Raw genomic sequence first — 54,598 nt, 5'->3', positions numbered from 1 at the left:
CGAGCCGGCACACCAGGTAGGCCAGGAACGCGAGCGTGGCCACGTAGCCCGAGATCGGCAGGCCGGGGACCAGGCTCAGCAGGGTCCCGCCGAGCAGCGCGAGCTCGGCGATCCCGATCGCCAGCAGCGTGGCGGCCAGCGGGCTCGAGGTGACCCGCGCGGCCGCGGCGCCCGGGATGATCGTGACCGAGAGGACGAGGATGGCGCCGACGATCGGCACGGCCAGAGCGGTCGTCAGGGCGACGAGAACCGCGAACAGCGGGGAGAGGAAGCGTGTCGGTACCCCGCGGGCCACGGCGACGTCGGGATCGGCGCTGGCGAACAGCAGCGGCCGGTAGACCACGGCGAGGGTGGCCAACACGACGATCGTCACGCTGACGAGAATCGCGATGTTGCTGGAGTCGACGGACACGATCGAGCCGGTGAGCAGGCCGAACTTGTTCGAGGCCCGGCCCTCGTAGAGCGCCAGCAGCAGCACACCGAGGCCCAGCCCGAACGCGAGCACCACGCCGATCACGGAGTCCCGCTCGCGTTGGCGCAGCCCGAGCAGGCCGAACACCAGCCCGGCGGCCACCGCCCCGACGACCGCCCCCACGCTCACCGAGATCCCGACGAGCAGGGCCGCGGCGCCGCCGGTGAACGCCAGCTCCGCCGTGCCGTGGACGGCGAACCCCATGCCGCGCGCGACGACGAGCGGGGCCAGCGCGCCCGCCACCAGACCGAGCAGCGCGGCGGCGACGAAGGCGTTCTGCACGAAGGGCAGGGCCAGCAGCTCCCCGATGCCCTCGAACCCGATCAGCCGGCTCACCGGATCGCCTCCAGGGCGTCGTGGTGCGCGTGCTGGTCCTCCGCACCCACGACCACCAGTCGGCCCCGCACCCGCACGACCTCCACGTCCGTCCGGTACAGCTCCGACAGGGTCTCCGAGGTCATCACCTCGTCCGGCGTGCCGATCCGGAACCGGCCGTCGACCAGGTACAGGACCCGGTCGACGAGCGGCAGCACCGGGTTGATCTCGTGCGTCACGAACACCACGGCGGTGTCCGCGGCGCGGCGCCGCTCGTCGATGAGCCGGCTGACCGTGCGCTGGTGGGCGAGGTCGAGGGAGAGCAACGGCTCGTCGCACAACAGGACGCGCGGATCGCCGACCAGGGCCTGCGCCACGCGGAGCCGCTGCTGCTCCCCGCCGGAGAGCCGCCCGACGGGGGAGCGGGCGTACGAGGTCGCCCCCACCGCCTCGAGCGCCTCGGCCACCCGGCGCCGCCGCTCCGCCCGGCCGCGCAGGCCCGGGCCGAACCGGTGCCCGTCGAGGCCCAGCCCCACGAGGTCGGCGCCGCGCAGCGGCATGTCCTCGACCAGGGCCTTCTGCTGCGGGATGTAACCGATGCCGCCCGCGCCGCGCCGGGCCGGCTCACCCGCGATCCGGACCTCGCCGGCGTCGAGCGGCTGGAGGCCGAGCAGCACGCGCAGGAGCGTGGTCTTGCCGGAGCCGTTGGGTCCCAGGACGGCGAGGAACTCGCCGGGCGGGACGTCGAGGTCCAGGGCCTCCCACAGCACCCGCCGCCCGAACGCCACCCGCGCGCCCCGCAGCGCGACCGCCGCGGGGGGCGCCGTCGGGGGTGTCGCGGTCATGACCTCATTGTTCACGCCGCTCCGTTCAGGGCGCCCGCCAGGGCGTCGAGCTGGGCGCTCTGCCACGCGACGTAGGAGTCCACGCCCTCGGGCAGGGTCTCGCCGACCTCGACGACCGGTACGCCCGCGGCCTCCGCCGTGTCCGCGACCTTCTGCGTGGAGGGGCTCTCGGTCTGGTTGTTGACCACCAGCGTCGTCACCGGGTCCGGCCCGCCGACGATCTCGAGCGTCGACGCCAGCACCGCGGCCGCCGGGTCGGTGCCCTCCTCGACGGCCTCGCTGAACTCCTCGGGGGTGGCGTTCTGCAGGCCGGCGGCCTCGGTCAGGTAGAGCGGCACGGGCTCGGTGACGGCGATCCGCTCGCCCGCGTGCGCGGCCTTGATCGCGTCGACCTTCTGCTGCAGCCCGTCGAGGTCGGTGCCGAACCTCTGCGCGTTCGCGGTGTAGGTGGCCGCGTCGGCCGGATCGGCCGCGCCGAGGTCCTTCGCGATCTCGTCGGCGACCTTCCGCACGGTCGGCAGGCTGTACCAGACGTGCTCGTTGAACTCGCCGTGGTCGTGGCCGTCCGGGTCGGGTGGGGAGGAGTCGCCGCCGGCCTCGGGGGCACCGGGCAGGCCGGAGAGCTGCACTGCGTCGATCACCGTGGCCTTCGTGCCGGACGACTCGACGAGGCGGGCGGCGAAGTCGTCGTAGCCGCCGCCGTTGACCACGACGAGCGCCGCCCGCGCGACGGTCGCGGCGTCGGCGGGCGTGGACTCGTACTCGTGCGGGTCGGCGGTCGACGAGTTGATCAGCGACGTGACCTCGACGAGGTCGCCGCCGACCGCGGAGGCGATGCTGCCGTAGACGTCCGTCGAGGCGACGACGGCGACCTTCCCGCCCGCGGCGGTCGTCGGGGCGGCCGCGGAGCCGTCGGCGTCGGATCCCGAGCCGCAGGCGGCGAGCGCGAGGACTCCGGCCGATCCGATCACGGTGGCGAGCAGGGTGGTGGCGAGGCGCGTTCTCATCGTGGGGTCGTGCTCCCGTATCAGGCTGTGCGCATGCATTTATTGAAAACCGTTGTCACTTCACTCTAGCGGGTGCCGGCGGGCCGGGCTACCGACCGGCCACCGCAGGCGGCTACCGTTCGCGACATGAGCGGTTCACCCCACGTGAGGCGACCCGCGACGCTGGCGTCGCTCGCCGCCGAGCTGGGCGTGTCCCGCACCACCGTCTCCAACGCCTACAACCGCCCCGACCAACTCTCCGCGCCGCTGCGGGAGAAGGTCCTCGAGGCCGCGCGGCGGCTCGGGTACCCGGGGCCGGACCCGGTGGCACGCTCGCTGCGCACCCGGCGCGCCGGCGCCGTCGGCCTGCTGCTCACCGAGGCGCTCTCGTACGCCTTCCGCGACCCGGTGGCCACCGGCTTCCTCGAAGGCCTGGCGCTGGCGTGCGAGCAGGCCGGGCAGGGCCTGCTGCTGGTCCCGGTCAGCCCCGAGCACGCCGACGTCGCCGCGGTCCACCAGGCGGGCGTCGACGGGTTCGTCGTCTACTCCGTGAGCGAGGACGACCCGCACTTCCGCGCCGTGCTCGAACGGCCGGTGCCCACGGTGGTCTGCGACCAGCCCGTCGGGGTCGAGGGCGTCGACCGGGTCGGCGTCGACGACCGACAGGGCATGCGCGCGCTCGGCACGCACCTGACCGCGCTGGGCCACCGGAAGATCGGCGTGCTGTGCATGCGGCTCGGCCCGCAGCGCCACGACGGCCCCGCCGATCTCGCGCGGCAGGAGAACACGTCCTACCCGGTGCAGCGCGAGCGCATCGGCGGTCTGCGGGACGCGCTCGTCGAGGCCGGCGTGGACTGGGCGGGCGTGCCCGTCGTCGAGCGGTTCGAGCACAGCCCCGAGGCCGGGGCGTCTGCCGCGCGGGAGCTGCTGGCCGCACACCCGGACATCACCGCGCTCGCCTGCACCTCGGACGTGCTGGCGATCGGTGCGTTGCAGTACGCCGCCGAGGCCGGGGTCGCGGTGCCGGACCGGCTCACCGTCACCGGGTTCGACGGCGTGCCGGAGGCCGAGCGGGTCGGGCTCACCACCGTGCGGCAGCCCGTGCGCCGCAAGGGCCAGGTGGCGGGGGAGCTGCTGCTGCAGCGCGGCGAGCGCAACAAGCCGAAGCAGGTCGTGCTGCCCACCGAGCTCGTCGTCGGCTCCACCAGCGGCCCCGCGACGCAGGCGGAGAAGTTCTTCTCGGGCTGGTGACCCGCCGCGGGTGAGCCCCCGGCCGGCGGGTCAGCGGCGGTGACCGGCGAGGGTGCGCAGCACGGCCGTGACCGCCTCGGGATCGGCGACGCGGTGCTCCGCCGCGGTGTCCCCCTCGCCGACCTTGACGCCGACGTCGCCCGGCCGGAGCCGCGTGAACACGGACTCGTCCGTGACGTCGTCGCCCGCGAAGAACACGGCCTCGGCGCCCAGCCGCTCACGCAGCACGTCGACCGCCGTACCCTTGCTGACCTGCAGCACGGCGAGGTCGATCACCGCTTTGCCCTCCGTGGAGTCGACGCCCTCCCAGGTGCCGGGCCCGGCCCGCACGGCGTCGAGCACGCGGGCGCCCACCTCCGGTGCGGCGTTGCGGACGTGCACCGCGACCCCCGCCGGCTTGTGCTCCAGGGTCACCCCGATCTCGCCCTCGACCAGATCGACGAGCGCGAGGGTGAGCTTCTCCTTGAGATCCTGCTGCTCCGGGCCGAGCAGCGCACCGTCCCCGTCGGTGAGGCCGGGCCCGTACTCGCCGCCGTGGCTGCCGACCATCCGGACCGGCTCGGTGAGCCCCGAGACGGCGCCCAGGTCCGCGAGGCCACGCCCGGAGAGCAGGACGACCGTGGTGTCCGGCGCGCCGGCGAGCTCGCGGACCGCGTCGGCCGAGTCCGGCAGCGGCCGGGCGTCGGAGGGCACCGGCACGATCGGGGCCAGTACGCCGTCGAAGTCGAGCGCGACGAGGAGGGTGCCCACCTCGCCGAGCCGGGTGAGCGCGTCGGACAGGGCGGCGTCGAGCTCGGGGCCCGGGTCGAGCGGCTCAGTCATCCGCGGGCTCCAGGCCCAGCGCGCGGAGGAACGATCGGGCCCACCGGTCGACGTCGTGCGTCATGACCTGCTTGCGCAGGGTCCGCATCCGCTTCCGGCCCTCCTCGGGAGGCATCGTCAGCGCCGCGTACAGCGTCTCCTTCACCCCGTCCGTGTCGTGCGGGTTGACGAGCAGGGCGCTGGTCAGCTCGGCCGCGGCGCCCGCGAACTCGGACAGCACCAGCGTGCCGCCCAGGTCGTGCCGGCAGGCCACGTACTCCTTGGCGACGAGGTTCATGCCGTCGCGCAGCGGGGTCACGAGCATGACGTCCGAGGCCCGGAAGAAGGCCGCCAGCTCCTCCCGCGGCAGCGACTGGTGCAGGTAGTGCACGGCGGGGTGGCCGACCTTCGCGAACTCTCCGTTGATCCGCCCGACGGCGAGCTCGATGTCGTCGCGCATCCGCTGGTAGTGCTCGACGCGCTCCCGGCTCGGCGTGGCGAGCTGGATCATGACCGCGTCCTCGGCGGTGACCCGGCCCTCCTCGAGCAGCTCCTGAAAGGCGCGCAGGCGGACGTCGATGCCCTTCGTGTAGTCCAACCGGTCGACCCCGAGGATGATCTTCTCCGGGTTCCCCAGGTCCTCCCGGATCTGCGCGGCGCGTTTGACGACGGCGTCGGTGCGGGAGAGCTGGTCGAGCTGGGCCGAGTCGATGGAGATCGGGAAGGCGCCGAGCTTCACGGTGCGCCGTCCGACGGTGACCTCGTTGCGGTTGCGGACGGCCCCGGCGCCGGCGAGGCGCGTGGCGAGCCAGCGGAAGTTCCGCACGCCGCCCGCGGTGTGGAAGCCGATCACGTCCGCGCCGAGCAGGCCCTCGACGATCCGGGTCCGCCACGGCAGCTGCATGAACAGCTCCGTGGGCGGGAACGGGATGTGCAGGAAGAAGCCGATCCGCAGGTCGGGGCGCAGCTCGCGGAGCATCCCCGGCATGAGCTGCAGCTGGTAGTCCTGGATCCAGACCGTCGCGTTCTCGGCGGCCACCCGCGCGGTGTAGTCGGCGAAGCGCTGGTTGACCTTCACGTACGCCTGCCACCAGTGCCGGTGGAACGCCGGCGGGGCCACGACGTCGTGGTACAGCGGCCAGAGCGTGCCGTTGGAGAAGCCCTCGTAGTAGTACTCGACCTCCTCGGCGCTGAGCCCGACCGGGTGCAGCTGGAGGCCGTCCTCGACGAGCGGGCCGACGTCGGCGTCGGGCACGCCGGGCCAGCCGATCCAGGCACCGTCCCGAGCCCGCAGCATGGGCTCCAGGGCCGTGACCAGGCCGCCGGGGCTGCGCTTCCAGCGCTGGCCGCCGTCGGGCAGCTTCTCCAGGTCGACGGGCAGCCGGTTGGCCACGACCACGAAGTCGGGTGGGGGAAGCTCGGATGTGCTGTTGCGGGCCACAAGATCCTCCTCGCGCCGCCGGCGCGCACCGTCGCCGGCGGATCCTCGGGGAGAACCCTACTGACCGCCGGGCAGGTTCGCGGGCTCGGAATCCTCCGTGTAGCCCGGTGGCTCGGTGCCCTGCTCGGCGCGGCGGAGCCGGGGCCGGGCCAGGAACTCGCCGAAGGTGACCCCGGCCGCGAGCGCCAGCCCGATGGCCAGCGCGAGCGTGACGGTGACCAGTCCCTCGGACAGGCCCTCGACCGCGAGCTGGTAGAAGCCGCGGTAGGCGGTCAGGCCCGGCAGCAGCGGGGTCACACCGGCGAGCGTCACGACGAGCGTCGACACCTGTCGGGTCCGGCGCAGCAGCCCGCCGCCGATCCCGATCACGATGGCCGAGATCCCCGTGGCCGCGACCGGCCCGATTCCGGAGTACTGGTTGAGTGCACTGAAGACACCCCAGCTCACGGCTCCGATTCCCGCCGCGAACAGCAACGCGCGCAAGGGGGCGTAGCCCGCGAGAGCATACCCGGCGGCGGCGACCGCGCCGGCCAGGAGCGACAGCGTGAGCCGCCCGACGCTCACCGGCACGGTGCCGGCGACGTCGAGCGCGATGCCGACGGCGAACCCGATCTTCAGGCCGAGGACGACGCCGGTGAGCAGGCCCGCGGAGAGCAGTGTGATCTCCGCGACCCGACCGGCCGCGGTGACGTAGTAGCCGGAGATCGCGTCCTGCACCGTGCCCACCACCGACAGCCCGGACAGCAGCACGGTGATCGACGACGCGACCACCAGCGACGGACGCGTACCCGGCGGGAAGAGGCCGACGGCGAACAGCGCGATCGTGACGGTCGTGGCCAGCAGGCCGCCGGTGAGCTGCTGGAAGAACGCCGGCAGGCCCAGGCGGTTGAGGACCCGGCCGATCCGGTCGATCGCGCCGGTGACCAGGAACGCCGTCACGGCCGTGACGACGCCGCCGCCCAGCAGGACGGCGATCGCGCCGGCCAGCGCGCCCCAGCCCGCCGTCGCGGTCCAGCGGGGGTAGGGGTGTCGGGCGTTCACGGCGTCGTCGAGCCCGCGGGCCGCGGCCCGGACGTCCAGCCGGCCCTGCATGACCGCGTCGACCACGGCGTCGACCGCCGCGAGCCGGGTCAGGTCCAGCGTCTTGTACTTGACCAGCCGCATCGACGTCACGGGGGAGGCAGCGTTGCCGCGGTGGCAGCAGATCGTGATGGAGGTGAACGTGATGTCGACATCCACCGCGGGCAGGCCGCAGACCTCCGCGATGCGCAGCATCAGGTCGGTGACCACGCCGACGCTCTCGCCGCTGGAGAGCTGCACCTCGCCCACCCGCATGCAGAGGTCGAGGACCTCCTGCACACGCGCGTCGTCGGGCACCTGCGGCCCGACCATCAACATGGGCAGGGTCGGCGGACCCGCCGCGAGCAACCTGCGGGCGTCCCGCTTCAGCGTCGCCCGGAGCCGGTTCGTCAGCCGCTCGGCCGGGTTCAGCTCGTCCACCACGGGCTCAGGCTGCCAAACGACCGGGGAGCTCTACGATGTGGGCTGCCGGGCGTGAGTCCGGTGGTGCCGGTGTAGCTCAGTGGTAGAGCAACTGTCTTGTAAACAGTAGGTCGTCGGTTCGATCCCGACCTCCGGCTCAGCGCCTGACCTGCGGATTCGTGTTCCGTTAGGTAGCGTTCGACCGACACGTGGCACGAGTCGTGGCACGAGTGCTGCTTTGGTCCTTCGCATGGCACGCAGATCACGCGGCAACCGCCGCGGCAAGGGCAACATCGAGACCCTCGCCAGTAAGGCGAAGACGTGGCGCTGGATCTCGATCAACCCATGTGAGATGTCCGAACCGCCGCCAGCACCGGCGGCGAACCCGCAGCCCCCGACGCCCGAGGAGGCCGCACTGATCGTGACTGCCGCGTGGGACGACGTGGAGTGGGGCACGCTCCTCTGGGTTGCGATGACGACCGGCACACGCCGAGGCGAGATCTGCGGGACGCGATCTGGGCGGGCAACAACGCCGGCCTGGAGTACCTGTCGGCCAAGTCCGGCTACTCCCGCGTCGGGCACCACGGCGGCGCCGCCGCCTCGACCCGGAGTTCAGCGCGCTCGCCCGAGCCTGGGCCGATCCGGAGCTGCCGACAGGAAGTTCCAGAACAGCAGCTGGGCGATCAGCGGGGTGCCGCGGAACACCCAGATGTAGATCCCGGGGAGCGGCGGGTGTTCGGACTGGCGACCTCCCAGGTCGCCACCGACGTCCTCGCCGGGGAAGGGCTCACCACTCGAGACGTCGCGCGGTGGCTGACCACCCAGAACCGTCTCGCGGCGCCGGTCGCGGAGGCCACCGTCCGGGACGAGGACCGGCCGTGGCGGCTGCGCGCCGAGGATCTGGTCGTGGTCGACGAGCCCGCGATGACCGACACTTCCGCGCTTGCCGCGATCCACCGCCACGTGGATGCCGCTGGTGGGAAGTTGTTGCTGGTCGGGGACCGCAGGCAGCTCGCTGCGGTCGGCGCGGGCGGTGGGATGGACCTGGTCGCTGCGTTCGGTGCCCGCTACGAGTTCGCCGACGCCCGACGCTTCACGCACGACTGGGAACGCGCCGCCACGGCGGCAGCCCGGTTCCGATAATCCAGCGCGCGTCACCCCGGGCTGTGTGGACGGCCTCGGGGTGACGCCCTATCGTTCCGATGATCTCTCATCTGAACGGACGAACATATGTCATTGCGTAGGACTTCGAGGACCTTCGTCGTCGGCCTCGTGCTCGCGCTCGGCCTGGTCGCAGGCTGCAGCGCGGCCGCTCCGCCCGCGTCCGAGCAGTCGGCCGCGCCCTCTTCCGCGTCTGGGGCGACGATCGACAACTGCGGGGTCCAGGTGCCCACCGACACCCCACCCGCCCGCATCTTCGCCGCGTTCCACAACGGCGTCGAGGCGGTGTACGCGCTGGGGCAGGGCGACAAGCTGGTCGGCGCCGCCTACCTGGACAACCCGATCCTCTCCGAGTTCGCCGCGCAGTTCCGGCCGGAGGCGCAGCAGCCCACCTACTACCCCGAGGAGTACCCGAGCCGAGAGGAGGTGCTGCGCCTCGACCCGGACTTCGTGGTCTCCGGGTTCACCGGCGCCTTCACCACCGAGGGCCTCGGAACCCGCTCCGAGCTGGAGGGCATCGACATCGGGTCGTACCTGTTCAGCCAGTACTGTCCGACCGCGGACGGGGAGGGGCAGTCGTCGCTGGCCGCCAACGACGTCTCGTTCGACAGCGTCTACGGCGACCTGGCCGACCTCGGTCAGGTACTCGGGGCGACCACCCGGGCGGGCGCCCTGGTTGCGGAGATGAAGCAGACCGTCGCCGACACCGAGGACCGCCTCGCCGGGGTCACCGAGAAGCCGCGCGTCGCCATGATCAACCGGCCGGGCGGCGGGGAGATCCGGGTGTTCGGCACCGAGGACGTCGCGACGACGATCATCGAGGCCGCGGGTGGGGTGCAGGCCTTCGACATCCCCGGCAGGCTCACCCGGATCGGCACCGAGGAGCTCGTCCGGCAGAACCCGGACGTCATCGTGGTCCCGGCCTGCTGCGGCGCGGACGTCGGGCCCGAGGGAGCGCAGTCGGTGATCGACGGGATCAAGGCCGATCCCGCGCTCGCCAACGTGCCCGCGGTGCGCGACGGCCGGATCTACGCCACGACGTTCGCCGAGATCACCCCAGGCGTGCGGAACGCCGACGCGGTGGCCGACCTCGCCCGGCAGCTGCACCCGGACAAGTTCTGAGATCTCTGGGGCTGGTCGCGGCCGTCGTCGTGCTGGCGGCGGTCGCGGTCGGCTCGGTGCTGGTCGGGAACCAGAGCTACAGCCCGGCCGAGGTGCTCGGCGCCACGCCGGGCTCGGACCTGGACCGGATCGTGGAGTACCTGCGGATCCCGCGGACGCTCGTCGGGATCCTCGCGGGCGCCGCACTCGGTGTCGCGGGCGGGCTGCTCCAGGGACTCACCCGCAACGCGCTCGCCGGGCCCGAGGTCTTCGGGGTGAACGCCGGCGCCGCCTTCACCGTGGTGGTCGGCATCGCGGCCTTCGGCGTGGACACCTTCGGCGGCTGGATCTGGTTCGCGTTCCTCGGCGCCGCGGTCACCGGGGTGGCGGTGTACGCGCTCGGCTCTCTCGGCCGCGGCGGTGCTACCCCGGTCAAGCTGGCCCTGTCCGGCGCGGCCGCGACCGCCTTGCTCGGCGGCCTGACGACGGCGGTCACCCTGCTCGACATCGCCACCTTCACCGCCTACCGCTACTGGTCGGTCGGCGCCCTGACCTCGGCGGACGCCGCGGTGATCCGCACCGCCCTGCCGTTCCTGACCGTCGGCTCCGTGCTGGCGATGACGTCGGCGCGGGCGCTGGACGCGCTCGCCCTCGGCGACGATCTCGCCCGCACGCTCGGCCAGCGGCTCGCCGTCGGCCGGGCGACGGCGGCGCTGGCCGTGGTGGTGTTGACCGGGACCGCGGTGGGCCTCGCCGGGCCGCTCGCGTTCGTCGGGCTGTGCGTGCCGCACATGGCCCGCGCGCTGGTCGGGCCCACGCACCGGTGGCTGCTGCCCTACTCCGCGGTGCTCGGCCCGATCGTGCTCCTCCTGGCGGACGTGCTGGGGAGGCTGATCGCCCGGCCGCAGGAGCTGCAGGCGGGCATCGTCACCGCGGTGGCGGGCGCGCCGTTCTTCATCGCGCTCGTGCGCCGCCGCCGGATGGCCGAGCTGTGACCGTCCTGCGGCTGGGCGGGTTCATCGTCCGGGTCCACCGGCGGGCGGCCGTGGTGTCCACCGCGGCGCTGGTGGTGGCGGTCCTGACCCTCGTCGCCTCGCTGGTCTTCGGGGACTACCCGCTGCCGCTGTCCGACGTGCTGACCGTTCTCGCCGGGGGTGAGGGTGCCACCCGCCGCGGCGCCTATGTGGTGTGGCAGCTGCGGATGCCGCGAGCGCTGGGCGCGATCATGATCGGGGCGGCGTTCGGGCTGTCCGGGGCGATCGTCCAGCGGCTCGTGCGCAACCCCCTGGCCAGCCCGGACGTGGTGGGGATCAACGCGGGCGCCGCCGTCGTCGCCGTCGTGCTGGTGGTGTTCTTCGCCGCGGGCCCGCTCCCGACGGCGCTCGGCGCGGCGGCCGGTGCGCTGGGCACGGCCTCGTTGGTCTACCTGCTGTCCAGACGGCGGGGGATCAGCGGGTACCGGCTCGTGCTGATCGGCATCGGGGTGACCGCCGCGCTGACGTCGGTGATCGCCTACGTCCTGAACGTCGCGAACGTCTACATCGCCGAGCAGGCGGCGATCTGGCTGTCCGGCAGCCTGATCGGGCGGTCGTGGGGGCACGTCCTGCCGGTGGTCGCGGTCGTCGCCGTCGGGATCCCGGTGGCGCTACGGCTGGCCGCCGCCCTGCGCACCCTCGAGCTGGGCGATGATCTGGCCGTCGCGCTCGGAACCCGCGCCGAACGTGCCAGGGGCGCGCTGTTGCTGGTCGCCGTGGTGCTCGCCGCGGCGGCGACCGCGGCGGCCGGGCCGATCGCGTTCGTCGCGCTGGCGGCGCCGCAGATCACCCGGCGGCTCGTCCACGGCCGCGGGCTGGCGCTGGTCGCGAGCGCGGCGGTCGGCGGGGCGCTGCTGGGTGTGGCCGACTTCGTGGCACGGCGGGTGCTGGCGCCGGTCGAACTGCCGGTGGGCGTGCTCACCGCCGTGTTGGGGGCGCCCCTCCTGGTCTGGTTGCTGGCCAGGGAGAACCGCACAGGGAGGACGGGATGAGCCTCGAGGCGGGCGGGCTGGGCCTGGGCTACGAGGGGCGGCCGGTGATCGATGCCCTGGACGTGCAGATCGCCGAGGGCCGCATCACCGCGATCGTCGGGCCGAACGCCTGCGGCAAGTCCACCCTGCTCCGTGGCCTCGCCCGCCTCCTGCGGCCCAGCGCGGGCACGGTGCTCCTCGACGGCGCGGACATCCACACGTTGTCGGCCCGCGAGGTCGCCACCCGGATCGGGGTGCTGCCGCAGCAGCCCGTCGCGCCGGACGGGATCACCGTCGGCGATCTCGTCGGCCGCGGGCGCCACCCGCACCAGCGATGGCTGCGGCAGTGGTCCGCGGCGGACGAGCGCGCCGTGTCCCGCGCGCTGGAGGTCACCTCGCTGACCGACCTGCAGGGCAGGCCGGTCGACGAACTGTCCGGCGGCCAGCGCCAACGCGTCTGGATCGCCCTGGTCCTGGCCCAGGACACCGACCTGCTGCTGCTCGACGAGCCGACGACCTTCCTCGACCTCGCCCACCAGGTCGAGGTGCTGGACCTGCTGACCGACCTGCACGCGGAGGGCCGCACGATCGTCGCGGTGCTGCACGACCTGACCATGGCCTGCCGCTACGCCGACGAGCTCGTCGCGATGCGGGGCGGGGCGATCGTCGCCCAGGGCCCGCCCGCGGAGATCGTCGACGCCGACCTCGTCCGCCGGGTGTTCGGGCTCGACGCGGTGGTCATCCCGGACCCGACGACGGGTGCGCCGCTCGTCCTCCCCGAGCCCCGCCGACGGCGCGCTCAGTGAGGAATCGGAAGCCGGTCGCGCTCGCGGACCAGCGCCACCGCCACCAGTACGCCCAGGGCGGAGAGCGCGCCCATGCACGCGGCGATGCCGTCCAGGCCCGCGACGAGGGCGGCCGGGTCGCCGGTGCCCGCCAGGGTGGCGTCGCGGGCGGGGCCCACCAGCCCGGCCCGGTCCGCGGCGGCGGCCAGCACCACGCCGAACACCGCGACACCGATCGCCGTGCCGAGCGGGAAGAACGTGTTCGCCACGCCCGAGGCCAGCCCGGCCCGTTCCGGCGACACCACGCCGACCGCCAGTCCCATCAGTGACGGGAACACCAGCCCCGCGCTGACCCCGATGAGCACGAAGCCGGGTACCGCGGCCGTCCAGCCGCTGTCCGGGGTGATGCCGAACAACAGGGCCAACCCCGCGGCGACCCCGGCCAGGTTGCCCACCGCGATCAGGGTCCGCGCCGGGACCATGCGTTGCAGCCGGGCGCCGACGAACGACAGCAGCAGCACCGGCAGCGACATCGCCAGCATCGCCATACCCGTCGCCGTCGCGGAGAGCCCGACCGGGCCCTGCAGCCACAGCACGAAGAAGGGCAGCGCACCGAACGACGCGATGCGCGAGAGCAGGCTCAGCAGCACCGCGCCGCTGAAGGTCGGGATCCGGAACAGCCGCAGGTCGATCAGGGCCCGCTCGCGGCGGAGCGACTGGTGCAGCCCGAACGCGACGAGGGCGAGCACCGCCACGGCCCCCGCGCCGAGCACGAGCGGCGTCGCCCAGCCCAGCTCGGGGCCGGTGAGCAGGGCGGTGTTCAGGGCGAACAGGGCGACCACGGCCAGGACCAGCCCACCGACGTCGAGGGGGCGCCGGGGTCCGTCGGTCACGGTCGGTGGAGCGATGAGGGCGGGCAGCGCGATCAGCAGCAGCACCCCGATCGGGACGTTGACCAGGAAGATCGCTCGCCAGCCGAGCGCATCGACGAGCAGCCCGCCGACCAGCGGGCCGAGGTTCGCGGCGAGGGTGCCGACGGTGACCCACGCGGCGATGGCCGTGGCCCGGGCGGTACCGGAGTAGGTGCGGGCGAGCAGGGCGATCGACGTGGCGAGGATCGCAGCGGCGCCCATGCCCTGCAGCACGCGCGCCGCGATCAGCAGCGGCACCGTCGGCGCGAGGCCGCACGCGGCCGAGGCGGCCGTGAAGAGCGCCACGCCGGTCGCGAAGACCGGCCGGTCACCGGTGCGGTCCGACAGGGCGCCCGCCGTGAGGATCAACGACGCGAACGCCAGCGTGTACCCCGTCACGACCCACTGCAGGGCCCCGAGCCCGCCACCCAGCTCGGCGTCCACCGTCGGCAGCGCGACGACCACGATCGTCAGGTCGAGCGCGGTGAGCGCGCCGCCGACGCACACGGCGATGACGGCGCCACGCCTGCGGTCGGGCGCGCTCTCGGGTGCCATGAGGTCAGCTTCGCATGAAATTGACAACCGTTGTCACTGTTGTGAAGGATCTCCAGGACGTCGGGGGACGACAGCGCACGAGGAGACCACGGGTGACGACAGCACTGGACCGGCGCAGGTTCCTGCGCCTCGGAGCGACCGCGATGGGTGTCGCCGGCGCGGCGGCCGCGCTGGCGGCCTGCGGGTCCGGGACGGGGACCGGGGCCACTGCGGCCGGATCGGGGGCGGCCCCCACGGCCGCGCCAGCGGCGGGAGGGACGCTGCGCGCGGCCTTCGTCGGTGGCGGGGCGACCGAGACCCTGAACCACCTCACCGGCCCGACGGCGCTGGACTACGTCCGGGCCCGCGCCCGGCACGGCGCCCTCGGCTCGATCGACCCGTCCACGCCGGACGGTGTGCGCTACGACCTGCTCACCGGCATCGACGTCTCCGAGGACCTGCGCGAGTACACGCTGCGGCTGCGGCCCGGCCTGACCTTCACCGACGGGTCACCGGTGTCGATCCGGGACGTCGTCTACTCCCTGGCCGCGCCCGGCACGTTGGGCGCGCTGCCCTACCTCAAGAACGTCGTGACCGCGTTCGACCTGAACGCAGCGAGGGTGACCGACGACCGCACAGTGGTCCTCCCGGCGAAGAACCCGCTGATCGACGGCCGGTTGCTGATCTGCCAGAGCAACCTGGTGTTCAAGGAGGGCACGACCGCGTTCACGGCCGACATGCCCACCTGCGGGCCGTTCCGGATGACCGGGTTCGACCCGGGGCAGGGCGCGAGCTTCGTCCCGCACGACGGCTACACCCCGCCGGAGGGCGAGCCCACGCCCTACCTCGAGGGCCTCGAGCTGCGCTCGATAGCCGACAGCACCGCGCGCGCCGACGCGCTCTCGGCCGGTCAACTCGACTATGCCGACGACCTCGCCCCCGCGACCGCGCGGACCCTGGAGGCGAACGGCGGCCTGCGGGTCCTCGCGACCGAGGCACCGTTCGTGCAGCAGCTCTACTTCTCGATGAACGTGCGGCAGGAGCCGTTCGGGGACCCGCGGGTGCGCGAGGCGGTGAAGCTCGCGGTGGACCGGCAGAAGATCGTGGACACGGTGTTCTTCGGCCGGGCGATCGTGGGCAACGACCTGCCGTCGCTCGGGTTCCCGGGATACGCGTCGGGCATCGAGCAGCGGGCGTTCGACCCGGACCGGGCCCGGACCCTGCTCACCGAGGCCGGCGCGAGCGGTGCCGCGATCAGCCTGACGACCGGGCCCGAGATCCCCGGCATGGTCGAGACCGCCACGGTGCTCGTCGAGAACCTGCAGGCCGTTGGCCTGAACGTCACGCTCAACCAGCTGCCCGCGGGCCAGCTGTACGCGGACTACCCGGCCTACACCGCGCTCCCGTTCGCCGGCGGGTACAACCCGCCCCAGCCGGTGTTGCTCTCCTATCTCGGCACCCGGGTCTCCGGTTCGCCCGCCAACTTCGGCTTCGACCGTCCGGACATCGACGCGCTCGCCCGCACCTCCCGCACCTCGCCCGACGCCGCCACCCGCGACCGGGCGCTGGAGCAGGTCCAGCAGCTGACCTGGGCGGAGGGCAACACCCTGATCCCGGTGTTCAAGGCTGCCGCCAACGGGCAGACGAGTTCGGTTCAGGGCATCACCTACGCGCCCTTCGCCGACTTCCGCACCGCGGCGGTCCGCTGATCTCCGCCGGACCGCAGAGCTGGGTCCGCTTCCTCCTCGGCAGGCTGGCGGCGGGCGTGTTCGCCCTCGTGGCCCTGTCCGTGCTGGTCTTCGCCGCGACTGCGGTCCTGCCCGGGGACGCGGCGGGCGCGCTGGCCGGGCCGGAGGCCACCGTGGAGGAACGGGCCCGGATCCAGGCGGACCTGGGGCTGGACCGGCCGCCCGTCGAGCGCTACCTCAACTGGGCGGGCGGCGTGCTGCGCGGTGACCTGGGAACGGCCTGGGTGGGCGGGCGTCCGGTGACCGAGCTGCTCGCCGACCGGATCCCGGACAGCCTGCTGCTCGCCGGTCTCGCCCTGATCGTGCTGGTCCCCCTGGGGCTCGCGGTCGGCCTGTGGACGGGGCTGGGGAGGGGGCCGACGACGGCGGTGCTCGTCGCCGTCGCGGTGCCCGAGTTCCTGACGGCGGCGCTGCTCGCGGCGGTCTTCGGGGCCTGGCTCGGGTGGCTGCCCCAGGTCTCCCTCGTCCCGCTGGGCGGGTCCGCCCTCGGCGCCCCGGAGGTGCTCGTCCTGCCCGTCGCGTGCCTCGCGCTCGTCGGCGCGGGCATGACGGCCCGGGTGCTACGCGGTGCCGTGGCGCAGGTCGCCACATCGCCCTACGTGGAGGCGGCCCGGCTCAACGGGGTCCACGGCTCGCGGCTCGCGCTGCGACACGTGCTGCCCGCGGCAGCCGGGCCTGCCGTGCAGGTGGTCGCCACCGCCGTGGGCGGCCTGGTCGGCGGCGCGGTGGTGGTCGAGACGGTCTTCGGCTATCCCGGCGTCGGGCAGGAGCTGGCACAGGCGGTGGCCCGCCGGGACGTCCCCGTGGTGCAAGGGCTGGCGCTGGTGCTCGCCGCGGTCGCGCTGCTCGCGTTGCTGGTCGGGGACGTCGTCCGACGGCTGGTGGAGGCCCGGTGACCCGCACCGCCGCCGTGGTGGCGGGGCTGATCATGCTCGTGGCCGTCGTCGGGCCGCTCGTGGCCGACGTGGTGTCCGGGTACGGCCCGACCGAACAGATCGGGCTGCCCTTCGACGTCCCCAGCGCGGCCCATCCCCTCGGCACCGACGCGCTCGGGCGTGACGTCGTGTCCCGGCTGCTCGACGGCGGCGCCGCCGTCGTCGGCCTCGCCGCGACCGCGACCCTGGTCACCGGCGTGGTCGGACTGCTGGTGGGGGTGGTCGCCGGAACCGCACCGCAGCGGACGGGCGAGGTCGTCGTCCGGGTCGTCGATGTGCTCGCAGTGGTGCCGCCGCTGCTCATCGTGCTCGTGCTCGCCGCCGGGTTCCCGGGCGGGGACGGCGCGATCCTGGCCGCGGTCGTGCTGGTCAGCCTGCCGTTCTCGGTGCGGGTCAACCGGTCCGCCGTCGACCGGGTGGCCCACGCCGGGTACGTCGAGATCGCCAGGGCGCGCGGCGACGGCTGGTGGCGCGTACTGCGCCACGACATCCTCCCCGCCGTCCTCCCCACGACGGCGGCGGAGACCGGCCTCCGGTTCGTCGCCGCCGTGCAGCTGGCCGCCACGGCGGGGTTCCTCGGGCTGGGCGCCGGGCCGCCGGCCGCGAACTGGGGACGGATGGTGGCGGAGAACCTGCCGGGGGCGGCGTTGTCGCCCTGGCCCTTCCTCGCGCCCGCGCTGGTGCTCGTGGCGCTCGCGGTCGCGGTGAACGTGCTCGCCGAGGCGCTGACCCGACCCTCCGCGCGGAGACGAAGCGGGCGGAGCCGACCATCGAAGGAGCAGATCGATGCCTGAGACGGCGCCGGTGGCCGAGATCGACGGGCTCGTCGTCGGGCCTCGCCCGGGCGGGCCCGCGGTCGTCGACGGGCTGTCGCTGCGCCTCGGGCCGGGCGAGGTCGTCGGGCTGGCCGGCCGCTCCGGTTCGGGCAAGACCACCGCTGCGCACACCCTGCTCGGCCATCTCCGGCCGGGCCTGGAACGGCGAGCGGGGACGGTGCGGGTCGGTGGTGTCGACCCGTTCGTCGATCCGCACGCGGTCCGTGGGCACATCGTCTCGTTCCTCGGGCAGGACCCCGCCGCGGCGCTGCACCCGAACCGGCGGATCGGCAGCCAGCTCGCCGAGGCGGTCCGACTGCGCGCTCCCGGGGCCGACCCGATCCGGCTGCTGGACTCGCTCGCCCTGCCCACCGACCGGGCGTTCCTGCGGCGCAGGCCCGGGCAGGTCTCGGGGGGTCAGGCCCGTCGGGTCGCGCTTGCTCTCGCGCTGGCGGGCGACCCCGCCCTGCTGGTGCTCGACGAGCCGACCGCGAGCCTCGATGTCCTGCTCGCCGCCGCGGTACGGGAGCTGCTCGCCGAGGTGGTCTCCCGCTGCTCGATCCTGCTGGTCAGCCACGATCCCCGGCTGCTCGCCGACCTGGCCCACCGGGCGGTCGGGCTACGCGGGGGGCGGATGGTGGCCGAAGGGGCGCCCGGCGAGGTCCTGCCGCTGCCGAACGTCCGGCTTCCGGCTGCGCCCGACGGGGATCCGCTCGGGTCGGCCGTCGTGGAGACGCCGCGCCACGAGTCGGCCGGGCGGGGTACGCGCGAGGTGGTCCTGCGGGCGGAGGGGGTCTGTGCCGCACACGGTCGGGTGCCGGTGCTCAGCGAGGTGTCGCTGCAGGTCGGAGCGGGGGAGTGCGTGGCGCTCGTGGGGCCGTCCGGCTCCGGGAAGAGTACCTTCGCCCGCTGTGTGGCGGGGCTGCATCCGCTCAGCGGGGGCGCGATCGCGGTCTCGGGCGTGCCGTGGCGCCGGACGCGGGCGGAGAAGGCGTCGGTGCAGCTCGTGGCGCAGGACAGTATGGGGGCGCTCAACCCCCGCGAGTCGGTCGCCGACGCCCTCACCCGCCCGTTGCGGCTGGTCCGCGGGCTGCGCGGGTCCGCGCTCTCTGCCGAGATCGCCGCGTTGCTCGACCGCGTGCACCTGCCCGCCGCGCTGGCCGGCCGCAGGCCGGGTGCACTGTCCGGCGGAGAGCGTCAGCGGGTCAACCTGGCACGCGCGCTCGCCGCCGAGCCCACGCTCCTGCTGTGCGACGAGATCACCTCGGCGCTCGACCCGGAGATCGGCGCCGCCGTCGTCGAGCTGGTGGACGAGCTGCGCCGGGAGTCGGGGCTGGCGGTGCTGACGGTGACCCACGACCTCGCCGTCGTCGCGCACTCCGCCGACCGGATCGTGGTGCTCGACGACGGACGGATCGTGGAGCAGGGCGCGCTCGACCAGGTCCTCTCCGCACCGAACCACCCGCTCACCCGCGAGCTGCTCGGCGCGGTCTCCGCGAGCGTGATCTAGCGCCGGGCGATGACCAGGTCGGCGTCGATCTCGGCGTTCGGGAGGCCCGCGGCGGCCAGTTCGGCGGCCAGGCGGGCGGGGGAGTGGACCCACCAGTCGTACTCGGCGGTCGCCCGGTGCAGCACCTCCGCGCCCTGCCGGGTCGTGTACTCCATGGTCCAGCGCACCGAGTCCTCGCCGGTAGGGACCGCACTGCCGGTGCCCTCGTAGGTCAGGCCGCCGCAGGTGACGCCGAACGGGGGCCACGCCGGGACCGGGTCGGCCGTCGCGGGCGGCTGGGCGTTCAGCACGAGAGGTGCGCCGGTACGCATGCGCGCGGCGAGGGCGGTGAACAGAGCGTGCCGATCCGACGGGGGAAGGTGGCCGATCATGTGCGCCCCCACCACGCCCACGATCTTCGCGGGCAGCGGCAGCTCCTGGGCCGGGACGGGGTGGACCGTCACGCGCTCGCCCTCGGGATGCTCGTACAGCCGGGCGAGCAACACCGCCCGCAGCTGCGCGGCGGGTTCGGCCACCACCAGCGGCAGCCGCGGGACGGCGTCGAGGATGGTCGTGGTGCCCAGCCCGCTGCCCGCCCCCAGCTCGACGAGCGTGCCCTCGGCAGGCCCGTCGGCGAGGATCGCGGCGAGCCGCGGCCCCAACACCTCCCACATCGGCAGGCTCAGCAGATGCAGGTACTCCGCTGACTCGCCGTACTCGCTCACGTCCCCACCAACCGCCAGCCCGCCGCCCGCGACCGCGCGGCCCAGAAGTCCGCGTAGGTGCCGCCCTGCGCGAGGAGCTCCTCGTGGGTGCCTCGCGCCTCGATCACCCCGTCGCGCAGCACCAGGATCTGGGCGGCGGCCCGCACCGTGCCGAGCCGGTGGGCGATCGCGAGCACCGTCCGGTCCCGGGCCAGCTCCGCGACGGCCGCGCCGATCGCCGCGTCCGTCTCCGGGTCCAGGGCCGCGGTGGCCTCGTCGAGGACGACGACGGGGGCGTCCTTGAGCAGCGCCCGCGCGATCGACACCCGTTGCCGCTGCCCGCCGGACAGTGTCGCGCCGCCCTCGCCGACCCGGGTCTCCCAGCCTTGTGGCAGCTCGGCCAGCACCGGCTCGAGCCGGGCCAGCCGGGCGACCCGGTCGAGATCGGCCGCGGTGGCGCCGGGCCTGGCGATCCGAACGTTCTCGGCGAGCGTCCCCTCGAACAGGTAGACGTCCTGGAACACCACCGAGACCTGCGCCATCAGCTCGTCCGCGGCGATCTCCCGCAGGTCCACCCCGCCGAGCCGGACCCTGCCCGTGTCAGGGTCCGCGAAGCGGGCGAGCAGCCGTGCGATGGTCGTCTTTCCCGAGCCCGAGGGGCCGACCAGCGCGGTCAGGCCGGGCTCGAGGGTGAACGAGACGTCCTCCAGCACCGGCTTGTCGGTGTAGCCGAACCGCACGCCGTCGAACTCGACGCGCGCGTCCGCCGGGGAGCGCGGCGCCCCGGGCTCCGGCAGCGGCGGGGTGTCCAGCACCGCTGTGATCCGGTCCAGGGCGTTGCGGGTCACGCGCAGCCCCGCCCCGAGCTCCGCGCCCGCCGAGATCGCCTCGGTGAAGCGCGCGACCAGCACGATCGCGGCGACCGCCGTCGCGGCGTCGAGCCCGCCGGACAGCGCGCGGTAGGCCGCGAGCGCGAGGCCGGCCGTGAACACCACACGCACCATGAACCCGAACCCGACCAGCCCCGGCACCGCGCGACGCAGCATCCGGCCGTCCGCAGCCTGCTGGGCGACCAGGGCCTCGTCGAGATCGCGGTGGCCTTCGGCGATCCGGCCGAACGCCCGCAGCACCGGCTGAGCCCGGGCGAACTCCAGTACCCGGGCCGCGGCGGCGTGGATCACGTCGTCCCGGCCGCGGTCGCTCGCGGCCACGAGGGCGTTGCTCGCCCGCAGCACGCCCAGCAGCAGCGGAACCGCGACCAGCAGGGCCAGCGCGAGCCAGGGGTCGATCACGGCGAGCGCCACGAGCAGCACCGCGGGCGTGACGACCGCGGTGACCAGCGGGCGCAGCTGGTGCGCGGGGAACGACATGACGGTCAGCACGCTCTCGCCGGCCGTCCGGGTAAGGCCGCCCGCGCGGTCGCGGTCGAACCAGCCCAACGGCAGCGCGACCACGGCCTCGCCGAGCCGGTGGTGCAGCACCCGTGCCACGCCGGCGCCGGTGGCGAAGGCGAGGTTCTGGGCGTGCGCGGTGACGGCGAGCCAGCCGCCCCCGGCGACCGCGAAGCCGGCGAACCAACCCCACGCGGACCGTCCGACGAGCACCGCGGTCAGCAGGGGGACGAGCAGCGCGAACGCCAGCCCCTGCAGCGCGGCGGCGGCGACGAGCCAGGCCAGCAGCCTACGCACCGGGCCGCGGTGCGTGGGTCCCACAGCCGCGAGCAGCGAGCAGATCATACGGTCACCTCCGAGCTCTGCTGGGCCGCCCACATCCGGGCGTACCGGCCGTCCGCGGCGAGCAGTTCGCCGTGGGTGCCCTGCTCGACGATCCGGCCGCCGTCGAGCACGACGATCCGGCCCACCCCGGCGATCGTGTGCAACCGGTGCGCGACCACGAGCACCGTGCGCCCCGCGGTCAGAGCGGACAGCGCGTCGCCGATCGCCGCCTCCGAGTCGGGGTCGACGAACGCGGTGGCCTCGTCGAGCACCAGCACCGGGGTGTCGGCCAGCAGCGCTCGGGCGATCGCGACGCGCTGCTCCTCGCCGCCGGAGAGCTCGGCGTCCTCCCCGACGACGCTGTCGTACCCGCGGGGCAGCGCCAGGATCCGGTCGTGGATCCGCGCGGCGCGGGCGGCGTCGGCGATCTCCTCGTACGGGGCACCGGGCCTGCCGAGCGCGATGTTGTCCGCGACCGTCCCGTGGAGCAGCGTGGACTGCTGGAACACCACGCCGACCTGGCGGTGCAGGGTCGTCGCGTCGAGCTCGCGGACGTCGACGCCGCCGATCCGGATCGCGCCCTCGGTCACGTCGAGCAGCCGCGGGACGAGGGCGGCGAGCGTGGACTTGCCCGCCCCGGACGGCCCGACCAGCGCGGTGACCGTGTCGGGGGCCAGCTCGAGGTCGATCCCGGTGAGCGCGTCGGAGTCGGCCCCGTCGTACCGGAACCCGACACCGGCCAGCGTGACGGTCGAGTCGTCGGGCGTGGGGCCGTGCTCCGGGGTGTCCTGCACGGGCTCGTCGAGCAGCGTGCACAGGCTCGCGGCCGAGCGGGCGCCGCCGCGCAGCGCCTGCAGCCGCGGCCCGATGGCCCCCATCGGCGCGGCGACAGCGGGCGCGACCAGCGCGAACGGCACGAGGTCGGTGGGCGCGACGAGCCCGGACGGCAGCAGCGCGATCCCGCAGAGCAGGACCACCAGCAGGACGACGACGGGGGAGACGGCCAGCTGCGACGCCGTCGTCACGCCCGTGGTCCGGCGCTGCCAGGAGGTGAAGAAGTCGTGGAAGGCGTCGCACGCGGCGACGAAGCGGCGGTGCGCGGCGCGGCCCTGGCCGAAGGTCTTGACCACCGCGATGCCGTCGACGAACTCGACGATCCCGGCGTTGACCTCCTGCTGCGCCCGACCGTACTGCGCCATCAGCGGACCCGACCCGGCCATCGCCCGACGGAACAGCAGCACGCCGGCGACCAGCGGGAGCAGGGTCACGACCGCCAGCACGGGGGAGACCGTGGCCAGCCACACCAGCGCGACGACGGGGACGACCACCACCGACGTCACGTCCAGGAGGCTGTGCGCCACCAGGTGGTGCAGCGCGTGCACGTCGTCCTGCATGGCCGTGGCGACCTGACCCGAGTGCCGCGCGGTGAACCAGCCGGGGGCGACCCGGCCGAGCCGCTCGGCCACCCGTCGTCGGAGATCGAGCTGGAGACGGGAGTCCGCGACGTGGGAGAGCGTGGTCGCGGCCGTGGCCAGCAGCAGCGCGACGACCGTGGCGATCGCGCCGACCCAGACCGGGGTCCAGACGGTTCCGGAGTCGGCGAGCAGCCGACGGGCGACCTCGGCGACCGCCACGAACGGCACCACACCGGTCGCCGCGGCGAGCGCCTGCAGCCCGACGGCCGTGACCAACGAGCCCCGGACCGGCGCCACGATCCGGGCGACCGGGCTGGTCAGCGGAGGATCCCGCGCCGGTAGGCGGGGACGAGGTGGCGCGGGACCAGCGTGCGCACCCCGTCGACCGTGATCGGCACGAGGTCCGGGGCGTTGTCGCGGACCTTGCGGCTCCATTGCGCCTTGCGGGACCGGGTGTTGCCGCGCGACGTGCGGCGCTTGGGGACGGCCATCGGTGCTCCTCCTCCGGGCGGGACAGTACCGCCCACCGTAAATGACAACCGTTTCGCATAGGGTGTGGGGTGTGTCGCGCACTGACTCCCGAATCCCCGTCACGGTGCTGTCCGGTTTCCTCGGAGCCGGGAAGACCACCCTGCTCAACCACGTCCTGGCCAACAGGGAGGACCGGCGCGTCGCCGTGATCGTCAACGACATGAGCGAGGTCAACATCGACGCAGCCCTGGTCACGGAGCGGTTCGACGAGAAGCTCGTCGAGCTGAGCAATGGCTGCATCTGCTGCACCCTGCGCGAGGACCTCCTCGACAGCGTCGGCGAGCTCGCCCGTTCGGGCCGGTTCGACACCGTGCTGATCGAGTCCTCCGGCATCTCCGAGCCGATGCCGGTGGCCGCGACCTTCGAGTGGCGGTTCGACGACGGCACCAGCCTGTCCGACCACGCCCGGCTCGACACCATGGTCACCGTCGTGGACGCCACCGGGTTCCTCGCCGAGATCCGCGACGGCGAGGCACTGGCGGACCGGGGCCTGGAGGCCGTCGAGGGGGACGAGCGGACGATCTCGGACCTGCTCGTGGACCAGGTCGAGTTCGCCGACGTGCTGCTGCTGAGCAAGACCGACCTCGTCGAGCCGGAGGTCGTCGTGCGGCTGGAGGCACTGCTGCACGAGCTCAACCCGGCGGCGCGGGTGCTGCGGGTCGATCGCGGCGAGATCGACCTCGCCGAGGTGCTGGACACCGGGCGCTTCGACCCGGTGCTGGCGGCGGAGAACCCGGGCTGGGCGACCGAGCTCGCGGACAGCCACACCCCGGAGACCGAGGAGTACGGCATCCGCTCGACGGTGTTCCGCTCCGACCGGCCCTTCCACCCGCAGCGCCTCGCCGAGGCTCTCGACGGCTGGGAGGGGGTGCTGCGCAGCAAGGGCTTCTGCTGGGTGGCGAGCAGGCCGGACGTGCTCGCGGTGTGGTCGCAGGCGGGGCCCAACCTGGCCCTCGACCCGGGTGAGCTGCTCGGGCCGGACTCCGACGCGCCGCGCCAGGAACTGGTGTTCATCGGCATCGAGCTCGACGTCGACGAGGTCGCCCGCCGCCTCGACGCCGCCCTGCTGACCCCCGCCGAGGTCGCCGAGGGCCCGGACGCGTGGCGCTCGTTCTCCGATCCGCTGCCGGAGTGGGACCTGGCCGACCTGCACGGCGCTCACGACCACACCCACGAGGTCCAGCTCTCCGCGGGTTACTGACACGGCGGCCGACGACCCCCGCGACCCCTCCTGCCCGAGCGCCGCGGCGACCCCGGTGTTATCCGGCCCCGGTGTTATCCGGCCCCGGCGCTGGGGGCTCACCGTGCCGTGGCGAAGCGGGCAGCGCCGGGGGCGAGCAGGGCGAGCAGCGGGGCGACCAGGCAGACGCCCGCGCACGCCGCGAGCACCGGGCCAGTGCCGATGCCCGCCATTGCCGGGGCGATCAAGGCGAGCCCGAGGGGTGCCAGCCCGTAGGAGAACAGGAAGTCCACGCTGGACACCCGGGCGAGCAGTCGAGGTTCGACCTCCCGCTGCACGGCGGTGAACCAGGGCACGTTGAACAGCTCGATGCCGACCCCCGTCACCGCGTACGCGGCGACGACGACCGCGGCGGGCACCGGCAACCAGAGCGCGAGCGGCGCCACCGCGTAGACCGCGAGGCCGAGGAGGGCGACGCGGCCCGGTGCGGCCGGCCGCCACCGAGCGATGAGGAAGGCGCCGACCAGGGCGCCGGCGGTGTAGGCAGTGGTGGCGGCGGCGAGGACCACCTCCGAGTCGTAGCGGTCCCGCGACACCAGCGGGAGCGCTACCCCGGTGGCCGAGTAGCCGGTGGCGATCACCGCCGTCAGGGCGCCCAGCCCGGACACGAACCAGGGATGCCGGCGAGCCTCGCCCAGGCCCTCGGCGAACTCGCGGTGGAACCCGACGTGCTCCGTCCGTTCGGCGCGCCCGGCCCCGCGCGGCGGCAGCAGGGCGGCGACCAGCCACAACGCGCCGGTGCAGGCGACGAGGGTCCGGGTGTCGACGACCAGGGCTGCCAGCGCCGCCGCCGACGGCCCGACGAGCGTGCTGACGCGCACCGCGATCGTCGTGGCGGCGTTCGCGGTCTGCCGTTGCTCCGCCGCCACCACCTCGGCGGTCAGCGCCTGGAACGCCGGTCGGCATGCGCCCTGGCCCGCCCCGACGACCGCTGCGGCGAGCACCACGAGGGCGGTCGACGTCCCCATGCCCCACGCGACGAGCGGGCTCGCCACGGCCGCAGCGGCCGAGGAGGCGCCGACCACATCCCGTCGGGAGTAGCGGTCGGCGAGCACCCCGGCCACCGGCACGGCGGCGAGGAAGCCGACGGTCCGGGCGGCGAGCGCCAGGCCGAGGCCGGCGCCGTCGAGGGTGCGGTCGAGGACGGCCAGACCCAGCAGGAAGGGCAACGACCAGGTGGCGAGACCGGAGGCGGTCGTGCCGACCCAGAGCCGGAGGAAGGCGGGGTCGCGAAGGACGGAACTGCGCATAGCGGCCATCAGGATGCCAGGGTTTCCGAGCCACACGAAAGTGACAATCGGTTCCGTTATCACTTACGCTCCTGGCCGATCTCCACCCGACCGAACGGAGCCCGACCGTGCGCCGCACGCTGACCGCGATCCTCGCCTCCCTGGCGGTGGCACTCACCGGATGCGGAGGTGGCGGGGGCACCGCCAACCCCGACGGCCCCCTCACCCTCGCGGTCTCCCGCATGAACGCGACCCTCGACCCGGCCGAGGCGTTGACCACCAGCTACCTGCGCTCCTACGGGGCGGGGGAGTCGCTGGCCAAGATCCGGGCGGACGGCTCGGTGGCCCCCGAGCTGGCGGAGTCGGTGGAACAGACGGCGCCGGACACCTGGACGGTCCGGCTGCGCGAGGGCGCGACCTTCCACAGCGGAGCGCCCGTCGACGCCGAGGCCGTGCGGGCGTCCCTGGAGCGGTCCCGGACGGAGAACCAGCTGGCGGCGAACCTGATCCAGGGCGTGACCTTCACGGTCGCCGACCCGCGCACCCTCACGGCCCGGACCTCCGGGCCCTCGCCGTACCTGGGCTACTCGCTCGCCCACTACGAGCTGCAGATCCACAATGCGGCGTCCTACGCCGGCGGTACGGCGACCCCGTCGACCCAGGCGGACCTGACCGGCCCGTTCCGCGTGACCGGGTTCACGCCCGAGCGGGAGCTGACCCTCGAGCGCAACCCGAGCTGGTGGGGTCCCGCGCCCGCGGTCGAGCAGATCGCCGTGCAGCAGGTCTCCGACGGCGAGGCGCGCGCCCAGATCGCCCTCGCCGGGCAGGCGGACATCGTCGACCTCCTGCCGACGTCGGCGGTGGCGCGGCTGCGGGACGCCGAGGACGTCACGCTCCAGGGTGCGCCCGCCGCGAACACCGTCGCGGTCTACCTGAACCCGTCCTCGCCCGCCGCGCCCGCGCTCGCCGACCAGCGGGTCCGCCAGGCGCTGGCCTGGGGCGTCGACCGCCAGGCCGTCGCCGAGATCGCGGGCGAGGGGCTCACCGAGGCCTCGCCGAGCTGGCTGGCCTCCAACCCGTCCGTTCCGGAGGCGAAGAACCAGGGCTACACCCGGCCCGACCCGGAGCTCGCCGGTCGGCTGCTCGACGAGGCGGGCTGGGTGCTCGGCCCGGACGGCCGCCGGGCCAAGGACGGGGCCCCGCTCACGATCCGGCTGCAGACCTGGGGCAACGAGGGCCCGACCGGTGAGGTCCTGCAGTCACAGTGGGACGCCCTCGGCGTCACCGTCGACCTGTCCTACGTGGACGACACCCTCGTCCAGCAGGCGCGCGAGCGCGGGGACTGGGACGCCCAGACCGCGGCGTTCACCACGCTGGGCAACGTGCCGAGCCTGTTCGCCGTGCAGATGGGGCCGGAGGGCTCCGGCAACTACGGCGGCTACGACCTGCCGCAGGTCGCGGGGCTGGTCGAGCGGGCGAACAGCGCGCCCGACGAGGCGAGCCGCAAGGCCGCCGTGCTCGAGCTCAACGCCCTGCACACCGAGGTCGTCCCGTCCGTCCCGGTGCACCCGCGCCCGCAGGCCACGGCCGTGTCGAACCGGGTGACGGGCTTCCAGCCGCACCCGCTGCAGTACGAGAACCTCGTGCAGCCCGGCTACACGTTCGCGGAGTCGCCGTGACGCCGTGGGGCGTCGTGCGGTCGCTCGCGTCTTCCCTGCTGGGGGGTCTCGCCACCCTGTTCGTGGCGTCGGTCGTGGTGTTCGTCCTGGTACGGACCGCACCGGGCGACCCGGTCGACGTGCAGCTCAACGAGGCGGGCGGGATCGCCCTGAGTCAGGCCGACGAGGAGCGCATCCGCGCCGAGCTCCGCGCCGAGCTCGGGCTGGACCGCCCCATGGTGGAGCAGTACCTGAACTGGCTGGGCCGGATGGTGCGCGGCGACTGGGGGACCTCGTACCGGACGGGGCAGCCGGTGGCCGCGGAGATGCTCGACCGGATGCCCGCGAGCCTGCTCCTCGGGGCCTGCGGCTTCGCCGTCGGGGTGCTGCTTGCCGGGGCGCTGGCGCTCGCGGCGAGCCGGCGTCCCGGAGGGGTGGCCGACCAGGCCGTCCGGCTGCTGACCTTGACCACCGTCGCGGTGCCGTCCTTCCTGCTCGGGACGATCGGGCTCCAGCTGGCCACCGCCGCCGTCGGCTACCGGATCGCCGGGCCCGCCTCGGTCGAGCGTCTGTGGCTGCCCGCGCTCGTCCTCGGTGTGTCGATCATGCCGACGTTGTCCCGTGTGCTGCGCGCCTCGCTGGTGGCCGAGGGCGGGCGGCTCTACGCCGTCGCCGCGCTCGCCCGCGGCGCGTCGCCGGAACGGACCCTGCTGCGGCACGTGCTGCGCCCCGCCGTCGCACCCGTGATGGTGCTGGGCGGCCTCGCCTTCGCCTCGCTGGTGACCGGCTCGATCATCACCGAGGCGGTGTTCACCTGGCCGGGGATCGGCAACTACGCCGTCGAGGCCATCTCTGCGCAGGACTACCCGGTGATCCAGGCCTACGTCGTGGTCACCACTCTGCTGGTCGTGGTCGTCAACCGGGGTATGGACATCGCGTCGCGGCTGGTCGACCCGCGCGGCGATGCCCGGGTGGAGGCCGTCGCATGACGCTCATCGCCGCGCGCCCGTCGGCCCGGAGACCGCTCGGTTCGATCACCCGTGGTCGGGGCCGGGGGCTCGTCGCCGTCGGCGGGGTCCTGCTCGCGCTCGTGGCGCTCGGCGCGGTGCTGGCGCCGTGGATCGCCCCGTTCGACCCGGCCGCGCAGAATGCGGGCCCGCGGATGGCCCCACCGAGCGCGGAACACTGGTTCGGCACCGACCGGTTCGGCCGGGACACCTTCTCCCGGGTGCTGCACGGCGGCAGGCAGACGCTGCTGCTCACCGGCGCCACGATGCTCGCGATCGGTGCGGTCGGCGCGGTCGTCGGGGTCCTGCTCGGCCTCGTCGGCCCCCGGCTCGACGCCCTGGGCCGACGGGTGGTGGACGGGATCGTCGCGTTCCCGGCCGTGATCGTCATCCTGGCGTTGGTCGGGCTCCGCGGGCCCTCGCTGCTCACGGTGCTCGGCGGTGCCCTGCTGGTGTGGTGGGCCCCGTTCGCCCGCCTGGTCCGTGCGCTCGTGCGCGGGGCGCTCGCCGAGCCCTCCGCGGTCACCGCGCGGGCGCTCGGCGCGAGCGGGCCGCGGCTGCTGGTCGGGGAGGTCGCGCCGCGGCTGACCGGGCCGCTCGCCGTACTGACCGCGATCGAGAGCGGCCAGCTCATCGCGACCGTCGCGGGCCTGTCCTTCCTGGGCATGGGCGCGCAGCCGCCGGAGGCGGAGTGGGGCGCGATGCTCGCCGAGGCCCGCGGCGTCGCGCTCGCGAGCCCGAGCCAGGTCCTCGGACCGGGGCTCGCGGTGCTGGTCACGGTGTTCGCCGTGACGTGTCTGGGGGAGGGGCTGCGTGACCTGTCCGACCGCGCGGCGATGGTGGTGACCCGGTGAAGAGACTCACGGTGAGAGGGCTCGAGGTCGACTACCGCGGCCACTGCGTGCTGTCGGACGTCGACCTCGACCTGGCCGCCGGTGAGGCGGTCGTGGTGCTGGGCGGCAGCGGGTCCGGGAAGTCGACGTTGCTGCGTGCGCTGCTGGGACTGGTGCCCGCCCCGGGCCGAGTGCGGGCCGAGGAGCTTCGCCTCCACACCGGCGACGGGTCGACGGACCTCGCGACGGCCGATGGTCGGCGTGGGGCCCGCGGGCGCGGCATCGGGCTGGTGTTCCAGGACCTGGCACTGGCCCTGAGCCCGCTGCGCCGGGTCGGGTCGCTGGTCGCGGAGGCGAACGGGGACCCGACGGGCGTCGAGGACCTGTTGCGCGGAGCGGGGTTCCCGGACCCGGAGCCCGTCGCGGCCCGCCGGGCGCACGAACTGTCCGGCGGCATGGCCCAGCGGGTCGGGTTCGCGCTCGCCGTGGCCGCCGACCCACCGGTCCTGCTCGCCGACGAGCCCACCACGGCCCTCGACGGCCCGGCCCGCGACGAGGTCGTCCGCAGGCTGTGCGAGCGGGTCGCCGCGGGCACCGGACTGCTGCTGGTCACCCACGACGTCGGGGTGGCGGCCGCGGTCGCCGACCGCGTGGTGGTCCTGCACCAGGGGCGGGTCGTGGAGAACGGCGGCGTCGACGAGGTCCTGCGCACCCCGACCCACGAGGTGACCCGTTCGCTGGTCGAGAACGTGCCGTGGTCGCTGCCCGCCCGCAGCACGACGCGGGCGACGCCGACCGGGCCGCCCGCCCTGCGCGTCGACGACCTCCGCGCCCGCTATCGGGGCGCGGGCGACCCGGTACTCGACGGCCTCTCGCTCGAGATCGGGGCGGGGGAGGTCGTCGGCGTCGCCGGGCGCAGCGGCGGCGGCAAGACCACGCTGCTGCGCTGCCTGCTCGGTCTGCACCGCCCCGACTCGGGGCGGCTCGCGCTCGACGGCATGGACCCGGCGGAGCAGGGCTGGCAGGCCGTGCGTCGCGCGGTGCAGGTCGTGCCGCAGGACCCGCGCGCGAGCCTCAACCCGTGGCGGACGGCCGCGCGCCTGGTCACCGAGCCGATGGTGTACCACGGCATCGGGGACCGGGTGTCGCGGCGGGCGCGGGCCGCCGAGCTGCTCGCAGAGGTCGGGCTCGACGGGCTGGGCGACCGCAGACCCGGGGCGCTGTCCACCGGGCAGTGCCAGCGCGTCGCCATCGCCCGCGCCCTGGCCGTACGCCCGCGTCTGCTGGTCGCCGACGAGCCGGCCTCCGCCCTCGACGCCACGCTCCAGGCGGACGTCCTGCGGTTGCTGGCCCGGGTGGTGGCCGAGCACGGCATGAGCGCGCTCGTCGTGTCGCACGACCTGCACGTGCTCGAGCGGCTCTGCGACCGGGTCGCCGTGATCGACGGCGGTCGGATCGTCGAGGACCTGCCCGTGGGGCGGCTGCGGGCGGAGGCGACGCACCCGTGCTCCCGGGCGCTGCTCGACGCCCACCCCGTCGACCCGTTGGACTCCGGCGCGCGCCGGAGGAGACTGGAGAACAGCCCGGTGAGAACAGCACGATGAGCACGACCATCCGCCGGGCCGTCACCCGCGAGGACCTCGACGGAGCGCGCGACGTCGTGTTGCGGACCGCCGAGGCCGACCTGGGCTACGGCTACCAGCCGCAGTGGCACTGGGACCTGGACCGACCCATCGAGACCTATGTGGACAACCCCCGGCAGGCGATGTTCGTCGCCGTCGAGGAGGGGACCGTGGTGTCCACGGCCGCGATCCGGGTGGGCGGGCCGAACGTGCCCCCGCACCCGGAGGAGCTCGGCCGCCGCTACGCCGACCGGGAGGCCGTGGCGCAGCTGCTGCGGGTCGCGACCCTGCCCGGGCACCGTCGCGGCGGCCTGGCCCGCAGGTTGGTCGCGGCGTGCCAGGAGTTCGTCCGCGCCGACGGCGGGTTCCGGGTGATCTACCTGCACACCAACACCGTGGTGCCCGCCGCGGAGCCGTTCTGGCGGTCGCTGCCCGTGGTCGAGATCCGCGACGACCGCGGGGCCGCGTCGGACGCCCGCTTCCAGACCGTGCACTTCGAGCTGCCCCTGGACGTGCCCCTGGACGTGCCCCTGGACGTGCCCCGGGACGTGACAGCCACGTGAGCGGGCCGACCCTGCGGAGTCGGTTCGGGTCACTGTCCCCGGCGGCGAAGCTGCTGGTGGTCAACCAGTTCGGCATCAACACCGGCTTCTACATGGTCCTGCCGTTCCTCACCGTCTACCTGGCGACCGAGCTCGGGTGGGCGACCGCGCTGGTCGGGCTGGTCCTGGGCATCCGCGTGCTCTCCCAGCAGGGCCTGTTCCTCATCGGGGGCACGGCCGCGGACCGGCTCGGCTGCCGCCCGATGATCGTGCTGGGCTGCGGCTGCGGGTCGTGGCCTTCGGGCTGTTCGCCTTGGCCACCGCCCCGGCAGGGATCATCGCCGCGGCCGTGTTGACCGGGGTCGCCGGGGCTCTGTTCAACCCCGCCGTCCGCTCCTACCTGTCACGCGAGGCGAGCGAGGACCGGGCCGGGGCGTTCGCCGTGTTCAACACGGCCGGGGACGCGGGCGCCTTCGTCGGCCCGCTGCTGGGTGCGGCGCTGCTCGCGGTGGACTTCCGCCTGGTCTCCGCGGTGGCCTGCGGGGTGTTCGCCCTTCTCACGATCGCCCAGCTCCTGGTGCTTCCCGCGCGCGAGGTCGACACGCACACCGACACCGTGCTCGGCAGCTGGCTGACCGTGGTCCGCAACCGCCGGTTCCTGGCGTTCACCCTCTGCGGCTCGGGCTACTTCGCGCTGTACAACCAGCTCTACCTGGTCCTGCCCCTGGAAGCCGAGCGGGTCACCGGCACCCCGGCGGCGGTGGCCGTGCTGTTCGCCGTGTCCACACTGCTCGGCGTCCTGTTCTTCGTCCCGATCGCGGCCTGGGGCGCCCGCCGCATGGCGCCCGGGTCGTGCGTCGCCCTGGGGCTCACGCTGATGGCCGTCGGGTTCGTTCCCGTCGCGCTGTCCGCCCTGCTGCCCACGGCCACCACCGTCGAGCCCCTCCCGGGGCTGGTCGTCCTGGGCGGTGCGGTCCTGTTCACACTGGGCATCGCCCTGGCCAATCCGTTCACCATGCAGCTCATCCCGGTGGTCGGCGACGAGCGGCTCACCGGCACCTACTACGGCTTCTTCTACCTGGTCTCGGCGCTCGTCGCCGCCGGGGTGTCGGCGGCCGCAGGCTCGCTGCTCGACGCCGGCGCCCCGGCCGTCGCCGCCGGGTGTGTGGTCGTGGTCGGGTCGGTCTGTGCGTGCGGAACGGGGTGGCTCCAGCGCCGCGGCGCCCTGGGTGGCGCCCGACGGAGGACTCTGTGACAACGACAATCGTTATCGAGTACCCTGGGCGGCCCGGCTGCCGACGCCGGGCCCGACCGGCGCCCCGACGCCTGTGGGAGATTCCGATGAACGCACCGGCATCCGGCGTCCGCGCCACCCGTCAGCGGGCGGCGATCCTGGCCCTGCTCGACCGCACCGACCGCTTCCGGTCCGCTCAGTCGATCTTCGACGAGCTGCGTGCGGACGGTCACGGCATCGGTCTCACCACGGTGTACCGCACCCTGCAGGCCCTGGTGGCGGGCGAGGTCGTGGACGTGCTGCGCTCGCCCGCGGGGGAGTCGCTCTACCGGCGCTGTGAGACCGAGGAGCAGCACCATCATCTGGTGTGTCGCCGCTGCGGGATCGCGGCGGAGATCCCCGGTCCGGTGGTCGAGGCGTGGGCGAGGGAGGCCGCCGCCCATCACGGGTTCTCCGAGCTCAGTCGGACGCTCGAGGTGTTCGGTCTGTGCCGCCTGTGTGGGACCCGGTAGGAGCGCTCGTCAGCGCTCCTCCTCGCCGGCGCGGTCGGCCGAGACGCCGGCGGATTCGGGCTCGTCGGCCGAGTCGTTCTCGCAGGGCTCTTCGTGCCAGAAGCCGAAGGGGTCGGGCAGGTCCTGCCAGGTGTGTTCGCCCGCGGCGAGTTCGGCGTCGGTGAGCAGCGCGGAGCGCAGGCCCGCCTCCACGGTGTCGATGCCCTCGTCGCCGAGCTCGTGGGCGAGCACGACAATGTCCTGGGCGCGGTCGCCGAAGCGCGGGTGCCAGCCCAGTGAGGCCAGGGCGCGGCGCTCCTCGGAGACCTCGTCCCAGGCGGACGGGTCCTGGGCGGCGAGCCACTCCCCGGTCTGTCCGATCCGCAGGCCGCCGCCGGCGGATTCCAGCCACAGTACGTCGTCCGGCCTGGTCGCGACCCAGATCCGGCCCCGGGTGCGGACCACGCCGTCGAGCAGCAGGTCGAACGCCGAGTGCAACCGGTCCGGGTGGAAGGGACGGCGCGCGGAGAACACGAGGAGGCGGACGCCGTGGTCGGGGTTCAGCGGCGGGGTGCCGCGCAGCAGCGGCGCGTGGACGTCGTCGGGCCGGCCGCGGCGGGCGAGCGGGTGGGTGCGGCGCAGCAGGAGCGCGTCGTCCTCCACCTCGGCGAGCCCGGAGCGCACCGCGAGCGGGGCGAGGCGTTCGAGGACCGCGTCGACCCGCAGGAGGTCCTCGGTCGTCGCGGCACCGGTCTGGACGAGGAGGTCCGCGAACTCGGCCTGGCCGACCGCGACCTGGGCGACGGTGCGTTCGTCGTCGGGGAGGCCCGCGAGTCCGCGTTCGGCGACGGGCTCGTCCCCGGTCGCGTCGGCGAGCCAGGTGGAGGCGTCGACGGCGGTGATGACCCCGCGCAGGTCGACGAGGTCGGTGAGTAGCAGGTCGTCGACGAGGACGTGGTCGAGCGCCCAGCACACCTGCTCCGGCTCGAGAGCCGGGTCCAGGTGGAGCACGATCCGGCGGACCCGACCCGAGAGATCGCGCAGCGTCGGGAGCAGGTCCTCGCGCAGGGTGCAGGAGACGCAGCCGTGCGCCAGGTGGATGTCGGTCCACGTGTCGGTGTGGCGGTCGCGGACCCGGCGGCGCACCAGGCCGTCGGCGACGTGGCGCAGGTCGTGGTGCACGACGACGATCCCGGCGTCCGCGGCCCGCAGGCGGGCGATCACGCTTTCGACGCCGTCGATGGGCATGCCCGTGACCACGAGCAGCTCGGTCTGGGGCATAGGGGACTCACTCCTCGCGACGGGTGGCGGCCGCTGTTAGAGTAAACGACAATCATTTCGGACAAGGGAGGAGGGTGACGTGGCAGGGAAGTCCACCGCGGTGCGCCCGATCATCAAGCTGCGGTCCACCGCGGGTACCGGGACCACGTACGTGACCCGCAAGAACCGCCGGAACGACCCCGACCGGCTCGTGCTCAAGAAGTACGACCCCAAGGTGCGTCGCCACGTCGAGTTCCGCGAGGAGCGTTGATGGCGCCCCGGGTCCCGCGCCCGCCGCGGAAGAAGGCGAACCCGCTCCACACCCGCGGGATCGGCGAGGTCGACTGGAAGGACACCGCGCTGCTGCGGACGTTCATCTCCGACCGCGGCAAGATCCGCGCCCGGCGGGTGACGGGGCTGACCCCGCAGCAGCAGCGGCAGGTCGCGGTGGCGATCCGCAACGCCCGGGAGATGGCGCTGCTGCCCTACCCCCACAGTGGAAGGGGCTGAGGACGTGTCGCGGAAGTGTCAGCTGACCGGCCGCGAGCCGAGCTTCGGCAGACGCGTGTCGCACTCGCACGTGCGCACCTCGCGGCGGTGGGACCCGAACGTGCAGGACCGCCGCTACTGGCTGCCGTCGGAGAACCGGCACGTGCGGCTGAAGCTGTCCGCGAAGGGGATCAAGCTCGTGGACAAGATCGGTGTCGAGGCCGCGGTCGCCCGGATCCGCGCGCGAGGGGAGAAGGTCTGATGGCGAGCACGGCGAAGATCGCGGCCAACGAGCGGCGCAAGGAGGTCGTGGCCCGGCACGCGGAGCGGCGCCGGGAGCTCAAGGCGATCATCAAGCGGCCGTCGACCCCGCCCGAGCAGCGTGAGGCCGCGTCCCGCGAGCTGCGTCGCCAACCGCGGGACGCGAGCGCGACCCGGGTGCGCAACCGGGACGCGACCGACGGGCGCCCGCGCGGGTACGTCGGGAAGTTCGGGGTGTCGCGTGTCAAGCTGCGCCAACTCGCCCACGACGGCATGCTGCCGGGGGTCACCAAGTCCTCCTGGTGAGCCCCTCGCTCTGCCCTCCCGGACACCCTCGGATCAGTGGGTCGAGGGTGTCCAGGGCGCGTTCCCGGAGACGATCGCGCCCGCACGTCCGGTCGAGGCCGAGCTGATGCGCTCGACCTCGACCGGCACCAGGAGGTGGCCTGTGATCGTCAGTTCGTCGTGTGGGCGCAGGGTGCGTGATAGCGGGGGCGGAGCGCGAACCGGAGCAGGTCCTGCGGGAGCGGCGCGGCTCCGGGGCCGCCTTCGCGCAGCCAGCCGAACAGCGCCTCCCGCTCGGGTTCTCCGCCGAGCGGGCCGAGCCAGAGCGGTGGCCCGACGGTCTCCGGGCCCCGGCGGGGTGCGACCCCGACCACTGCACCGCCCGACCACAGGGTCGGGTTCTGCAGGACGACGAGGACGCCTCCCGTCGACCGCGCGACCACGGCCTTCAGTTCGGCGAGAACGTCGGGCGAGCGCTGCGGGTCCGTCGCGAGGACCGCGACGAAGCCGTCCCACCCGCGTACCGCCTCGCCTGTCGGCTCGGGACGGGTCTCGCGATGCGGCATGACGACCTCCGGTGTGCGGACACCGGAGATAGTAATGACAATCGTTGTCGATATCAAGCAGTGAGCGGAGGCTTGCTCCTGACCGGCTGTCGGGGTCCAGCTCGGCGATCGGGAGCGGGCGTCCGCGCTCGGCGGCCCGTACCCATGGGTACTGCTGGAGGCAGCCGAGCAGGTCGGCACCGATCTCCTCGCGCAGGTCGTCGAGGTCGGCGTCGTCGGCGACCTTGGTGCCCAGCACGCGCAGCGCGACCGAATGGCCCGCCGCGGGGTCGGCGTACTGGCGGCGCACCCCGACGCCCCGGCGGGTCGGCTCGGGCACGAGTGCGGCAAGGTAGCGGCTGAACACCGCCGCCGAGGTTGTCTTACCGCTGCCGCCCTTGCCGACGGAGGCCACCCGCCTGGGCGGGGACGAAGACCGTTGTCTCTCCGGCGTTGCCCGTCAGCGCGACAGGCGGTAGCGGATGTGCCTCGAGTTGTTGCCCACCACCGCGACCGACGAGGTGTTGTGCAGGATCGCCGCGACCACCGGGGACAGGGCGCCCGCCGAGCCGGACATCGTCGATGTCGACCTCGAGCTCGGTGCCGTCGGCCAGCCGCATCCAGGTGCGGGTCTGGGCGCCGGTGAGCAGGTCGGAGATCGCCCGCCGGGAGCGGCGCAGCGTGAGGTCCTGCAGGTACTCGCCGATGTTGAGCAGCCAGAGCACGGTCAGCGCGACGACGTTCTCGCGCAGCACCAACGAGGCGACCGTCGCGGCGGACACCGGCGCGTCCGTGCCCGCGCCGCGACGGCCGGTCAGCGAGCGCAGCGCGCCGCGCAGGAACGGGTAACCCGTGAAGATCGTGACGCCGGTGGCAACCGTCCGGCTCGTCGGACCCAGCACGGGCGGGCGGCGCAGCCCATAGCGCCGGAACCCCAATGCGGCCAGCGCCACGTCACCGACCACGAGCCGGACGAGGTCGCCGTTGCTGACGTCGGCGGAACGGGGTGTCCGCTCGGCCGTCGCCTCGGGATCGGCGCCGCAGCCCTTCTCGAGCGCCTCGAGAGACCTCGGCGCGGTCGCGGCGGGCGGCGTCGTACCAGACGACGACGCTGGCGGTGCGCGGGTAGGCGTGTACCTGGCGGACCCCGGCGACGGCGTCGATCGCGTCCTCGACCGCGACGCACAGCGACGCACGACCGGTCAGCTCGGGGACCGCGAAACGCACCCGGCCCGCAGCATCGGACAGGACCCTCAGGGGCGTCACCGACTCAGTGGTCGTGGCCGTGGCCGGCGGCGGCCCCGGGCGCCGGAGCCTCCTCGCCGATCTCGGCGCGGGCCTCGGAGACGATGTCCGCCGTCGCCAGCCTGGCCTTCTCCGCTCCGGTCTCAGCGGCGCGGGCGCCACGCAGACCCCACGAGGGTCACGGTCACGGCCGCACCACGCACCGCACCCGAGCGCACGACCCGCTTGACGCCGTCGTAGGCGGCTGCGCCCACGAGACCGCTGCCCACGAGACCGCTGCCCACGAGACCGCTGCCCACGAGACCGCTGCCCACGAGTCCCGCGGCCTTCCCGAGAAGACCTGCTCCGGACACGGCTACACCTTCCGGACGAAAATCATGTTCAGACTACGCGAGCGGATACGGTTCGAGCCGCCGTGGCCGAACAGGCGTTGCTGCTCGACCCGGTCTCCCACGGCCGGCTCCGGGGTCGGCCGCGGTGGCGCCCACGACGGGGAGAAGGCCGCAGCGCTCCGCCGCCACAGCCGCACCGCGGCCCACGTGGGGGTCGGTGTCGCTGAGGTCGCCGACACCGACACCGACACCGACACCGACACCGACGCCGCGGCCGAGGACGAGGTCCGCACCCATCTCCCGCGCTGGCTCGGCCCCGGTCTGGCCTCCTGTCGCCGCGCCGGCCGTCCGCACCGGACCCGAGATCCGCACGCCTACACCGAGCACCTGATCGGTATCCACCCCGTCGGCTCCGCGGAGCGTTGTCGCCCCGCTCCGGGACGCGGCGGTGATCAGCGAGACGTGACGGGCCCACGTTCCAGGCGCAGGGCCGAGTCCTCGCGCTCGAACGGCCTGCCGTCGGGCCCGACGACCTCGCGCACGATGGTCCGCTCGGTCGCGATGCTCCACTCAGCACCCGGCGCGAGGGCGGTGCGGAGCTCGGCGGTGGAGGGCAGGTGCACGTCGAACGGCGTGCCTCGCATGGCCTCGGGGATCCCGCCGTGCCCGGTGACCAGCAGTGACCCGCCGGGGGCGACGCAGTTCATCGCGCGGCGCAGGATGCTGTCCCGCTGGCCGGGCTGTTCCAGCGGTGAGTGCAGGAACTGGGCGCAGACCAGGTCGAACTCACCGGGCGGAAAGGTCTGGGTGAGATCGTGGCGCTGCCAGTCGACGTCCACTCCGGCGAGGACGGCGTACCCGGCCGCCCTACGGAGCGCGCCACCCGAGACGTCCACGGCAGTGACCCGCCAGCCCTGACCGGCCAGCCAGATGGCGTCCCCGCCGAACCCGCAGCCCAGGTCGAGCGCAGACCCGGCGGCGAGCGTTCCGGCCTCGGCGACGAGCAGTCCGTTCGGGCTCGGAATCGCGTCATCCGGGCGGTCGAGGCCGCCGTAGAAGGCGTCCCAGTAGGACTCGGCGGTGTCCTCGGGGGTGGGGAACGGCATTCCAGCCGGGGAGGTGCTCACCGCGTCACGATCGCCGCATCCGCCATCTGCGATCAAGGACTCTTGCTGATCCGGCAACCAGCCGCTGGGGCAGTCCACGGTGCCGGGACTCTCCGCCTCTGATCGTGTGGTGCTGGTGCCGCCCTGGCGGACCGGCCCGCGGCCAGGCTGTTCTTGCCGGTGGGGCCGCTTACTCCGCCCGGTCTCACGTTCCAGGGTGCTGCGCATCAGCTGGCGCTGACGTGGCGCTGACGGCCCTTCGGGCCGCCCTGGAGCGTGAGCCTCGCCGGGCGGAGTCGGGCGCGGGGAAAGGGCGGGCTCCGCACCGCGCCCCGCAGCCAGCCCCACCAACTACAGAACAATCGCCCATACGTTCGGGCTGGCTGTCGACCCTGCCGGGAGGCCGCCATGACCATCACCTACGTCAGCGAGGAGACCACTCAGGACATTCTTCGACAGGCGCTCGGGCTCGCACCGAAGCGCGCGTACCTGTGGAACGGCCAGGACCTGCTGGCGCCGTGCCAGGAGTGCGGGCACCACCCGATCTTCGAGGAGCCGGCGTCGCTGCCGGCCGGTGACCCGGTGGTCGACGTCGTGCAGGACCAGGCGGCGTTGCAGGAGGCGGCGCGGACGGTGGCGATGCTGGTGGACGTCCTCGACCAGCGCCGCTCACCTCGGCAGATGCGGGACCTGGTGAACCCGCGGGTGCTCCGCTACATGCACGCCGCCCCGGCCGACGCGACCGGGTCCCGCGGCGTAACCAGTAGGTCGTCGGTTCGATCCCGACCTCCGGCTCCAGGTCTGACCAGCAGTGTCCCTCTTTCAGCCGCCACGCTGCGGCGTCGCGCGGGCCCTCCCGGACGAGCTCGTCGATCAATGCGGGCGAGTGGTCGCGACGGGACCCGTCGTCTCCATCGCGTCGTCCGTCGTTGGTAGCCTGACGCGGTCCGCCGTCAGCGGAGGTCAGCGATGGAGCAGGCGAAACGGGAGCCGATCGCGGTCAGGTGCACCTCGGTCGAGGACGCCCGCCGCCTCGGCACGTCCGTGTACTTCCCCCATCGACTGCGCCTGCTCGACGAAGCTCGCCCCTTCGACATGGGGCTCAAGGCCGTGTCCTTCGGGCCGGTCACCGTCGGCATGCTCAGCTATGCCGATCCCGTGCACATCGAGACGGACGACATGGAGACCGCCTACGAGGTCAACGTCCCCTTGGCGGGCACGGTCGACAGCTGGTCGGGGCCGGACCGGGTGATGGCGTCGGCCCGACGCGCCGTCGTCTTCCGCCCGTACGGCCGGACGACGATGCAGGGCTTCGGGGAAGGCAAGCCGCTGCTGGGGGTCAAGCTCGAACGCACAGCCCTGGAGACGCAGCTGAGCGACCTGCTCCGCACTCCTGTGCAGGGACCCATTGAGCTGTCGTCGTCGCTGGATCTTGCCAGTGGACGGGGACGTGGCTGGTGGGCCGTTGCGCGGTCGGTGGTCGACCTGTTCGCCGCGTTCGACGACAACTCGGCGCTCCTCAACAACGCGCTGGTCATGCGCCCGCTGATGCAAAGCCTGCTGACCGGGCTGCTGTTCGCGGTCGAGCATCCCTTCCTCGATCGGGTCCTCGAGCCACCAGGGCCCTCGGTGCCGGCCGCGCTGCGTCGTGCACAGGCGTTCATCGAGGAGAAGGCCGCCGAAGCTCTCACCGTGACCGACGTGGCAGCAGCGGTCGGGCTGAGCGTGCGTGCCCTGCAGGTCGGCTTCCAGCAGCACCTGCAGGCCACGCCGATGGAATACCTGCGCGACGTCCGACTCAGGCGCGCGCACGCGGAACTCGTCGCCGCCGACCCAGAGCGGACCACCGTGGCCGAGGTCGCGCACCGCTGGGGCTTCGCTCATCTCGGCCGGTTCGCGGCGCGCCATCGTGCCACGTACGGCACGTCCCCGTCAGAGGATCTCGGCTCTGCTCTCTGACCCTGGCCGCTTCGCGCGGGCCTGATCCTGCGCTTCCTGGACAAGGCCGGTGCGTTCTTTGGCTCGGCAATCAGTGACCTGCTGCATACCCTCGGTCTTGCGTCGAGGACGGACCGGCTCCCTCAGCAGTACGGTTGAGTGGACTCTCGTTCACGGCCCGCGATCTCCTCCGAAGGAGCATCGCGAGCCGCGCTGCGGCCGTCTTCTCCGCACGTGACAACACCGTCGTTGGATCGCAGGAAGGACAGCCGAATGCTGCAGACTGTCCAGAAGCTCGGGCCCGTGCTCGATCTCTTCACCATCGACCACCCCGAGTGGGGCGTCTCCGAGGTCGCCGACACGATCGGCGTGCCTCGCTCGAGTGCCCACGCCCTCCTGTCCAGCCTGGTCGAGATCGGCCTGCTGCAGTGCCGTACGCGTGGCCGGTACCGGATCGGCTGGCGGATCGTGGAGCTCGGCGAGACCCTGCGGGGGGCCGTCGACGTGCGTTCTGCCGCGGCACCGGTCCTCCAGGAGCTGGTCGACCGCTACGGCGAGACGAGCCACCTCGCGGTCATGGAGCGCTACAAGGTGCTCTACGTCGACAAGATCGTCGGCAACCATATGATCAACGTGGTGGGGGCGCGCATCGGCGCCCAGCTCGACGCCCACTGCAGTGCCGTCGGCAAGGTCCTGCTCGCGCACCGGGACCCCGAGGAGATCCGCCGCTTCGTCACGGACAAGCCGCTCCGCCGGCTGACCCCGTCGACGATCACCAACCCTCGCGCGCTGGAGCAGGAACTCGAGGCGGTGCGCCGAGCCGGTTGTGCGTTCGACCTGGCCGAGGCCGTGCAGGAGGTCCACTGCGTGGCCGCCCCCGTCCGCGACGACCTGGGCGCCGTCGTGGCGGCGGTCAGCATGACCGTTCCCGAGACCCGCTTCGCGCCGGCTCGCAACGAGTTCAGGCGCGCCGTGATCGGGACCGCCGCCGAGGTCTCGAAGCGGATCGCGGCAGCCTCGGGCCCCACGCCCGCCCTGTCGGTCGTCCGGGACGATCCCACGGGCCTCCCCGTCGCAGTCGGCACGTGAACCGGTCGACGGCCCGTGCTCGCGTGGTGGCGCTAGCGGACGAGCTCGCGGGTGACACTGAGAGCGACAGCACGGACCGCTGCAGCGGCGTGGTCGACGTTGGTCCGACTGTTCCACCCCGACACCGAGATCGCCGCGGCAACGGAGGCTGGGTCGCTTCCCGGAGGTCGTTCATAGAGGGCCGCGCCACGGCTCGGACGTCCTGCCCACGAGGGATGCGACTACCCAGCTCGATCAGGCGGATCCCGAGCCGATAGGTCGCTCCGGTTCGCTCGACGACTCCCGCTCCAGCAGGCCCGCAGCAGTCGCTGTGCCGTGCTCTTCGGAAGACCCGTCCGCTGGGCCACCGTCGACACTCCGACGCCGGCCGAGCCGACGCCGCCCCCGGCGACCGCGTCGAGCACGGCCATCACCCGCTGGATGACGGTTTCAGCACCCCGAGCGTCGTCCCGCTCGGTGGCACGCATGCTCGCGCACCGTTCGCCCACAGTCCACATGACCGCGGCTGCCCACTCATACGCCGCCAGCCCCGCACGCACAACGTGAGGACCGAGTACATGGATGTCGATGACGTCGCGAAGACGGCCGAGAGGCTGCTCGCTGCCTACGCGGAGCGATCAGCGACCCATCCGGTGATCGTGGATCACCCCGACGCGAGCCTGGAGGACGCGTACGCGATCCAACAGGCTCAGGTCGAGGAGTGGGTACGTCGTGGCGACGTCATCCGCGGGCACAAGGTCGGACTGGCCTCGCGTGCGATCCAGCGGCAGATGAACGTCGACCAACCGGACTTCGGGCACCTCACGCAGTCGATGTTCCACCTCGAGCACGAGCCGATCCCGGCGGACACCTACCTCCAGCCGCGCATCGAGCCCGAGACGGCCTTCGTCCTGGGGCGGCCGTTGAAGGGGCCCGGAGTGACCATCGCCGACGCCGTTCGAGCGGTCGAGTTCGTCCTCCCCGCGCTCGAAATCGTGGACTCCCGGATCTCCAACTGGAAGATCTCGATCGTCGACACCATCGCGGACAACGCGTCCTCGGGCGGCGTCATCGTGGGCAGCCGCCCCGTGGCGCTCGCCGACCTCGATCTGCGTCTGGTCGGCTGCACCCTCCACAAGAACGGGGAGTTGGTGGAGACGGGTGCCGGCGGCGCGGTCCTCGGGTCCCCGCTCAACTCGCTGGTCTGGCTCGCGAACACGGTGGGGCCACACGGTGTGGCGCTGGAGCCCGGCCACGTCGTGCTGCCCGGGTCGATGACGAAAGCCATCCCGATGGTTCCCGGGGACACGGTGGTGACCACGATCGCCGGCCTCGGCACGGTCACCGCCGTCCTGGGCGCAAAGGAGGAGCAGACCGCATGAGCATCGTCGAGAAGGAATGGTCGGCGGCTCGGGTGGCCGCGCTGCTCCTCGAGGCCGAGGACACCGCGTCCGCGCGCGGCTCGATACAGCACGAGTGGGACGGGCTCGATCTCGCCACCGCCTACGCCGCACAGGACGAGGCGCTCGCCCGTCGGGTACAGCGTGGAGAGACCGTGACCGGCGTGAAGCTCGGCCTCACCTCCCGCGCCAAGCAGCGACAGATGGGCGTCGATTCTCCTTCGGTCGCCTGGTTGACGGACGCGATGGCTCTCCCCGCCGGTGATCCCGTGCCGCGCGCACGGCTCATCCACCCGCGCGCGGAACCCGAGATCGTGTTCGTGATGAAGGACCGGCTTGCAGGTCCGGGGGTCACCGCGACGTCCGCCCTGGCGGCGGTGGGCCTGGTGTACGCCGGGATCGAGATCATCGACAGCCGCTACTCGGGCTTCAAATTCACCCTGGCCGACGCCGTCGCGGACAACAACTCGTCGGGCGTCTACGTGACCGGACCGGTCGGGCTCCGCCCCGAGGACCTCGACCTTGCGCTGGAGGCCTGCCTGCTCGAGGTCGACGGCCAGGTCGCGCACAGCGCGACGGGCGCCTCGGTTCAGGGACATCCCGCCGAGGCCCTCGCCTTCGCCGCCAACATCCTCGCCGAGCGTGGGTTGGCGATCGAGGCCGGCTGGACGGTCCTGACCGGCGGCATGACCGACGCCGTGCCGGTGGCGGCGGGCTCGCGGGTGGCAGCGCACTTCACTCATCTCGGCTCCATCGCCCTGGCAGGAGGCTGACATGCCCTTCATCGACGTGACGCTCGGCGAGGGTCGCTCGCCCGAGAAGCTCCGGGACCTCATCCACGAGCTCACCGAGGCGACGCGCCGGGCGATCGGCGCGCCGGTCGAGTCCATCCGTGTCGTCCTCCGCGAGTGCCCGCCGACCCACTGGGCAGCAGGCGACGTCACCATCTCAGAACGTCGGGCCGAGTCCCGGGACTGACCGCTCTCCCTGACCGGGCCCGGCCCGCGTTCCGTTTCCGTGGACGCGAGCCGGGCCCTCGTGCGTTCCTGCCCGGACTCCGGATCTCGCCTTGGGGTTCTCGCAGTCGGCCGACTGGCTAGACGAGCCGGCCGCCAGCACGGACCGGCACGACGAAGACCGTGTGTGGCAGGAGAACTCGAGTGACCGCAGTCGACGACCAGAACTCGACGGCCGAGCAGGCGCAAACGATGGATCACGGAACTCCGCGTCCCCGCCGGCGTGGGCATGGCACAGGCTGCGTTCGACCACATGGCCGAGCATCTGCGCAGCCCGAGGCCGCCATGGCGCAGCTCTTCGGCACCCGTCTCTGCGGTGACATCACCCGGGATGCCGTACAGGCGTTCGGCGGTTTCGGCTTCACCGACCAGCGTGGCGCGGACGACGCCCCCGGACCCGGGGAAGCGACCTACCGGGACTTCAAGATCGGCGAGACCTACGCGGGCGCCAACGAGATCCAGAAGTGGTCATCGCCCGCCAGATCTTCGGCCGGGACATCACCGGCTGACCCGCTCGCCAGGCTTCCCCGCCCGGTCCGTGGCGGGGAAACCGTACGCGTCGACCCCCACGACGTCCTCCGTTCACCATGCCTGAACCGTCGTTGTGACCGCCGTCGCCCACGACACAACCTGTGCAGGACCACGGCGGGTGGCGCACGGGCCCCGGGCCACACCTCCCGCCGGGTGGGTCAGGTCGCCGTCGCCAGGGTTCCCGCCCCGCCGGCGGCGGACCGCCCCGTCTGACGACCCTAGGAGGACAGGCAACCGTGAGCACTGTCGACGAGCGCCCGATCGGAGAGATCGGGGAGAAGTTCGACCCCCTCAACCCGCACACCGCCCTCGAGTACTACACCCGGGCACGCGCCGAGCAGCCCGTCTTCTACAACCCGCGGCTGAACGTCTGGGTCGTCACGAAGTACGACGACATCAACGAGATCGAGCGCCTCGTCGGCACTCAGAAGTACACCGCCAAAGGCGCTCTGAACCTCGTGAAGCCGCCGTGCCCGGCGGCGCTGGACATCATCCTCAACGCCGGGATCAAGGTCGACAACACCATCGTCGACGAGGACCCGCCGGAGCACACCGTCAAGCGCAAGGTGCTGCGCGAGTACCTGGGCGAGGAGGTCGTCAACCGGTTCGAGCCGCAGATCCGCGACCTCGTCAACGAGAAGCTGGACTCGCTGGTCAAGAAGGGCTCGTGCGACCTCGTCGCCGACTACGTCTTCGAGATCCCCGCCTGGGTCATCTTCCAGCTCATGGCCGTGCCCGCGGAGGACATGGAGCGCGTCCGCGAGTACGCCAAGGGCAACGGCAAGTTCGGCTTCGGCATCCCCACCGATGAGGAGCAGGTGGAGGACGCCAAGGGCATCGCGAAGTACTGGGAGTACGCGAAGGCCCACGTCGACGAGCTGGTGGAGAACCCCGGCGACGACATCATGAGCCACTACATCCGGCGCCTCCAGGAGGAGGACCCGAGCCTGTACGACATCCAGGATGCGTACACGGTGATGCTCCAGCTGCTGTTCGCCGGTCACGAGACCACGACCAACACCTCCGGCAACGCGTTCCGGCACCTGCTGGAGAACCGCGACCAGTGGGAGATGATCTGCAACGACCCGTCGCTGATCCCCCACGCCATCGACGAGATCATGCGCTTCGCGACCCCGGTGCCACACTGGCGCCGGACGACGACCGAGGACGTCGAGATCCGCGGAGTCAAGATCCCCGCCGGGGAGACCGTCATGATCGCCCTGCACTCGGCCAACCACGACGAGGACGTCTTCGAGAACCCCGGCAAGCTCGACATCTGCCGGAAGAACGCGCGCCACCACCTGGCCTTCGGCAAGGGGCGCCACCGCTGCCTCGGTGAGGCGCTCGCGCGGCTCGAGCTGCGCGTCATCCTCGAGGAGCTGGCCAAGCGTCTGCCGCACATCGAGCTCGTCGAGGGGCAGCCCTGGGTGTACGGCGAGAACATCTCCCACCGCGGCGTCGAGCACTGCCTCGTCACCTGGGACCCGTCCCGGAACCCGATCCCGGCCGACCGTCCCTGAACAGCCGGACCGCCCCGACCGGGGACCGGGTCGACCTCCGGGTCCCCGGCCGGGACTCTCCTCCCGGCCAAGCCCGGGCAGCTCAGTTGCACATCACGAAGGACCGCTCACCATGAAGATGATCGTCGACTACGACCTGTGCGAGGGACACGCCGAGTGCGTCGTTGCCGCACCCGAGATCTTCGAGATGGACGAGGCCGGCGAGAAGGTCGTCCTCCTTCAGGAGTACCCGGACGAGAGCCTGCGCGACAAGGCGATCGAGGCCGTCAAGATCTGCCCCATCGCCGCGCTGCAGCTGGAGGACTGACCCGTCATGCGTCGCATCGTGGTCGTCGGAGCCGGCCTCGCCGGGTTGCGGGCCGGGCAGGAGCTGCGGGACGAGGGCTTCGACGGCGAGCTGTCCATCGTGGGGGACGAGACGCATCTCCCCTACAACAGGCCGCCCCTGTCGAAGCAGGTCCTCGCCGGTGACATGGAACCCGCCGAGTGCGCGTTCCCCCTCGATGACCTCGACGCGACGTGGGTCCTCGGACGTCCGGCCGCCGGTCTCGACACCGCCGGCCGGGTCGTCCGTCTCGCAGACGGAGGCGAGATGCCCTACGACGGACTGGTGATCGCCACCGGTCGTCGGGCACGCGAGTGGCCCGGACTGCCGCCCCTGGCGGGCTTCCACATGCTGCGCGGTCTGGACGACGCGATCGCCCTGCGCGACGCCATCAAGTCGCGTCCTCGCATCGTCATCGTCGGAGCCGGCTTCATCGGCTGCGAGGTGGCGGCCACGCTCCGCAAACGCGGCCTCGAGCACGTGACCCTCATCGACGTCGCACCCCATCCAATGCCCGTCCTCGGCCCGGACTTCGGTAGGCGGGCCACGGAGATGCACAAGGAGAACGGCGTCCGGCTGCATCTGAGCACCAAGGTGGAGCGTTTCGAGGGCGAGAGCCGGGTCGAGGCGGTGCACCTGAACGACGGCGCGCGCCTCGACGCCGACCTCGTACTGATCGCGCTCGGGTCCGCTCCGAACACCGAGTGGCTGGCCGGATCGGATGTCGTCCTCGAGGACGGCAACGTGCTGTGTGACGAGCGCTGCTTCGCCGTCGGTCGGACCGACATAGTCGCCGCAGGTGACGTGGCCATGTGGCCGCACCCGCGCGTCGACTCCGCGATCCGGGTCGAGCACTGGACCAACGCCAACGACATGGCCCGGCGGGCCGCCCGCAACCTGCTCGACCCGGCAAACGCCGAGGCGTACGCCCCGGTACCCACGTTCTGGTCCGACCAGTACGACGCCAAGATCAAGGCCGTCGGGCTGTGGGCCAGGGTTCAGCAGATATCCGTGATCGAGGACAACGCCGAAGCCTGGCAGTTGGTCGTCGAGGGGCACACCGGTGACGACCTCGTCGGGGCGTTGATGGTCAACAGGAACAAGGCGTTCATCGACTACCGCCGCAAGCTGGGCTCCCGGTACACCCTGCCCCAGCCCTGAGCGCCGAGGCACGACGCGGCGGCGGTTCGACGAAGAGGAGTCGGCGTGCAGCCGCAGAGGAATCAATCCACGAACCGCCGGATCGTCGTCGGAGCCGGGCGCTCAGGAACCGAGGCGGTCCGGGAGCTGCGATTGTCCGGCTCCTGTCGCGAGGTGATCGCGGTCGACGAGGCAGGGCTCCCGGCGCTCGCGCACTCGGCCGAGTCGGTCCGCCACTTCCAGTACGGCGGAGTCATGGGCCGGCACACCCACTCGGACCGCCGACCCGGAGCCGGACTTTGCGCGGTCACGGTCGGCGAGCAGCGGTACGAGGTGAGTGATCCGGCGGAGAGCAGCTCCGCCGGCGCCTGCAGCAGACTGGACGTGGCGCTCGCGAGCTGGTGAACACCCTGTCCGTTCGGTTCCCCGACGACGAAGGCGCCCGGTCCCCTCGAGGACCGGGCCCTCGTCGTCGCGCGTCTCCCGTCAGTGCATGCGCAGAGTCACAGCACGAGGGTTGGTGAAGAACTCCCGGGAGTACGGGCCGCCCTCGCGACCGACCCCGCTCTGTCCCTCGCCGCCGAAGGGCAGGCGCAGGTCGCGCTCGAAGAAGCAGTTGATCCACACCATGCCGGCCTGCCATTGTGCCGCCAGTCGGTGGGCACGGTCCAGGTTCTGGGTGCAGAGAATGCCCGCGAGCCCGTACGGGCTGTCGTTCGCGATCGCCAGGGCCTGGTCCTCGGTGTCGAACGGGAGCACCGTCTGGACCGGACCGAAGATCTCCTCGCGTGCCGTACGCGCCTGGTTCGTCAGACCGGTGATCACGGTGGGGGGGTAGTAGAAACCGCCCGCGAGGTCTCCCTCGAGCCGGCTGCCGCCTGTGATCACTTTGCCGCCCTCGGTCTGGGCGAGCTCGACGTAGCCGTGGACCTTGGCCAGGTGCGGGCCCTCGATGAGCGGGCCGAGGTTCGTGCCGGCCACTTTCGGGTCGCCCACCTTCAGGGCCTGGGCCTTCTCGGTGAAGCGGGCGAGGAAGTCGTCGAGGATGCCGCGCTGGACCAGCAGTCGGGAGCCGGCCAGACAGACCTGACCGCTGCCGGCGAACACGCCCTTGATGGCGACGTCCGTGGCCACCTCCAGATCGGCGTCGTCGAACACCACGTTCGCCGACTTCCCACCGAGCTCAGCCGACACCGGAGTCAGGTTCGCTGCCGCTGCGGCCATGACCTTGCGCCCGGTGGCGGTCGAGCCGGTGAAGGTGATCCGGTCGACGCGCGGGTCGGACGTGAGGGGTCCGGCCACCTCGTCACCGCCGAAGCCCTGGACGACGTTGAGCACGCCCTCCGGGAGACCGGCCTCCAACGCCAGCTCGGCGAACCGGGCCGCGGACAGCGGCGTCTGCGGTGCGGGCTTGAGCACCACGGCGTTGCCGAATGCCAGCGCCGGTGCGAACTTCCACGATGCAAGCATCAGCGGCGCGTTCCAGGGGCTGATCGCGGAGACGACGCCGGCAGGCGGGGTCAGGACGTAGGACAACAGAGGGCCGTCCGGGTAGGCCTCGTTGGGTGCCATGGCGGCGAAGTCGGCGAAGAAGCGCAGGTTGTGCACGACGCGAGGCGTCTCCGCGTGCAGCATGTGGTGGAGCACCTTGCCACCGTCGCGGGTCTCCAGCATCGCCAGCTCGTCGCGGTGGGCGTCGACCGCGTCCGCCAGGGCGTGCAGAACCTTGGCTCGCTCCTTCGGGGTCATTCGCGGCCACGGGCCGTCGTCGAAGGCTTGCCGAGCGGCGGTGATCGCGCGAGTACCGTCCTCGGCAGTGCCCCTGGCCACGGTGCCCAGAAGGGACTGGTCGTGCGGGTCGCGGGTCTCGAACGTGGCGCCGTCCGAGGCATCGACCCAGTTCCCACCGATGAGATGACGGACCGATCGGGGCTCGGCTGCCGCCGCCGTCATCAGGCGTTCACCGCCTCGGCGAGCCTCGCGTGCTCGCCGCGTCCGGCGAGCTCGGCCGCGACGTCGATGATCATGTCCTCCTGGCCGCCGATGACGCCACGACGGCCCAGCTCCATGAGGATGTCCCGCTCCTTGACCCCGTACTTCTTCGCGGCACGCTTCGTGGGGTGGAAGAAGGTCGAGTACACCCCGGCATAGCCGAGGATCAGGGCGGTCTCGTCAACGATCTGCGGCTCCCTCATCAGGGGCGCGACGACGTGCTCGGCGACGTCGACAAGGGGGAGGAGGTCCACGCCGGTGTCGTAGCCCGCCCGCTCGAACGCCGCAGCCAGCACCTCGGTCTGGGCGTTGCCCGCGCTGGCGCCGAGCCCGCGCAGCGACCCGTCTATGAAGGCCGCACCCTCTTCGGCAGCGGTGAGTGCGTTCGCGATGCCGACCCCGAGGTTGTTGTGAGCGTGGAAGCCGAGGTCGGCGTCGACCGCCTCGCGGAGCGCCGCGACGCGGGCGCCGGCGCCCTTCGGGACCATGGCCCCGGCCGAGTCGACCACGTAGATGACCTGCGCCCCGTAGGAGTCGAGCTTGGCGGCCTGTTCGGCCAGGGCGGCGGGTTCGAGCTTGTGGCTCATCATGAGGAAGCTCATGACCTTCATGCCGTGCTCGCGGGCCCAGACGATGGGCTGCTCGGCGCAGTCGGCCTCGGTGCAGTGCACCGCGACGCGCACGGTCTTCGCGCCCGCGTCGATCGCGGCCTCGAGCTCGGCCAGGGTGGCGATGCCCGGTACGTAGAGCACGGCGATGTCGGCCTGGCTGGTGGCCTCGACTGCGGCGCGGACGTACTCGGGGTCGGTGGCAGCGGCGAACCCGTACTGGATGGAGGAGGCGCCCAGGCCGATGCCGTGCGCGACCTCAATGGTGGAGATACCGGCCTTGTCAAGGCCCTTCGAGATCTCGGCGACCTGTTCCGGGGTGAACTTGTGCGACACGCTGCTCATGCCGTCGCGGAGGCTCGTGTCGACGAGGGTGACCTTGCGCCTGCTGGCGGTGCTCATGCGGCGACTCCGTTCTTGAGGCTCTTGCGCGCGACCGCCTCGGCCACCTGAACGGCGGCGGCGGTGATGATGTCGAGGTTCCCGGCGTACTTCGGCAGGAAGTCCCCTGCGCCCTCGACCTCGAGCATGACCGTGGCCTGGTCGCCGTCGACCTCGACGAAGCGCAGCCGGTAGCCGGGCACGTACTGCTGGACCTTGGCGACCATGTCCCGGACGGCCTGCTCGATGCGGTCCGCGTCGGGGTTGCGGACCTTGGCGTACACCGTGTCCCGCATGATCATGGGCGGCTCGGCCGGGTTGATCACGGAGATGGCCTTCGCCTTGTCCGCGCCGGCGACCTTCGCCAGGGCCCGGCCGGTCTTCTCGCTGAACTCGCTGAGGTTCTGCCGGGTTCCGGGTCCCGCACTGGCACTGGCGATGGCGGCGACGATCTCCCCGTACGAGGCGTCTGCTGCCTGGTTGATGGCCCAGAGGATCGGAATGGTCGCCTGGCCTGCACAGCTGACCATGTTCATGTTGGGCGCGTCGATGTGCTCGTCCAGGTTGACGGCGGGCACCACGTACGGGCCGACGGACGCCGGGGTCAGGTCGATCGCACGGATCCCCGCCTCCGCGTAGCGCGGAGCCGCGGCGGCGTGCACCTTCGCCGAGGTCGCCTCGAAGACGATCTGCGGCAGTTCGGGCCGGGACAGCAGCCAGTCGACGCCCTCGGCGGACGCCTCCAGGCCCATGTCAGCCGCCCGCTCGAGTCCCTCGCTCTCCGGATCGATACCGATCATGTAGCGGGGCTCGACGAGCTCCGATCGCTTGAGCTTGTAGAGCAGATCGGTTCCGATGTTGCCGGAACCGACGATCGCTGCCTGTACGCGCGCAGTCATCGTCACCACTTCCTGTTCCGGACCCCGAGATGGGCCTCGACCTCCGGAAACTAGGTGGCCTGGAGTTCTGATCGGGGGCGCCTCCGGCAATGCCGAACGCACTCGGAACACCCCCGGTCGCGGTTCCGATATCGGCGACGACGGCGGCGCCGGCACGTCGCCTCGGTGGACACTCTGCGGGATCTTGTCCAGCCTCGAGAGGAGTACCGGTGCCGATCCTGACGTTCCACCTCGTCGATGGCCGTCATGCCCCGGAGCGGGTCAGAGCACTGCTGCGGGACTGCTGCCAGGTCTACGCCGACGTGCTCGGCTCATCCATGGAGCGGGTTCGCGCATTCGTCAGCCTCCATGCTCCCGAACTCACCTTCGTCGCCGGTCGGTTCGCCGACGAGAGTGTGGGTCCCGTCGGCGGGCCGGGCGACCTGTCCGCCCCCTTCTTCCAGTTCATCGTGCTGCGCGGGCGCCCTCTGGAGCAGCGACAACGTCTCCTGGTCGCGTTCACCGACCTGGCGGTCGAGCACCTCGGTGTGCACCGGGAGCTCGTGCGCGGGCGGGCAATCGAGGTGGAGCCCGTCGACTGGGCGATAGCCGGAACGTCGGCCGCCGAGCGTCGAGCGGACGAGATCGCAGCTCGTGCGGTGACCGGCCGATGAACCCCGGCGGACAGGCGCTCGTGATCGGCGCGACTGGTTCGGTGGGAGGCGCCGTACTCCGGCGACTGAGGAAGGAAGGCCTGACCGTCGTCGCCGTGGCACGGAGTGCCGAGACGCTACAAGCTCTGTCGGCGGCCGATCCAGGCGTGATCGCGTGCCCAGCCGACATCGGCGCGGAGGACTGCGGCGAGCGGATCGCGTCCTCCTGCGGGGAGGTCGGCCGCCCGGTCCGCGTCGTGGTGCAGGCGGCGGGCCTACCTGCGAGCGGCCCGTTGTGGGAGGTGAATCCCGCGGCGCTCGGCACGTTGGTGAGCCTGAAGCTCGGCGGTCTCCTCAGGGCGGTCCGTGCCGTCGACCCCCTGCTGCAGGCCGGCAGCCGCATCATCGCCATCGGTGGTCACTACGGCTCGGAGCCGAGCCCTCGGACCTGTGGGGCCGGGGTCACCAACGCCGCACTGGCCAACCTGGTGCGGCAGCTCGCGGACCACTACGGGCCACGCGGTGTCACCGCTCATCTGATCGCTCCCGGCCCACTTGACACCGAGCGGTTGCGGCGCATCGCAGCTGCGGAGGCGGAGACTCGGGATCTCGGCATCGAATGCGTGCTGGACGAGTACCGCCGACACTCGCCCCTCGGGCGTCTCACCGAGGTCGCCGAGGTCGCCTGGGCGATCGCCGTCCTTCTCGCCCCCGAGGCCGCGGCCCTGCACGGCGCGACCCTGGCTCTCGACAGTGGTGCGCGCCACGGGCTCTTCTGAGTCACCTGCCGTCCCTGACTGTCGAAAGCGAGGTACGCGCGAAAGGCTGCTGTTCCGGGTGACCGGAAGGCCGTGCCGCGACGCGCCGCAGTCTGCGAGCTTGCTCCCCGTGGCAGATCCGACGACGAGGTCACCCGATCAGTGCGGGTGCCATCGGTGGACGTCCGCCGGGCCGTCCGGCCCGCTGCGCCCAGCTCGTTGTCACCGTCCGCCCACCGGCAGGTCGCCGGAGATGATCTTCCTGCTGAGTGGGCACGTTCGCGGCGGTGCCCGGCACCGCACCACGTTCCGAGGAGAGAACGATGAGTGAGACCAGTCCCCGACACGAGGTGGCTCACCTCGCCCGCACCGAGCTGTTCACGCCGGACCCCAACGGCACTCTCTGGTTCTTCACGAAGCTGCTCGGGATGTACGAGACGCGGCGCGAGGGCCAGTCTGTGTACCTGCGGGCGTACGAGGACCCGTACCAGTGGAGCATCAAGATCACCGAAGCTCAGCAGGCAGGGCTCGGGCACGCCGCGCTCCGGACGAGCTCGCCGGAGGCTCTCGACCGCCGGGCGAAGGCGCTGAAGGACACAGGTGTCGACGTCACCTGGACCGAGAACGAGTTCGGCTACGGCAAGACCCTGCAGTTCCAGTCGCCCGACGGCCACAACCTCTCGTTGGTGTGGGAGGTTGAGAAGTACCAGGCCCCGCCGGAGCTGCAGAGCAAGATCCTCAGCCGACCGTCGAAGAAGCCGCTGCAGGGGCTCCCGGTCAAGCGCATCGACCACATCAACCTGATGGCCAGCGACGTGACGCCGGTGAAGAACTCCTTCGAGCGCCACCTCGGCTTCCGCACGACGGAACGGGTCGTGGACGGCCAGGTCGAGATCGGCGCGTGGATGAGCTCCAACATCCTGGGACACGAGGTCGCCTGCATGCGCGACACGCTCGGTGAGTGCGGCCGCCTGCACCACGTCGCCATGTACTACGGGATTCCGCAGCACAACATCGATGCAGCGGAGATGTTCCGCGACTACGACATCCAGATCGAGACCGGTCCGGACAAGCACGGCATCACCCAGGGCTCGTTCCTGTACGTCTTCGAGCCCGGCGGCAACCGGATCGAGCTCTTCGGCGACACCGGCGTGCTGTCCTTCGAGCCGGACTGGGAGACGCGCACCTGGCAGATGTCGGACATCGACACCGGCCTGGCGATCGGCGGTGCCACGCTGCCGTTCGAGACCTACTTCACCTATGGCACGCCGAGCAAGTTGACGCTCGCCGACCACATCGTGCAGTTCGCGGGCGGCCCGCCGCAGGCTCCCGAGGCGGATGCCGCCTCGGACGCCGTACCGGACGCCATCGAGCGGTCGTCGCACGTCTCCGGTGTGCCTGCGCACTAGCTGGCCCGATCTCCGGGTGTGGGCGCGCGTTCCGGCCGCGCCCACACCCGTGTCAACGGCCCGGCGACGAGCCGGCCGCTCCCCCTGTCACTGGAAGGTTCTGATGTCGCAGAGGGTTCGTGGAGTCGTCTCGCTTGCGAAGGGTGAGCCGGTGTCGGTG

Annotated in this window: 59 protein-coding genes and 1 tRNA gene (1 of these 60 cut by a window edge); 38 read left to right on the top strand and 22 right to left on the bottom strand. The window is 72.8% G+C overall.

Annotation, left to right across the window (positions count from 1 at the left end):
* The 3 genes in view from ACL02T_RS30340 to ACL02T_RS30330 are tightly spaced (at most 11 nt apart) and all read right to left on the bottom strand, a layout consistent with a single transcriptional unit that may run on beyond the window.
* Nucleotides 1–808, bottom strand: partial view of a metal ABC transporter permease gene (locus tag ACL02T_RS30340; RefSeq protein WP_412834225.1) — the 5' portion only. 35 nt of this gene lie to the left of the window's left edge; 808 of the gene's 843 nt are visible here — the first part of the coding sequence; its start codon is at nt 806–808; its stop codon lies beyond the left edge, outside the window.
* Complete coding sequence (locus tag ACL02T_RS30335) at nt 805–1,632, bottom strand: metal ABC transporter ATP-binding protein (RefSeq protein WP_412834224.1); 828 nt, start codon at nt 1,630–1,632, stop codon at nt 805–807. Before ACL02T_RS30335 ends, ACL02T_RS30340 begins: the two co-directional genes overlap by 4 nt.
* 11 nt (nt 1,633–1,643) lie before the next feature.
* Nucleotides 1,644–2,639, bottom strand: a complete 996-nt coding sequence (locus ACL02T_RS30330) for a metal ABC transporter solute-binding protein, Zn/Mn family (RefSeq protein WP_412834223.1) — start codon at nt 2,637–2,639, stop codon at nt 1,644–1,646.
* 126 nt (nt 2,640–2,765) lie between these two features.
* Here ACL02T_RS30330 and ACL02T_RS30325 point away from each other — a divergent pair, with 126 nt between their 5' ends.
* Nucleotides 2,766–3,869: a LacI family DNA-binding transcriptional regulator gene (locus tag ACL02T_RS30325; protein WP_412834222.1), complete on the top strand. Its 1,104-nt coding sequence runs from the start codon at nt 2,766–2,768 to the stop codon at nt 3,867–3,869.
* Nucleotides 3,870–3,899: 30 nt separating this feature from the next.
* Here ACL02T_RS30325 and otsB read toward each other — a convergent pair whose 3' ends face one another.
* From otsB to ACL02T_RS30310, 3 genes are read right to left on the bottom strand one after another with little or no spacing between them, the layout of a single operon-like run.
* On the bottom strand, nt 3,900–4,691 hold the full coding sequence (gene otsB, locus ACL02T_RS30320) for a trehalose-phosphatase (RefSeq protein WP_412834221.1): 792 nt from the start codon (nt 4,689–4,691) through the stop codon (nt 3,900–3,902).
* On the bottom strand, nt 4,684–6,111 hold the full coding sequence (locus ACL02T_RS30315; protein WP_412834220.1) for an alpha,alpha-trehalose-phosphate synthase (UDP-forming): 1,428 nt from the start codon (nt 6,109–6,111) through the stop codon (nt 4,684–4,686). Before ACL02T_RS30315 ends, otsB begins: the two co-directional genes overlap by 8 nt.
* Nucleotides 6,112–6,168: 57 nt before the next feature.
* Entirely contained in the window at nt 6,169–7,614 is a 1,446-nt protein-coding gene (locus tag ACL02T_RS30310; protein ID WP_412834219.1) for a threonine/serine exporter family protein, read from the bottom strand.
* Nucleotides 7,615–7,679: 65 nt separating this feature from the next.
* Here ACL02T_RS30310 and ACL02T_RS30305 point away from each other — a divergent pair.
* The 6 genes from ACL02T_RS30305 to ACL02T_RS30280 all read left to right on the top strand — a co-directional run bounded on the left by ACL02T_RS30305 (nt 7,680) and on the right by ACL02T_RS30280 (nt 12,666).
* Nucleotides 7,680–7,751, top strand: a tRNA-Thr gene (locus tag ACL02T_RS30305).
* 574 nt (nt 7,752–8,325) lie between these two features.
* Nucleotides 8,326–8,736, top strand: coding sequence for an AAA family ATPase (locus tag ACL02T_RS30300; protein WP_412834218.1), 411 nt, complete (start codon nt 8,326–8,328; stop codon nt 8,734–8,736).
* 93 nt (nt 8,737–8,829) lie between these two features.
* Nucleotides 8,830–9,876 carry an ABC transporter substrate-binding protein gene (locus ACL02T_RS30295; protein ID WP_412834217.1) on the top strand — a complete coding sequence of 349 codons (1,047 nt, stop codon included), beginning with the start codon at nt 8,830–8,832 and terminating at the stop codon, nt 9,874–9,876.
* Between the two features lie 29 nt (nt 9,877–9,905).
* Nucleotides 9,906–10,850: a FecCD family ABC transporter permease gene (locus ACL02T_RS30290; protein ID WP_412834216.1), complete on the top strand. Its 945-nt coding sequence runs from the start codon at nt 9,906–9,908 to the stop codon at nt 10,848–10,850.
* The gene (locus ACL02T_RS30285) at nt 10,847–11,881 is read left to right on the top strand and encodes a FecCD family ABC transporter permease (RefSeq protein ID WP_412834215.1); all 1,035 of its coding nucleotides are present in this window, start codon (nt 10,847–10,849) and stop codon (nt 11,879–11,881) included. The genes ACL02T_RS30290 and ACL02T_RS30285 overlap by 4 nt, the downstream gene beginning before the upstream one ends.
* The gene (locus ACL02T_RS30280) at nt 11,878–12,666 is read left to right on the top strand and encodes an ABC transporter ATP-binding protein (RefSeq protein ID WP_412834214.1); all 789 of its coding nucleotides are present in this window, start codon (nt 11,878–11,880) and stop codon (nt 12,664–12,666) included. Before ACL02T_RS30285 ends, ACL02T_RS30280 begins: the two co-directional genes overlap by 4 nt.
* Here ACL02T_RS30280 and ACL02T_RS30275 read toward each other — a convergent pair.
* On the bottom strand, nt 12,660–14,111 hold the full coding sequence (locus tag ACL02T_RS30275; protein WP_412834213.1) for an MFS transporter: 1,452 nt from the start codon (nt 14,109–14,111) through the stop codon (nt 12,660–12,662). The two genes, ACL02T_RS30280 and ACL02T_RS30275, sit on opposite strands and share 7 nt — an antisense overlap.
* Nucleotides 14,112–14,203: 92 nt before the next feature.
* Here ACL02T_RS30275 and ACL02T_RS30270 point away from each other — a divergent pair, with 92 nt between their 5' ends.
* Genes ACL02T_RS30270 through ACL02T_RS30255 form a run of 4 tightly spaced genes read left to right on the top strand, consistent with a single transcriptional unit; the run spans nt 14,204 to nt 19,098 of the window.
* On the top strand, nt 14,204–15,799 hold the full coding sequence (locus ACL02T_RS30270; RefSeq protein ID WP_412834212.1) for an ABC transporter substrate-binding protein: 1,596 nt from the start codon (nt 14,204–14,206) through the stop codon (nt 15,797–15,799).
* Nucleotides 15,796–16,734, top strand: coding sequence for an ABC transporter permease (locus tag ACL02T_RS30265; RefSeq protein ID WP_412834244.1), 939 nt, complete (start codon nt 15,796–15,798; stop codon nt 16,732–16,734). The genes ACL02T_RS30270 and ACL02T_RS30265 overlap by 4 nt, the downstream gene beginning before the upstream one ends.
* Nucleotides 16,731–17,567, top strand: coding sequence for an ABC transporter permease (locus tag ACL02T_RS30260; protein WP_412834211.1), 837 nt, complete (start codon nt 16,731–16,733; stop codon nt 17,565–17,567). The genes ACL02T_RS30265 and ACL02T_RS30260 overlap by 4 nt, the downstream gene beginning before the upstream one ends.
* Complete coding sequence (locus ACL02T_RS30255; protein WP_412834210.1) at nt 17,560–19,098, top strand: ABC transporter ATP-binding protein; 1,539 nt, start codon at nt 17,560–17,562, stop codon at nt 19,096–19,098. The genes ACL02T_RS30260 and ACL02T_RS30255 overlap by 8 nt, the downstream gene beginning before the upstream one ends.
* Here ACL02T_RS30255 and ACL02T_RS30250 read toward each other — a convergent pair.
* The 4 genes from ACL02T_RS30250 to rpmF are packed head-to-tail and all read right to left on the bottom strand — an operon-like array spanning nt 19,095 to nt 23,402.
* Nucleotides 19,095–19,802, bottom strand: a complete 708-nt coding sequence (locus ACL02T_RS30250; protein WP_412834209.1) for a class I SAM-dependent methyltransferase — start codon at nt 19,800–19,802, stop codon at nt 19,095–19,097. The two genes, ACL02T_RS30255 and ACL02T_RS30250, sit on opposite strands and share 4 nt — an antisense overlap.
* On the bottom strand, nt 19,799–21,517 hold the full coding sequence (locus ACL02T_RS30245) for an ABC transporter ATP-binding protein (protein ID WP_412834208.1): 1,719 nt from the start codon (nt 21,515–21,517) through the stop codon (nt 19,799–19,801). The genes ACL02T_RS30250 and ACL02T_RS30245 overlap by 4 nt, the downstream gene beginning before the upstream one ends.
* Complete coding sequence (locus ACL02T_RS30240; RefSeq protein WP_412834207.1) at nt 21,514–23,208, bottom strand: ABC transporter ATP-binding protein; 1,695 nt, start codon at nt 23,206–23,208, stop codon at nt 21,514–21,516. Before ACL02T_RS30240 ends, ACL02T_RS30245 begins: the two co-directional genes overlap by 4 nt.
* 20 nt (nt 23,209–23,228) lie before the next feature.
* Nucleotides 23,229–23,402, bottom strand: a complete 174-nt coding sequence (rpmF, locus tag ACL02T_RS30235; RefSeq protein WP_412834206.1) for a 50S ribosomal protein L32 — start codon at nt 23,400–23,402, stop codon at nt 23,229–23,231.
* A 71-nt stretch (nt 23,403–23,473) separates the two neighbouring features.
* Here rpmF and ACL02T_RS30230 point away from each other — a divergent pair, with 71 nt between their 5' ends.
* Nucleotides 23,474–24,643, top strand: a complete 1,170-nt coding sequence (locus ACL02T_RS30230) for a GTP-binding protein (RefSeq protein WP_412834205.1) — start codon at nt 23,474–23,476, stop codon at nt 24,641–24,643.
* 98 nt (nt 24,644–24,741) lie between these two features.
* On the opposite strand, the gene ACL02T_RS30225 is transcribed toward ACL02T_RS30230, so the two are convergent.
* Nucleotides 24,742–25,932, bottom strand: coding sequence for an MFS transporter (locus ACL02T_RS30225; protein ID WP_412834204.1), 1,191 nt, complete (start codon nt 25,930–25,932; stop codon nt 24,742–24,744).
* A gap of 107 nt (nt 25,933–26,039) precedes the next feature.
* Here ACL02T_RS30225 and ACL02T_RS30220 point away from each other — a divergent pair, with 107 nt between their 5' ends.
* From ACL02T_RS30220 to ACL02T_RS30185, 8 genes are all read left to right on the top strand, one after another.
* Nucleotides 26,040–27,590: an ABC transporter substrate-binding protein gene (locus ACL02T_RS30220; protein WP_412834203.1), complete on the top strand. Its 1,551-nt coding sequence runs from the start codon at nt 26,040–26,042 to the stop codon at nt 27,588–27,590.
* Nucleotides 27,587–28,558, top strand: coding sequence for an ABC transporter permease (locus tag ACL02T_RS30215; protein ID WP_412834202.1), 972 nt, complete (start codon nt 27,587–27,589; stop codon nt 28,556–28,558). Before ACL02T_RS30220 ends, ACL02T_RS30215 begins: the two co-directional genes overlap by 4 nt.
* Nucleotides 28,555–29,430, top strand: a complete 876-nt coding sequence (locus ACL02T_RS30210) for an ABC transporter permease (protein WP_412834201.1) — start codon at nt 28,555–28,557, stop codon at nt 29,428–29,430. Before ACL02T_RS30215 ends, ACL02T_RS30210 begins: the two co-directional genes overlap by 4 nt.
* 11 nt (nt 29,431–29,441) lie before the next feature.
* Nucleotides 29,442–31,013: an ABC transporter ATP-binding protein gene (locus ACL02T_RS30205; RefSeq protein WP_412834200.1), complete on the top strand. Its 1,572-nt coding sequence runs from the start codon at nt 29,442–29,444 to the stop codon at nt 31,011–31,013.
* Entirely contained in the window at nt 31,010–31,594 is a 585-nt protein-coding gene (locus ACL02T_RS30200; RefSeq protein WP_412834199.1) for a GNAT family N-acetyltransferase, read from the top strand. The genes ACL02T_RS30205 and ACL02T_RS30200 overlap by 4 nt, the downstream gene beginning before the upstream one ends.
* Nucleotides 31,591–31,929, top strand: a complete 339-nt coding sequence (locus ACL02T_RS30195; protein WP_412834198.1) for a hypothetical protein — start codon at nt 31,591–31,593, stop codon at nt 31,927–31,929. Before ACL02T_RS30200 ends, ACL02T_RS30195 begins: the two co-directional genes overlap by 4 nt.
* The gene (locus tag ACL02T_RS30190) at nt 31,866–32,828 is read left to right on the top strand and encodes an MFS transporter (protein ID WP_412834197.1); all 963 of its coding nucleotides are present in this window, start codon (nt 31,866–31,868) and stop codon (nt 32,826–32,828) included. Before ACL02T_RS30195 ends, ACL02T_RS30190 begins: the two co-directional genes overlap by 64 nt.
* 86 nt (nt 32,829–32,914) lie before the next feature.
* Nucleotides 32,915–33,319 carry a Fur family transcriptional regulator gene (locus ACL02T_RS30185; protein ID WP_412834196.1) on the top strand — a complete coding sequence of 135 codons (405 nt, stop codon included), beginning with the start codon at nt 32,915–32,917 and terminating at the stop codon, nt 33,317–33,319.
* 9 nt (nt 33,320–33,328) lie between these two features.
* Here ACL02T_RS30185 and mrf read toward each other — a convergent pair whose 3' ends face one another.
* Nucleotides 33,329–34,579, bottom strand: a complete 1,251-nt coding sequence (gene mrf, locus ACL02T_RS30180) for a ribosome hibernation factor-recruiting GTPase MRF (protein ID WP_412834195.1) — start codon at nt 34,577–34,579, stop codon at nt 33,329–33,331.
* 100 nt (nt 34,580–34,679) lie between these two features.
* Between mrf and rpmG the strand changes: the two genes are divergently transcribed.
* The 4 genes from rpmG to rpsN are packed head-to-tail and all read left to right on the top strand — an operon-like array spanning nt 34,680 to nt 35,614.
* Entirely contained in the window at nt 34,680–34,829 is a 150-nt protein-coding gene (gene rpmG, locus ACL02T_RS30175; RefSeq protein ID WP_412834243.1) for a 50S ribosomal protein L33, read from the top strand.
* Entirely contained in the window at nt 34,829–35,068 is a 240-nt protein-coding gene (rpsR, locus tag ACL02T_RS30170; RefSeq protein WP_412834194.1) for a 30S ribosomal protein S18, read from the top strand. The genes rpmG and rpsR overlap by 1 nt, the downstream gene beginning before the upstream one ends.
* Before the next feature lie 4 nt (nt 35,069–35,072).
* Nucleotides 35,073–35,309 carry a 50S ribosomal protein L28 gene (gene rpmB, locus ACL02T_RS30165; protein WP_412834193.1) on the top strand — a complete coding sequence of 79 codons (237 nt, stop codon included), beginning with the start codon at nt 35,073–35,075 and terminating at the stop codon, nt 35,307–35,309.
* Nucleotides 35,309–35,614, top strand: a complete 306-nt coding sequence (gene rpsN, locus ACL02T_RS30160; protein ID WP_412834192.1) for a 30S ribosomal protein S14 — start codon at nt 35,309–35,311, stop codon at nt 35,612–35,614. The genes rpmB and rpsN overlap by 1 nt, the downstream gene beginning before the upstream one ends.
* A gap of 149 nt (nt 35,615–35,763) precedes the next feature.
* Here the strand turns inward: rpsN and ACL02T_RS30155 are convergent, their stop codons facing one another.
* The 5 genes from ACL02T_RS30155 to ACL02T_RS30135 all read right to left on the bottom strand — a co-directional run bounded on the left by ACL02T_RS30155 (nt 35,764) and on the right by ACL02T_RS30135 (nt 38,842).
* Nucleotides 35,764–36,159: a hypothetical protein gene (locus tag ACL02T_RS30155; protein WP_412834191.1), complete on the bottom strand. Its 396-nt coding sequence runs from the start codon at nt 36,157–36,159 to the stop codon at nt 35,764–35,766.
* A gap of 362 nt (nt 36,160–36,521) precedes the next feature.
* Complete coding sequence (locus ACL02T_RS30150) at nt 36,522–37,103, bottom strand: hypothetical protein (RefSeq protein ID WP_412834190.1); 582 nt, start codon at nt 37,101–37,103, stop codon at nt 36,522–36,524.
* Between the two features lie 305 nt (nt 37,104–37,408).
* Nucleotides 37,409–37,504, bottom strand: a complete 96-nt coding sequence (locus tag ACL02T_RS30145) for a hypothetical protein (RefSeq protein ID WP_412834242.1) — start codon at nt 37,502–37,504, stop codon at nt 37,409–37,411.
* 22 nt (nt 37,505–37,526) lie between these two features.
* Nucleotides 37,527–37,736, bottom strand: coding sequence for a hypothetical protein (locus ACL02T_RS30140; RefSeq protein ID WP_412834189.1), 210 nt, complete (start codon nt 37,734–37,736; stop codon nt 37,527–37,529).
* Between the two features lie 431 nt (nt 37,737–38,167).
* Nucleotides 38,168–38,842, bottom strand: a complete 675-nt coding sequence (locus ACL02T_RS30135) for a class I SAM-dependent methyltransferase (protein ID WP_412834188.1) — start codon at nt 38,840–38,842, stop codon at nt 38,168–38,170.
* Nucleotides 38,843–39,229: 387 nt separating this feature from the next.
* On the opposite strand from ACL02T_RS30135, the gene ACL02T_RS30130 reads away from it, so the two are divergent.
* From ACL02T_RS30130 to ACL02T_RS30120, 3 genes are all read left to right on the top strand, one after another.
* Nucleotides 39,230–39,757, top strand: a complete 528-nt coding sequence (locus ACL02T_RS30130; protein ID WP_412834187.1) for a hypothetical protein — start codon at nt 39,230–39,232, stop codon at nt 39,755–39,757.
* Between the two features lie 33 nt (nt 39,758–39,790).
* Nucleotides 39,791–40,780: an AraC family transcriptional regulator gene (locus ACL02T_RS30125; protein WP_412834186.1), complete on the top strand. Its 990-nt coding sequence runs from the start codon at nt 39,791–39,793 to the stop codon at nt 40,778–40,780.
* 252 nt (nt 40,781–41,032) lie between these two features.
* Nucleotides 41,033–41,848, top strand: a complete 816-nt coding sequence (locus ACL02T_RS30120) for an IclR family transcriptional regulator (protein WP_412834185.1) — start codon at nt 41,033–41,035, stop codon at nt 41,846–41,848.
* A 221-nt stretch (nt 41,849–42,069) separates the two neighbouring features.
* Here the strand turns inward: ACL02T_RS30120 and ACL02T_RS30115 are convergent, their stop codons facing one another.
* Nucleotides 42,070–42,258, bottom strand: a complete 189-nt coding sequence (locus tag ACL02T_RS30115; RefSeq protein WP_412834241.1) for a helix-turn-helix domain-containing protein — start codon at nt 42,256–42,258, stop codon at nt 42,070–42,072.
* Between the two features lie 147 nt (nt 42,259–42,405).
* Here ACL02T_RS30115 and ACL02T_RS30110 point away from each other — a divergent pair, with 147 nt between their 5' ends.
* The 8 genes from ACL02T_RS30110 to ACL02T_RS30075 all read left to right on the top strand — a co-directional run bounded on the left by ACL02T_RS30110 (nt 42,406) and on the right by ACL02T_RS30075 (nt 48,164).
* The gene (locus ACL02T_RS30110) at nt 42,406–43,209 is read left to right on the top strand and encodes a 2-keto-4-pentenoate hydratase (RefSeq protein ID WP_412834184.1); all 804 of its coding nucleotides are present in this window, start codon (nt 42,406–42,408) and stop codon (nt 43,207–43,209) included.
* Complete coding sequence (locus tag ACL02T_RS30105) at nt 43,206–44,000, top strand: 2-keto-4-pentenoate hydratase (RefSeq protein ID WP_412834183.1); 795 nt, start codon at nt 43,206–43,208, stop codon at nt 43,998–44,000. Before ACL02T_RS30110 ends, ACL02T_RS30105 begins: the two co-directional genes overlap by 4 nt.
* 1 nt (nt 44,001) lies before the next feature.
* Complete coding sequence (locus ACL02T_RS30100; RefSeq protein WP_412834182.1) at nt 44,002–44,205, top strand: tautomerase family protein; 204 nt, start codon at nt 44,002–44,004, stop codon at nt 44,203–44,205.
* 230 nt (nt 44,206–44,435) lie between these two features.
* Complete coding sequence (locus tag ACL02T_RS30095) at nt 44,436–44,987, top strand: acyl-CoA dehydrogenase family protein (RefSeq protein ID WP_412834240.1); 552 nt, start codon at nt 44,436–44,438, stop codon at nt 44,985–44,987.
* 23 nt (nt 44,988–45,010) lie between these two features.
* A complete protein-coding gene (locus ACL02T_RS30090; RefSeq protein ID WP_412834181.1) occupies nt 45,011–46,294 on the top strand; it encodes a cytochrome P450 in 1,284 nt (427 codons plus the stop codon).
* Nucleotides 46,295–46,406: 112 nt separating this feature from the next.
* On the top strand, nt 46,407–46,601 hold the full coding sequence (locus ACL02T_RS30085; protein WP_232868907.1) for a ferredoxin: 195 nt from the start codon (nt 46,407–46,409) through the stop codon (nt 46,599–46,601).
* A 6-nt stretch (nt 46,602–46,607) separates the two neighbouring features.
* Nucleotides 46,608–47,780, top strand: coding sequence for an NAD(P)/FAD-dependent oxidoreductase (locus ACL02T_RS30080; protein WP_412834180.1), 1,173 nt, complete (start codon nt 46,608–46,610; stop codon nt 47,778–47,780).
* Between the two features lie 45 nt (nt 47,781–47,825).
* Nucleotides 47,826–48,164 carry a hypothetical protein gene (locus ACL02T_RS30075; protein ID WP_412834179.1) on the top strand — a complete coding sequence of 113 codons (339 nt, stop codon included), beginning with the start codon at nt 47,826–47,828 and terminating at the stop codon, nt 48,162–48,164.
* Between the two features lie 81 nt (nt 48,165–48,245).
* Here ACL02T_RS30075 and ACL02T_RS30070 read toward each other — a convergent pair whose 3' ends face one another.
* From ACL02T_RS30070 to ACL02T_RS30060, 3 genes are read right to left on the bottom strand one after another with little or no spacing between them, the layout of a single operon-like run.
* Nucleotides 48,246–49,712 carry an aldehyde dehydrogenase gene (locus ACL02T_RS30070; protein ID WP_412834178.1) on the bottom strand — a complete coding sequence of 489 codons (1,467 nt, stop codon included), beginning with the start codon at nt 49,710–49,712 and terminating at the stop codon, nt 48,246–48,248.
* Nucleotides 49,712–50,761, bottom strand: coding sequence for a 4-hydroxy-2-oxovalerate aldolase (gene dmpG / locus ACL02T_RS30065; protein WP_412834177.1), 1,050 nt, complete (start codon nt 50,759–50,761; stop codon nt 49,712–49,714). The genes ACL02T_RS30070 and dmpG overlap by 1 nt, the downstream gene beginning before the upstream one ends.
* Nucleotides 50,758–51,639, bottom strand: coding sequence for an acetaldehyde dehydrogenase (acetylating) (locus tag ACL02T_RS30060; protein WP_412834176.1), 882 nt, complete (start codon nt 51,637–51,639; stop codon nt 50,758–50,760). The genes dmpG and ACL02T_RS30060 overlap by 4 nt, the downstream gene beginning before the upstream one ends.
* 209 nt (nt 51,640–51,848) lie before the next feature.
* Between ACL02T_RS30060 and ACL02T_RS30055 the strand changes: the two genes are divergently transcribed.
* From ACL02T_RS30055 to ACL02T_RS30045, 3 genes are all read left to right on the top strand, one after another.
* A complete protein-coding gene (locus ACL02T_RS30055; protein WP_412834175.1) occupies nt 51,849–52,292 on the top strand; it encodes a tautomerase family protein in 444 nt (147 codons plus the stop codon).
* Nucleotides 52,289–53,050, top strand: coding sequence for an SDR family NAD(P)-dependent oxidoreductase (locus ACL02T_RS30050; protein WP_412834174.1), 762 nt, complete (start codon nt 52,289–52,291; stop codon nt 53,048–53,050). The genes ACL02T_RS30055 and ACL02T_RS30050 overlap by 4 nt, the downstream gene beginning before the upstream one ends.
* Nucleotides 53,051–53,352: 302 nt before the next feature.
* Nucleotides 53,353–54,438, top strand: coding sequence for a VOC family protein (locus tag ACL02T_RS30045; RefSeq protein ID WP_412834173.1), 1,086 nt, complete (start codon nt 53,353–53,355; stop codon nt 54,436–54,438).
* Nucleotides 54,439–54,598: the final 160 nt, after the last annotated feature.

The organism is Pseudonocardia oceanicola, from assembly GCF_047200735.1.
GTDB lineage: Bacteria > Actinomycetota > Actinomycetes > Mycobacteriales > Pseudonocardiaceae > Pseudonocardia.
Note: the sequence above shows the minus strand (reverse complement) of the source record. Positions and strands in the feature narration are given on the sequence as shown.

Coding starts and splice junctions, on each gene's coding strand:
- ACL02T_RS30335 (WP_412834224.1), bottom strand. CDS start 1,632: ATGACCGCGACACCCCCGACGGCGCCCCCCGCGGCGGTCGCGCTGCGG.
- ACL02T_RS30330 (WP_412834223.1), bottom strand. CDS start 2,639: ATGAGAACGCGCCTCGCCACCACCCTGCTCGCCACCGTGATCGGATCG.
- ACL02T_RS30325 (WP_412834222.1), top strand. CDS start 2,766: ATGAGCGGTTCACCCCACGTGAGGCGACCCGCGACGCTGGCGTCGCTC.
- otsB (WP_412834221.1), bottom strand. CDS start 4,691: ATGACTGAGCCGCTCGACCCGGGCCCCGAGCTCGACGCCGCCCTGTCC.
- ACL02T_RS30280 (WP_412834214.1), top strand. CDS start 11,878: ATGAGCCTCGAGGCGGGCGGGCTGGGCCTGGGCTACGAGGGGCGGCCG.
- ACL02T_RS30275 (WP_412834213.1), bottom strand. CDS start 14,111: ATGGCACCCGAGAGCGCGCCCGACCGCAGGCGTGGCGCCGTCATCGCC.
- ACL02T_RS30255 (WP_412834210.1), top strand. CDS start 17,560: ATGCCTGAGACGGCGCCGGTGGCCGAGATCGACGGGCTCGTCGTCGGG.
- ACL02T_RS30245 (WP_412834208.1), bottom strand. CDS start 21,517: ATGATCTGCTCGCTGCTCGCGGCTGTGGGACCCACGCACCGCGGCCCG.
- rpmF (WP_412834206.1), bottom strand. CDS start 23,402: ATGGCCGTCCCCAAGCGCCGCACGTCGCGCGGCAACACCCGGTCCCGC.
- ACL02T_RS30225 (WP_412834204.1), bottom strand. CDS start 25,932: ATGCGCAGTTCCGTCCTTCGCGACCCCGCCTTCCTCCGGCTCTGGGTC.
- ACL02T_RS30210 (WP_412834201.1), top strand. CDS start 28,555: ATGACGCTCATCGCCGCGCGCCCGTCGGCCCGGAGACCGCTCGGTTCG.
- ACL02T_RS30200 (WP_412834199.1), top strand. CDS start 31,010: ATGAGCACGACCATCCGCCGGGCCGTCACCCGCGAGGACCTCGACGGA.
- ACL02T_RS30185 (WP_412834196.1), top strand. CDS start 32,915: ATGAACGCACCGGCATCCGGCGTCCGCGCCACCCGTCAGCGGGCGGCG.
- mrf (WP_412834195.1), bottom strand. CDS start 34,579: ATGCCCCAGACCGAGCTGCTCGTGGTCACGGGCATGCCCATCGACGGC.
- rpsR (WP_412834194.1), top strand. CDS start 34,829: ATGGCGCCCCGGGTCCCGCGCCCGCCGCGGAAGAAGGCGAACCCGCTC.
- rpsN (WP_412834192.1), top strand. CDS start 35,309: ATGGCGAGCACGGCGAAGATCGCGGCCAACGAGCGGCGCAAGGAGGTC.
- ACL02T_RS30155 (WP_412834191.1), bottom strand. CDS start 36,159: ATGCCGCATCGCGAGACCCGTCCCGAGCCGACAGGCGAGGCGGTACGC.
- ACL02T_RS30130 (WP_412834187.1), top strand. CDS start 39,230: ATGACCATCACCTACGTCAGCGAGGAGACCACTCAGGACATTCTTCGA.
- ACL02T_RS30125 (WP_412834186.1), top strand. CDS start 39,791: ATGGAGCAGGCGAAACGGGAGCCGATCGCGGTCAGGTGCACCTCGGTC.
- ACL02T_RS30120 (WP_412834185.1), top strand. CDS start 41,033: ATGCTGCAGACTGTCCAGAAGCTCGGGCCCGTGCTCGATCTCTTCACC.
- ACL02T_RS30115 (WP_412834241.1), bottom strand. CDS start 42,258: ATGGCCGTGCTCGACGCGGTCGCCGGGGGCGGCGTCGGCTCGGCCGGC.
- ACL02T_RS30110 (WP_412834184.1), top strand. CDS start 42,406: ATGGATGTCGATGACGTCGCGAAGACGGCCGAGAGGCTGCTCGCTGCC.
- ACL02T_RS30105 (WP_412834183.1), top strand. CDS start 43,206: ATGAGCATCGTCGAGAAGGAATGGTCGGCGGCTCGGGTGGCCGCGCTG.
- ACL02T_RS30100 (WP_412834182.1), top strand. CDS start 44,002: ATGCCCTTCATCGACGTGACGCTCGGCGAGGGTCGCTCGCCCGAGAAG.
- ACL02T_RS30095 (WP_412834240.1), top strand. CDS start 44,436: ATGGATCACGGAACTCCGCGTCCCCGCCGGCGTGGGCATGGCACAGGC.
- ACL02T_RS30085 (WP_232868907.1), top strand. CDS start 46,407: ATGAAGATGATCGTCGACTACGACCTGTGCGAGGGACACGCCGAGTGC.
- ACL02T_RS30080 (WP_412834180.1), top strand. CDS start 46,608: ATGCGTCGCATCGTGGTCGTCGGAGCCGGCCTCGCCGGGTTGCGGGCC.
- ACL02T_RS30070 (WP_412834178.1), bottom strand. CDS start 49,712: ATGACGGCGGCGGCAGCCGAGCCCCGATCGGTCCGTCATCTCATCGGT.
- dmpG (WP_412834177.1), bottom strand. CDS start 50,761: ATGAGCACCGCCAGCAGGCGCAAGGTCACCCTCGTCGACACGAGCCTC.
- ACL02T_RS30060 (WP_412834176.1), bottom strand. CDS start 51,639: ATGACTGCGCGCGTACAGGCAGCGATCGTCGGTTCCGGCAACATCGGA.
- ACL02T_RS30050 (WP_412834174.1), top strand. CDS start 52,289: ATGAACCCCGGCGGACAGGCGCTCGTGATCGGCGCGACTGGTTCGGTG.
- ACL02T_RS30045 (WP_412834173.1), top strand. CDS start 53,353: ATGAGTGAGACCAGTCCCCGACACGAGGTGGCTCACCTCGCCCGCACC.